The organism is Streptomyces sp. NPDC050560 (assembly GCF_044457285.1).
Taxonomy (GTDB): domain Bacteria; phylum Actinomycetota; class Actinomycetes; order Streptomycetales; family Streptomycetaceae; genus Streptomyces.
Window position 1 is genome coordinate 222,741 of sequence record NZ_JBITGT010000008.1, and the last position, 57,391, is coordinate 280,131.

48 protein-coding genes (2 of these 48 only partly in view) are annotated in these 57,391 nt (G+C 73.6%); 27 read left to right on the forward strand and 21 right to left on the reverse strand.

What is annotated here, in order from left to right; translation table 11 throughout:
* Together ACIBIW_RS20325 and ACIBIW_RS20330 are read left to right on the forward strand one after the other, a co-directional pair.
* Nucleotides 1–1,059, forward strand: partial view of a CaiB/BaiF CoA transferase family protein gene (locus tag ACIBIW_RS20325; protein WP_399338018.1) — the 3' portion only. 144 nt of this gene lie to the left of the window's left edge; 1,059 of the gene's 1,203 nt are visible here — the last part of the coding sequence; its start codon lies beyond the left edge, outside the window; it ends in the stop codon at nt 1,057–1,059.
* Nucleotides 1,056–2,567 carry an FGGY-family carbohydrate kinase gene (locus tag ACIBIW_RS20330; RefSeq protein ID WP_399338020.1) on the forward strand — a complete coding sequence of 504 codons (1,512 nt, stop codon included), beginning with the start codon at nt 1,056–1,058 and terminating at the stop codon, nt 2,565–2,567. Before ACIBIW_RS20325 ends, ACIBIW_RS20330 begins: the two co-directional genes overlap by 4 nt.
* Before the next feature lie 65 nt (nt 2,568–2,632).
* Here the strand turns inward: ACIBIW_RS20330 and ACIBIW_RS20335 are convergent, their stop codons facing one another.
* Genes ACIBIW_RS20335 through ACIBIW_RS20345 form a run of 3 tightly spaced genes read right to left on the reverse strand, consistent with a single transcriptional unit; the run spans nt 2,633 to nt 6,954 of the window.
* Complete coding sequence (locus ACIBIW_RS20335; protein WP_399338022.1) at nt 2,633–4,906, reverse strand: dipeptide ABC transporter ATP-binding protein; 2,274 nt, start codon at nt 4,904–4,906, stop codon at nt 2,633–2,635.
* Nucleotides 4,903–5,937, reverse strand: a complete 1,035-nt coding sequence (locus ACIBIW_RS20340) for an ABC transporter permease (protein WP_399338024.1) — start codon at nt 5,935–5,937, stop codon at nt 4,903–4,905. The genes ACIBIW_RS20335 and ACIBIW_RS20340 overlap by 4 nt, the downstream gene beginning before the upstream one ends.
* Before the next feature lie 36 nt (nt 5,938–5,973).
* The gene (locus ACIBIW_RS20345) at nt 5,974–6,954 is read right to left on the reverse strand and encodes an ABC transporter permease (RefSeq protein WP_399338026.1); all 981 of its coding nucleotides are present in this window, start codon (nt 6,952–6,954) and stop codon (nt 5,974–5,976) included.
* 384 nt (nt 6,955–7,338) lie between these two features.
* Between ACIBIW_RS20345 and ACIBIW_RS20350 the strand changes: the two genes are divergently transcribed.
* From ACIBIW_RS20350 to ACIBIW_RS20360, 3 genes are all read left to right on the forward strand, one after another.
* Nucleotides 7,339–9,042: an ABC transporter family substrate-binding protein gene (locus ACIBIW_RS20350; RefSeq protein WP_399338028.1), complete on the forward strand. Its 1,704-nt coding sequence runs from the start codon at nt 7,339–7,341 to the stop codon at nt 9,040–9,042.
* Between the two features lie 177 nt (nt 9,043–9,219).
* Nucleotides 9,220–9,807 carry an NADPH-dependent FMN reductase gene (locus ACIBIW_RS20355; RefSeq protein ID WP_399338030.1) on the forward strand — a complete coding sequence of 196 codons (588 nt, stop codon included), beginning with the start codon at nt 9,220–9,222 and terminating at the stop codon, nt 9,805–9,807.
* A 416-nt stretch (nt 9,808–10,223) separates the two neighbouring features.
* Nucleotides 10,224–10,988 (forward strand): DUF4232 domain-containing protein, encoded by a 765-nt coding sequence (locus ACIBIW_RS20360; RefSeq protein WP_399338032.1) that lies wholly within the window; start codon nt 10,224–10,226, stop codon nt 10,986–10,988.
* Between the two features lie 49 nt (nt 10,989–11,037).
* On the opposite strand, the gene ACIBIW_RS20365 is transcribed toward ACIBIW_RS20360, so the two are convergent.
* The 4 genes from ACIBIW_RS20365 to ACIBIW_RS20380 are packed head-to-tail and all read right to left on the reverse strand — an operon-like array spanning nt 11,038 to nt 15,089.
* A complete protein-coding gene (locus ACIBIW_RS20365; protein ID WP_399338034.1) occupies nt 11,038–12,054 on the reverse strand; it encodes an ABC transporter substrate-binding protein in 1,017 nt (338 codons plus the stop codon).
* 4 nt (nt 12,055–12,058) lie between these two features.
* A complete protein-coding gene (locus ACIBIW_RS20370; RefSeq protein ID WP_399338393.1) occupies nt 12,059–13,009 on the reverse strand; it encodes an ABC transporter ATP-binding protein in 951 nt (316 codons plus the stop codon).
* Nucleotides 13,010–13,026: 17 nt separating this feature from the next.
* Complete coding sequence (locus ACIBIW_RS20375) at nt 13,027–14,100, reverse strand: FecCD family ABC transporter permease (RefSeq protein WP_399338036.1); 1,074 nt, start codon at nt 14,098–14,100, stop codon at nt 13,027–13,029.
* Nucleotides 14,097–15,089 carry a FecCD family ABC transporter permease gene (locus ACIBIW_RS20380; RefSeq protein ID WP_399338038.1) on the reverse strand — a complete coding sequence of 331 codons (993 nt, stop codon included), beginning with the start codon at nt 15,087–15,089 and terminating at the stop codon, nt 14,097–14,099. Before ACIBIW_RS20380 ends, ACIBIW_RS20375 begins: the two co-directional genes overlap by 4 nt.
* Before the next feature lie 93 nt (nt 15,090–15,182).
* On the opposite strand from ACIBIW_RS20380, the gene ACIBIW_RS20385 reads away from it, so the two are divergent.
* A complete protein-coding gene (locus ACIBIW_RS20385; RefSeq protein WP_399338040.1) occupies nt 15,183–15,806 on the forward strand; it encodes an HAD family hydrolase in 624 nt (207 codons plus the stop codon).
* A 403-nt stretch (nt 15,807–16,209) separates the two neighbouring features.
* A complete protein-coding gene (locus tag ACIBIW_RS20390; RefSeq protein WP_399338042.1) occupies nt 16,210–16,593 on the forward strand; it encodes a cold-shock protein in 384 nt (127 codons plus the stop codon).
* Between the two features lie 94 nt (nt 16,594–16,687).
* On the opposite strand, the gene ACIBIW_RS20395 is transcribed toward ACIBIW_RS20390, so the two are convergent.
* The 4 genes from ACIBIW_RS20395 to ACIBIW_RS20410 form a co-directional block, all read right to left on the reverse strand.
* A complete protein-coding gene (locus ACIBIW_RS20395) occupies nt 16,688–17,599 on the reverse strand; it encodes a 1,4-dihydroxy-6-naphthoate synthase (protein ID WP_399338044.1) in 912 nt (303 codons plus the stop codon).
* Entirely contained in the window at nt 17,550–18,284 is a 735-nt protein-coding gene (locus ACIBIW_RS20400) for a futalosine hydrolase (protein WP_399338046.1), read from the reverse strand. The genes ACIBIW_RS20395 and ACIBIW_RS20400 overlap by 50 nt, the downstream gene beginning before the upstream one ends.
* A gap of 80 nt (nt 18,285–18,364) precedes the next feature.
* Nucleotides 18,365–18,865, reverse strand: coding sequence for a DUF2771 domain-containing protein (locus ACIBIW_RS20405; protein WP_399338048.1), 501 nt, complete (start codon nt 18,863–18,865; stop codon nt 18,365–18,367).
* Between the two features lie 119 nt (nt 18,866–18,984).
* On the reverse strand, nt 18,985–20,382 hold the full coding sequence (locus tag ACIBIW_RS20410) for an MFS transporter (RefSeq protein ID WP_399338050.1): 1,398 nt from the start codon (nt 20,380–20,382) through the stop codon (nt 18,985–18,987).
* A 426-nt stretch (nt 20,383–20,808) separates the two neighbouring features.
* Between ACIBIW_RS20410 and ACIBIW_RS20415 the strand changes: the two genes are divergently transcribed.
* Nucleotides 20,809–21,678: a DUF3027 domain-containing protein gene (locus ACIBIW_RS20415; protein WP_399338052.1), complete on the forward strand. Its 870-nt coding sequence runs from the start codon at nt 20,809–20,811 to the stop codon at nt 21,676–21,678.
* Between the two features lie 382 nt (nt 21,679–22,060).
* The gene (locus ACIBIW_RS20420) at nt 22,061–25,315 is read left to right on the forward strand and encodes a sacsin N-terminal ATP-binding-like domain-containing protein (protein WP_399338395.1); all 3,255 of its coding nucleotides are present in this window, start codon (nt 22,061–22,063) and stop codon (nt 25,313–25,315) included.
* Between the two features lie 84 nt (nt 25,316–25,399).
* Here the strand turns inward: ACIBIW_RS20420 and ACIBIW_RS20425 are convergent, their stop codons facing one another.
* On the reverse strand, nt 25,400–25,798 hold the full coding sequence (locus ACIBIW_RS20425; protein ID WP_399338054.1) for a winged helix-turn-helix transcriptional regulator: 399 nt from the start codon (nt 25,796–25,798) through the stop codon (nt 25,400–25,402).
* Between the two features lie 144 nt (nt 25,799–25,942).
* On the opposite strand from ACIBIW_RS20425, the gene ACIBIW_RS20430 reads away from it, so the two are divergent.
* Entirely contained in the window at nt 25,943–26,575 is a 633-nt protein-coding gene (locus tag ACIBIW_RS20430; protein ID WP_399338056.1) for an NADPH-dependent F420 reductase, read from the forward strand.
* A 110-nt stretch (nt 26,576–26,685) separates the two neighbouring features.
* On the opposite strand, the gene ACIBIW_RS20435 is transcribed toward ACIBIW_RS20430, so the two are convergent.
* Together ACIBIW_RS20435 and ACIBIW_RS20440 are read right to left on the reverse strand one after the other, a co-directional pair.
* Nucleotides 26,686–26,889, reverse strand: a complete 204-nt coding sequence (locus ACIBIW_RS20435; RefSeq protein ID WP_399338058.1) for a DUF397 domain-containing protein — start codon at nt 26,887–26,889, stop codon at nt 26,686–26,688.
* A gap of 201 nt (nt 26,890–27,090) precedes the next feature.
* Nucleotides 27,091–27,945 carry a helix-turn-helix domain-containing protein gene (locus ACIBIW_RS20440; RefSeq protein WP_399338060.1) on the reverse strand — a complete coding sequence of 285 codons (855 nt, stop codon included), beginning with the start codon at nt 27,943–27,945 and terminating at the stop codon, nt 27,091–27,093.
* A 171-nt stretch (nt 27,946–28,116) separates the two neighbouring features.
* Here ACIBIW_RS20440 and ACIBIW_RS20445 point away from each other — a divergent pair, with 171 nt between their 5' ends.
* Nucleotides 28,117–28,743: a DUF4291 domain-containing protein gene (locus tag ACIBIW_RS20445; RefSeq protein WP_399338062.1), complete on the forward strand. Its 627-nt coding sequence runs from the start codon at nt 28,117–28,119 to the stop codon at nt 28,741–28,743.
* 27 nt (nt 28,744–28,770) lie between these two features.
* Here ACIBIW_RS20445 and ACIBIW_RS20450 read toward each other — a convergent pair whose 3' ends face one another.
* The gene (locus ACIBIW_RS20450; RefSeq protein WP_399338064.1) at nt 28,771–29,394 is read right to left on the reverse strand and encodes a hypothetical protein; all 624 of its coding nucleotides are present in this window, start codon (nt 29,392–29,394) and stop codon (nt 28,771–28,773) included.
* 92 nt (nt 29,395–29,486) lie between these two features.
* Complete coding sequence (locus tag ACIBIW_RS20455) at nt 29,487–31,547, reverse strand: restriction endonuclease (protein WP_399338066.1); 2,061 nt, start codon at nt 31,545–31,547, stop codon at nt 29,487–29,489.
* A 407-nt stretch (nt 31,548–31,954) separates the two neighbouring features.
* Between ACIBIW_RS20455 and ACIBIW_RS20460 the strand changes: the two genes are divergently transcribed.
* The 12 genes from ACIBIW_RS20460 to ACIBIW_RS20515 all read left to right on the forward strand — a co-directional run bounded on the left by ACIBIW_RS20460 (nt 31,955) and on the right by ACIBIW_RS20515 (nt 48,174).
* Entirely contained in the window at nt 31,955–33,172 is a 1,218-nt protein-coding gene (locus tag ACIBIW_RS20460) for a lipase (RefSeq protein WP_399338068.1), read from the forward strand.
* A 133-nt stretch (nt 33,173–33,305) separates the two neighbouring features.
* A complete protein-coding gene (locus ACIBIW_RS20465; protein WP_399338070.1) occupies nt 33,306–34,268 on the forward strand; it encodes a hypothetical protein in 963 nt (320 codons plus the stop codon).
* Between the two features lie 141 nt (nt 34,269–34,409).
* A complete protein-coding gene (locus ACIBIW_RS20470; RefSeq protein ID WP_399338072.1) occupies nt 34,410–37,706 on the forward strand; it encodes a tetratricopeptide repeat protein in 3,297 nt (1,098 codons plus the stop codon).
* 157 nt (nt 37,707–37,863) lie between these two features.
* Complete coding sequence (locus ACIBIW_RS20475; RefSeq protein ID WP_399338074.1) at nt 37,864–39,387, forward strand: sulfatase; 1,524 nt, start codon at nt 37,864–37,866, stop codon at nt 39,385–39,387.
* A gap of 73 nt (nt 39,388–39,460) precedes the next feature.
* Nucleotides 39,461–40,396: a LysR substrate-binding domain-containing protein gene (locus tag ACIBIW_RS20480; protein ID WP_399338076.1), complete on the forward strand. Its 936-nt coding sequence runs from the start codon at nt 39,461–39,463 to the stop codon at nt 40,394–40,396.
* Between the two features lie 54 nt (nt 40,397–40,450).
* Complete coding sequence (locus tag ACIBIW_RS20485) at nt 40,451–41,869, forward strand: MmgE/PrpD family protein (RefSeq protein ID WP_399338078.1); 1,419 nt, start codon at nt 40,451–40,453, stop codon at nt 41,867–41,869.
* Nucleotides 41,866–42,678, forward strand: coding sequence for an MmgE/PrpD family protein (locus tag ACIBIW_RS20490; protein ID WP_399338080.1), 813 nt, complete (start codon nt 41,866–41,868; stop codon nt 42,676–42,678). The genes ACIBIW_RS20485 and ACIBIW_RS20490 overlap by 4 nt, the downstream gene beginning before the upstream one ends.
* A gap of 87 nt (nt 42,679–42,765) precedes the next feature.
* Nucleotides 42,766–43,284 carry a tripartite tricarboxylate transporter TctB family protein gene (locus ACIBIW_RS20495; protein WP_399338082.1) on the forward strand — a complete coding sequence of 173 codons (519 nt, stop codon included), beginning with the start codon at nt 42,766–42,768 and terminating at the stop codon, nt 43,282–43,284.
* Nucleotides 43,285–43,390: 106 nt separating this feature from the next.
* Nucleotides 43,391–45,007, forward strand: coding sequence for a tripartite tricarboxylate transporter permease (locus ACIBIW_RS20500; protein ID WP_399338084.1), 1,617 nt, complete (start codon nt 43,391–43,393; stop codon nt 45,005–45,007).
* A gap of 61 nt (nt 45,008–45,068) precedes the next feature.
* Entirely contained in the window at nt 45,069–46,061 is a 993-nt protein-coding gene (locus tag ACIBIW_RS20505) for a Bug family tripartite tricarboxylate transporter substrate binding protein (RefSeq protein WP_399338086.1), read from the forward strand.
* Nucleotides 46,058–47,479, forward strand: coding sequence for an MmgE/PrpD family protein (locus ACIBIW_RS20510; RefSeq protein WP_399338088.1), 1,422 nt, complete (start codon nt 46,058–46,060; stop codon nt 47,477–47,479). Before ACIBIW_RS20505 ends, ACIBIW_RS20510 begins: the two co-directional genes overlap by 4 nt.
* Nucleotides 47,476–48,174 carry an SDR family NAD(P)-dependent oxidoreductase gene (locus ACIBIW_RS20515; RefSeq protein ID WP_399338089.1) on the forward strand — a complete coding sequence of 233 codons (699 nt, stop codon included), beginning with the start codon at nt 47,476–47,478 and terminating at the stop codon, nt 48,172–48,174. The genes ACIBIW_RS20510 and ACIBIW_RS20515 overlap by 4 nt, the downstream gene beginning before the upstream one ends.
* A gap of 140 nt (nt 48,175–48,314) precedes the next feature.
* Here the strand turns inward: ACIBIW_RS20515 and ACIBIW_RS20520 are convergent, their stop codons facing one another.
* Both ACIBIW_RS20520 and otnK read right to left on the reverse strand, forming a co-directional pair.
* Nucleotides 48,315–48,953: a class II aldolase/adducin family protein gene (locus ACIBIW_RS20520; protein WP_399338091.1), complete on the reverse strand. Its 639-nt coding sequence runs from the start codon at nt 48,951–48,953 to the stop codon at nt 48,315–48,317.
* On the reverse strand, nt 48,950–50,227 hold the full coding sequence (gene otnK, locus ACIBIW_RS20525) for a 3-oxo-tetronate kinase (protein WP_399338093.1): 1,278 nt from the start codon (nt 50,225–50,227) through the stop codon (nt 48,950–48,952). Before otnK ends, ACIBIW_RS20520 begins: the two co-directional genes overlap by 4 nt.
* 201 nt (nt 50,228–50,428) lie before the next feature.
* Here otnK and ACIBIW_RS20530 point away from each other — a divergent pair, with 201 nt between their 5' ends.
* The 3 genes from ACIBIW_RS20530 to ACIBIW_RS20540 all read left to right on the forward strand — a co-directional run bounded on the left by ACIBIW_RS20530 (nt 50,429) and on the right by ACIBIW_RS20540 (nt 54,107).
* Nucleotides 50,429–51,835 (forward strand): homoserine dehydrogenase, encoded by a 1,407-nt coding sequence (locus ACIBIW_RS20530; RefSeq protein WP_399338095.1) that lies wholly within the window; start codon nt 50,429–50,431, stop codon nt 51,833–51,835.
* A complete protein-coding gene (locus tag ACIBIW_RS20535; protein WP_399338097.1) occupies nt 51,832–53,190 on the forward strand; it encodes a gluconate:H+ symporter in 1,359 nt (452 codons plus the stop codon). The genes ACIBIW_RS20530 and ACIBIW_RS20535 overlap by 4 nt, the downstream gene beginning before the upstream one ends.
* 95 nt (nt 53,191–53,285) lie before the next feature.
* Nucleotides 53,286–54,107, forward strand: coding sequence for a DeoR/GlpR family DNA-binding transcription regulator (locus ACIBIW_RS20540; RefSeq protein ID WP_399338099.1), 822 nt, complete (start codon nt 53,286–53,288; stop codon nt 54,105–54,107).
* A 55-nt stretch (nt 54,108–54,162) separates the two neighbouring features.
* Here ACIBIW_RS20540 and ACIBIW_RS20545 read toward each other — a convergent pair whose 3' ends face one another.
* The 3 genes from ACIBIW_RS20545 to ACIBIW_RS20555 are packed head-to-tail and all read right to left on the reverse strand — an operon-like array spanning nt 54,163 to nt 56,833.
* Nucleotides 54,163–55,065 (reverse strand): amino acid ABC transporter ATP-binding protein, encoded by a 903-nt coding sequence (locus ACIBIW_RS20545; protein WP_399338101.1) that lies wholly within the window; start codon nt 55,063–55,065, stop codon nt 54,163–54,165.
* Nucleotides 55,062–55,946 (reverse strand): amino acid ABC transporter permease, encoded by an 885-nt coding sequence (locus tag ACIBIW_RS20550; protein WP_399338103.1) that lies wholly within the window; start codon nt 55,944–55,946, stop codon nt 55,062–55,064. The genes ACIBIW_RS20545 and ACIBIW_RS20550 overlap by 4 nt, the downstream gene beginning before the upstream one ends.
* Nucleotides 55,943–56,833 (reverse strand): ABC transporter substrate-binding protein, encoded by an 891-nt coding sequence (locus ACIBIW_RS20555; RefSeq protein ID WP_399338105.1) that lies wholly within the window; start codon nt 56,831–56,833, stop codon nt 55,943–55,945. Before ACIBIW_RS20555 ends, ACIBIW_RS20550 begins: the two co-directional genes overlap by 4 nt.
* Nucleotides 56,834–57,110: 277 nt before the next feature.
* Here ACIBIW_RS20555 and ACIBIW_RS20560 point away from each other — a divergent pair, with 277 nt between their 5' ends.
* Nucleotides 57,111–57,391: the 5' end (the start) of an endonuclease/exonuclease/phosphatase family protein gene (locus ACIBIW_RS20560; protein WP_399338107.1), read on the forward strand. 1,006 nt of this gene lie beyond the right edge of the window; the window shows 281 of its 1,287 coding nt (coding positions 1–281); its start codon is at nt 57,111–57,113; its stop codon lies beyond the right edge, outside the window.

Here is a 57,391-nt window from a genome sequence, read left to right on the forward strand (position 1 = left end):
GACTCCCGCCACCACGAGCCGTACTACAAGGGCGAGAGCCTCTACACGATGCTCTACAACCGCAACAAGTACGGCGCCACCCTCGACACCCGCCACCCCAGGGCGCTCGGCATCCTGGAGGATCTGGTGCGGTGGGCGGACGTGGTGGTGGAGAACTACCGCCCCGGCACCATGGAGAAGATGGGCCTCGGCTACGGGCGGATGGCGGAGCTGAACCCCGGCGTCATCCTCGTCTCGGTCTCCGGCTTCGGGCAGACGGGGCCGCTCGCGCACCGCGCCCTCTTCGACGCCATCTCCCAGGCGTCGTCGGGCCTCATGTCCGTCACGGGGGAGGAGGACGGGCCGCCCACCCTGGCCGGGACGTACGTCGCGGACTACCTCACCGGCTACCAGGCGGCCATCGGCGCCTTCGCCGCCCTGAGCCACCGCAGGGACACCGGCGAGGGCCAGCACGTCGACGTCGCCTCGCTCGACTCGATGTTCTCCATCCTCGGCATCCGCCTCATCTCCCATCTGATGCTCGGCGCCGACATGCCCCGCAGCGGCGCCCGCGACCTGCTGACCGCGCCCGTCAACGTCTACCGGTGCGCGGACGGCGACATGTACATCCAGGCCGGTACGAACTCGCTCTTCCCGAAGCTGTGCCGGGTCATCGGCCGCGAGGACCTGACCGGCAGGGAGGAGTACCGCACCGTGCCGGGGCGCATGGCGCACGCCGCCGACCTCGAAGCCGTCATCGCGGCCTGGGCGCGCCCGCTGACCTGCGCCGAGATCTCCGCCGCGCTGGAGGAGGCGGGCATCCCCTTCTCCAAGGTCGCCACCATCCCCGAGGTGGCGGCCTCACCGCAGATCGCGGCGCGCGGCATGGTCGTCGAGAGCGAGCACCCCGGCCTCGGCACCCTCAGGCTCCCCGGCAACCCGGTGCGCATGGGCAAGGCGGGGCCCACGGTCCGCAAGGCGCCGCCCGTCGCGGGCGAGGACAACGCCCATGTCTACGGCGGCATCCTCGGGCTGACCCCCGAGGAGATCAGGGAACTCACCGACTCCGGGGCGCTGTGAAGCCGCCGTCCGCCCCGGGGCTGCCGCCGTCCGCCCCCGGCCACGCGGGCGGCCACGTCGCCGGGGCGGACGGCGCGGTCGTCGCCGTCGACGTGGGCACCTCGGCGGTACGGGCCGCGGTGCTCGCCGCGGACGGCACGGTGCTCGCCGCCCGCAGGGTGGCGCGGCCCGCGGACGGCGGGCGCGGCTTCGACGCCGAGGCGCTGTGGGGCGCGGTGGCCGCGGCCCTTGGCGGTCTTGAGGGACGCCGCTGGGCGCCGCGCGCGCTGGCGGTGGCCGCGCACCTCGGCACCATCGCCGTCGACGCGCGGCTGCGGCCCGTGGACGAGGCGGGCGGCTGGGCGGACCCGCGCGGGCTCGACCTGCTGCGCGCGCTGCCCGAGGAGATCATGGGGCCGCTGCTCGCCGCCGCCCGCCGCCCCGCGCCCTCCGGCGGCGCGCTCGCCTACGCGCTGAGCCTGCGGGAGCGCCCGGGGACCCGGCGCGCGGTGCGCCATCTGCTGTCCCCCAAGGACTTCCTCACCGCCCGGCTCACCGGCCGTGTCACCACCGACCGGGTGAACGCCGCGTACACGCTCCTGTCCGACGTCGCCGCGGGGCGGTGGAACGAGGACGCGGTGACCGCGCTCGGCCTCGACCCCGGCTGGCTGCCGCCGCAGGCCGCGGGCCACGAGGTGGTCGGCACGCTCACCGGCGCCGCGGCGCGTGAATGCGGGCTGCCGCCCGGGACCCCGGTGGTGGCGGGCGGGCCCGACGGCTCGGTCGGCCTCGGGCTGCTGCTCGGCGAGGGGGACGCGGTCGCGGACGTCGCGGGCACCACCGACGTCGTCGGCCGGCTGCTCGCCGACCCGCTGCTCGCGCCCGCGGGCGCCGTCGTCAACCCCGCGCTGACCGGCGGGGGCTGGACGGCGGGCGGGCCCACCGGCATGTCGGGCGGCGCCGTCGCCCGCTGGCGCGCCCTCGTCGGGGCCGTGCCTGAGGACGAACTCGCGCGGGTGCCGCCGGGCGCCGACGGGCTGCTGGTACTGCCCGCCATGTCGGGCAGCCGCTTCCCCCGCTGGCACCCCGCCGACCGCGGCGCCGTCCTCGGCCAGGGCCCCGGGCACACCCCCGCGCACCTGCTGCGTGCCGCCCAGGAGGGCGCGTCGTTCACGGTGCGTGAGGCCGTCGACCTGCTCGACCCGCCCACCTCAGGCAGCGCGCCGCTGCCGGTGGCCATGGCCGGTGGCACGGCACGCTCGGTAAGCGCGGCACGGATGCGCGCCGACGTCCTGCGCCGCACCGTCCTCGTCTGCGACCAGCCCGATGTGACCCTGCTGGGCGCCGCCGCCCTCGCCCTGATCGGCGCGGCCCTCACCCCCGACCTCCCCACCGCCCGCCACCGCCTCGGCTGCACCTTCCACGAACTCCACCCGAACCCCGCCCACGCGGCCCCCTACGACACCCAGTACCACCGGTGGCTACAGGCCCGCACCACACTGTCCGGTCTCACGCCTCCGGCTGTCTGAACCATCGGGCTCGGGCGGTCGGCGCCGGGGGCGGACCGGTCAGCCGACCACAGGCCGGGTCCTGGTCACACCACCTCGCGTGTCCTTGCGAAGTGGCAGGCGGTGTGCTGGCCGTGGCCCTGGTCGGTGAGGGGCGGGGGGTCGGTCTCGCAGGGGGTGCGGTCGGGGGCGGGGAGGGCGGCGTACAGGGGGCAGCGGTCGCGGAAGCGGCAGCCGGTGTGGCGGCGGGTGGGGCTCGGCGGGTCGCCGGGCAGCAGCAGCCGCGCCCTGGCCCGCTCGCGCGGCGGGTCGGGCAGCGGCACGGCGGAGAGCAGGGCCTGGGTGTACGGGTGCCTGGGGCCCTCGAAGACCCGGTCCACCGGGCCCGTCTCGACCGTCGCGCCCAGGTACATGACGCTGACGGTGTCGGCGACGTGCCTGATCACCGACAGGTCGTGGGAGACGAAGAGGTACGCGAGCCCAAGATCCGCCTTGATGCGCCGCAGCAGTTCGAGGATGCCGGCCTGGATGGAGACGTCGAGCGCGGAGACCGGCTCGTCGAGCACCAGCAGCCTCGGGTCCACGGACAGCGCCCGCGCGATGCCGATGCGCTGGCGCTGGCCGCCGGAGAACTCGTGCGGGAAGCGGCCCGCGTGGCCGGGCGAGAGGCCGACCAACTCCAGCAGTTCCGGGACCTTGCGGGCGGCAAGGCCGCGGGGCGTGCCCTGGGCGAGCAGCGGCTCGGCCACGATGTCGTGCACCGGCAGCCTGGGGTCGAGGCTCGCCATCGGGTCCTGGAACACGATCTGCACCTCGGAGCGCTGCGCACGCGCCGCCCGCCTGTCGAGCCCCGCGACATCGCGCCCGAACAGCTCGATGGTGCCGCGCTCCGGGGCGCGCATGCCCAGGATCTCGAAGAGGGTGGTCGACTTCCCCGACCCCGACTCGCCGACCAGGCCCAGGGTCTGCCCGGCGGAGATGTCCAACTCCACGCCGTCCACGGCGTAGACACTGCCGGTCCTGCGACGGAAGAGCGAACCCCGGTAGAGGGGGAAGGTCTTGCCCAGGTCACGGACGCGCAGTACGGGGGCGGGGGCGGCGGGGGCCGCCTCGGGAGCCCGGCGGGCGGGGGGCACGGGGGCGGTGGCCCCGGCTCCGCTTCCGGCGGCGTCGGCGTCGGTTCCAGTCCCAGTCCCGGTTCCGGTTCCGGTTCCGGCCGCGTCGGCGTCGGCTTCCGACCCGGTTCCGGTCCCGGCCAGGTCAGCCCCGGCTTCGGTCCCGGCCGCCTCGGCATCAGCCCCGGGTTCGGCCCCCGGCACCTCCGAAGCCCCCGCCGCCCCCGGCCCCTTCGGCGCGTCCCGCGCCTCAAGTACCTCCGCCGTCGTGAACACCTCCCCCGCCGCGCGCCCCGCCACCAGGTCCGTATGGACGCAGGCCGCCAGATGGCCGGCGGGGCCTGTGAGTGGTGGTTCGGCCGTGCGGCAGGTGTCGTCGGCCAGGGGGCAGCGCGGTGCGAAGGGGCAGCCGGGGGGCAGGGCGCCGCCGGAAGGCGGGCTGCCGGGGATCGGGACCAGGGGGCCGCCCGCCGCGTCCAGCCGCGGCACCGCGCCGATGAGCCCCAGCGAGTACGGCATCCGGGGCCGCGCGAACAACTCGTCCACCGGGGCGCTCTCCACGATCCGCCCCGCGTACATCACCGCCACCCGGTCCGCGTTCCCCGCGATCACCCCCAGGTCATGGCTGACGAGGACCATCGCGGCCCCGGTCGCCCGCTGCGCGGTCCGCAGCACGCCGAGGATCTGGGCCTGCACGGTGACATCGAGCGCGGTGGTGGGCTCGTCGGCGAGGATCACATCGGGGTCGTTGGCCATCGCCATGGCGATCATCGCGCGCTGCCGCATGCCGCCGGAGAACTCGTGCGGGAAGGCGGCCGCGCGCAGCCGCGGCTCGGGGATGCCGACGAGGTCGAGCAGTTCCACGGCCCGCTCCGCCGCCTTCTCGCGCGAGACGTCCTGGTGGGCGCGGACGGCCTCGGCGAGCTGCTCCCCGATCCGGTAGACGGGGGTGAACGCGGACAGCGGGTCCTGGAAGACCATGGCGACGCGGTTGCCGCGCACCCGGTCGAGCACCCGGTCGCCCGCGCCGACGAGTTCGGCGCCGTCCAGCCGTATGGAGCCGCGCACCCGCGCGGACCTGGGCAGCAGGCCGAGCAGCGCGAGCAGCGCCGCGGACTTGCCGGAGCCCGACTCCCCGACGATGCCGAGGACCTCGCCGCGCGCGAGGTCGAGGTCGACGCCGCGCACGGCGGCGGTCCCGCCGAAGTCGACGGCGAGGTCGCGCACGCTGAGCAGGGGGTTCATGACGGCGTCCCTTCGGGGGCCGCGGCCCGTCCCGCACCGGCGGACTCCGCGCCGCCCGTCCCACGGCGGGCCCCGCGGCTGCCGCGCCGCCGCCTGCCGGGGCCCGTCGCCGTGGGGTCGAAGGCGTCCCGCAGCCCGTCCCCGATCAGGTTCACCGCCAGTACGAACACCACGAGCAGCCCCGCCGCGAAGAAGAACATCCAGGGGTACGTGACCGCGGCCCCCGTGTAGTCGGAGATCAGGGTGCCGAGCGACACGTCGGGGGACTGGATGCCGAAGCCGAAGTACGAGAGCGCCGTCTCGCTCATCACCGCGCCGCCGACCGTGAGGGTGGCGTCGATGATCAGGAACGAGGCGACATTGGGCAGGATGTGCCGGGTGATGATCCGTACCGGCCGTACGCCCATGAAGCGGGCGGCGCGCACGAACTCGCGGTCGCGCAGCGAGACCGTCATGGACCGCACCACCCGTGACGTGATCATCCAGGCGAACAGCGCCAGCAGGCCCACGAAGGCGAGCCAGCCCGCGCCCTTCAGCCGGGGCGCGAGGATGGCGATGACCAGGAAGCTGGGGAACACCAGCAGCAGGTCGACAAGGAACATCAGGCCCCGGTCGGTCCAGCCGCCGAAGTAGCCCGCGCAGGCGCCGACCACGGCCGCCACCGCCGTCGAGACGGTCCCCACGAGCAGCCCCACGAGCAGCGACTTCTGGAGGCCGCGCACGGTCTGCGCGAACACGTCCTGGCCGATGCGGTTGGTGCCGAACCAGTGGTTCGAGCTGGGCGGTTCACGCAGCGCCGTGTAGTCGATGTCCGTATACGACCAGGAGGTGAGGTGCGGTCCCACGAACGCCAGCAGGAACAGCAGCACCACCACGCCCGCCCCGGCGAGCGCCCCGCGCCTGGCCGCGAACCGGCGCAGCACCACCCGCCCGCGCCCCGGCAGCGGCGGCTCCACGGGACCGGGGCCGCCCCCGCCGGGCGCGGTGGCGTCGGCGAGTTCCGCCGCGGCCGTGAACGTCTCAGCACTCATGGACCCAGCCCCTCGTTCCCGTCCCCACCGGGCCCCTCACGTCCGCACCCGCGGGTCGAGCGCCGCGTGCAGGATGTCGGAGAGGAACCCGGAGAGCAGCACGACCACGGCCGCGAACATGGAGACCGCGACGACCGAGTTCACGTCGTTCTTGGCGATCGACTCCACCAGCCATTCCCCCATCCCGTGCCAGCCGAAGATGATCTCGGTGAAGGTCGCCCCGGTGAACAGCGCGAGGAACCCGTACGAGAAGTACGCCGCCATCGGGATCAACGCCGTGCGCAGCCCGTGTCTGAGCAGCGTCCTGCGCCGGCTGAGCCCCTTGGCGCGCGCGGTGCGCAGATAGTCGGCGCCGAGCACGTCGAGCATCGTGTTGCGCTGGTAGCGGCTGTACGAGGCGGCGGTGACCAGGCCCATGGAGAGCGTGGGCAGCAGCAGGTGCACCCCGCGGTCGCGCAGCGTGCCGAGGACCCCGGCGTGCAGGTCGGGGTCCTTCTCGCCGGTGAACTGGATGAGGTCGGTGCCCAGGGCCGCGTTCAGCTTGATGGCGCCGATCTTCAGCAGCACCGCGAGCAGGAAGGTGGGGACGGACAGCAGCACGAACGAGACGACCGTGACGGTGCGGTCCGACACCCGGTACTGCCGCACCGCGGTCCACGCGCCCGCCAGGATGCCGAAGACGGTGCCGAGCACCGTGCCCGCGATCAGCAGCCGCAGGCTCACCCCGATCCGGCGGCCGAGTTCCGCGCCGACCGAGGAGCCGTCGATGGTCCGCCCCAGGTCCCCGGTGACCGCGTGGGTGACCCAGCGCCACAGCCGCGCCGGAAGCGGCTTCGCGTCGTCGAGCCCGAGCGCGGTCAGTTGGGCGTGCATCACCTCAGGTGCCGGGGGCGGGCGGCGGCCCTCGAAGTAGGCGCGCGGATCGAGGGCGGTGGCGGCGAGGAGGTAGGAGAGGCAGACCGCCACCACGAGGAGCACGGCGTAGTACCCCAGCCTCCTGGCCAGATGGGCCGTCACGGCGACCGCTCCTTTCCAGCCTCGCCGGGGGTCGGATCGGCGAGCGTGTCCTGCTCCCCCGGTGGGTTGCGGGGGCTCCTGCCTGGTCGCCGGTGAAGCGCTTCCCTCTCGATCTTCGTCGTCGAGTGTTGCAGCAGTACGACAAGAGTACGTACATGGTGTGAAAGCGCTTACGCCGCCCGGCTCTTGCGTCTAGCCTCGCGGCCGTGGGCCCTGTCGTAAAGAACGCCGCGGAGATCCGCCGCAGGATCGCCGTGGGGATGCGCCGCGGACGGGGGCCATGCGAAAGCCGGCACGGAGCCCGGCCCGTACACCGCCGTACCGGCACGCGACCCGTGCCCGTACCCGCACCGAGATCCCTGCCGAACGCGGAGGAACCACTTCATGCCCAGAGCCTTCGGACCCGTCAGGTCGACGGCCGTCACCGCGTCGGCGGTCTCCCTCGCACTGCTGCTCGCGGCGTGCGGCGGCTCGGACGACGGGGACGGCGGCGGGAAGAAGAGTTCGGCGCCACCCGCCGTGGGCGCGCAGGGCGTGAACGCCCACCCGGCCTCGGACCTCAAGCAGGGCGGCACCTTCAACCTGTCGATCCAGAAGTGGATCATCCAGTACAACTCGTATCAGGCGGACGGCACCGACGGTGACGCCTCGGCGATCCTTGAGCAGGTGGAGCCCGTCCTGATGCCGAAGGACGCCAAGGGCGTCCCGCACCCGGACCCCGACTATCTGCTGTCGGCGAAGGTGACCTCGAACAGTCCGCAGACGGTCACGTACAAGCTCAACCCGAAGGCCAAGTGGTCCAACGGCAAACAGCTCGGCTACAAGGACTTCGCGGCCCTCGCGCAGGCGCTCAGCGGCCGGGACGACGACTACCTCGTCGCCGACACCAGCGGCTACGACCAGATCGCGAAGGTGCAGCGCGGCGCGGACGACCAGGAGGCGAAGGTCGTCTTCAAGACCCCCTACGCGGACTGGCCCCGGCTCTTCCGCACCCTGCTGCCCGCCGACGAGATCGACACCCCCGACAAGTTCAACAAGGGCTGGATACAGAAGATCCCGGTCACCGCCGCCGCCTGGAAGATCAAGAGCATCGACAAGACGGCACAGACGGTCACGACCGAGCCCGACCCGAACTGGTGGGGCGACAAGCCCCGCCTCGACACCATCACCTGGCGCGCCCTGAGCCAGCAGGCGGACACCGAGGCGTATCTGAACAAGGAGATCGACCTGGCGCCCGCGATCCTCCCCGAGGACTACAAGCGCCTGGTCAAGGACGCCGGAACCGACATCAGGACCGGGGCGCGCTGGGACGAGGTGCACATCACGCTGGGCACCAGGGGCCCGCTCTCCGACCTCGCGCTGCGGCAGGCGGTGACGCTGGCGACCGACCGCAAGGGCATCGTCACCGCGTTCGCCAAGGACCTGCCGTTCCCGGTGAAGACGCTGGACAACCACTTCTTCATGCCCAACCAGCAGGGCTACGAGGACAACGCGGGCAAGTGGGGGAAGTACGACCCGGACGCCGCGAAGAAGCTGCTCGACGGGGCGGGCTGGAAGGACAACGGCCCCGACAAGCCGCGCACCAAGGGCGGCAAGTCGCTGACGCTCGACTACACCATCAGCGCGGGCAGCAGCTCGGCCTCGGTGGACCAGGCCCAGATCGTGCAGCAGCAGCTCGGCCAGGTCGGCATCAAGGTCCGCATCCAGAAGGTGCCCGACCCGGACTTCTTCACCAAGTACGTCAACCGCGGCAACTTCGACCTGACCAGCTTCCGCAACGTCGACTACCCGTTCCCCTCGCAGCTCTTCTCCACGTTCCAGCAGCCGACGGCCAAGCAGACGTATCTGAACTTCGGCCGGGTCAGCACCCCGGAGATCAACGACCTGCTGGCCAGGGCCGGGCGGGAGACCGACGCCGCGAAGGCGCGCGACCTCTACAACCAGGCGGACGAGCAGATCTGGGCGGAGGGCCACTCCATCGAGCTGTACCAGCGCCCGCAGATCCAGGCCGTGCGCAAGGGCCTCGCGAACTACGGGGCCTGGGGCCTGGGTGACCCGGATTACACCACGGTGGGCTGGGTCAAGTAGCCCGGCCCCCAGGGGCGCTCGTGAGGGTGAAAGCCCTGGTCGGGCGCCCCTCGGCGGTCCGTGGGGCGGGCCGGGGCGGCCCCGTCCCGGCACGGCCGGGCTGATATATTTGAAACGCAAAATACTTCATGTCGAGCGATCGTGCCTGTCGCCCGGCCCTTACGAAAGGCAGCACCCGTGTCGGATACCGCCGAGTCCCAGACCGCGTCCGGCGCCGCCAAGGTGGCGATCATCGTCGGCACCACCCGCCCTGGACGCAAGGCGGAGACCGTGGCGCGCTGGGTCCAGGAGATCGCGGCCCGCCGTGACTCCGCGACCTTCGACGTCGTGGACATCGCCGACTTCGACCTTCCGCACCTCGACGAGCCCGCCCCGGCCCGCTCCGGCCAGTACACCCGGCCGCACACGAAGGCGTGGTCCGAGAAGATCGGCGCCTACGACGCGTACGTCTTCGTCACCCCCGAGTACAACGGCTCGATCCCCGGCGTCCTGAAGACCGCCGTCGACTTCCTCGGCGCCGAGTGGGGCGGCAAGCCCACCGCCTACGTCAGCTACGGCTGGAACGCGGGCCGCGGCGCCGCCGGGCACCTGCGCGACGTGCTGAGCGTGCTCGGCGTCCGGCATGTGGAGGCGGCCGTGGAGCTGGCCTTCAAGGACGACTTCGAGGAGGCCACCACCTTCAGGCCCGCCGAGCAGCAGGAGAAGAACGTCCTCCTGCTCGTGGACGAACTCCTGGCCAAGGCCGCCGAGCCCGTCTCCGAGTAGGCGCCCGAGCCGGCACCCGAGGGCGGTCGGCGGGGGCAGGCGGGTCAGGCCCCCGGCGGCCGGTTGTTCCACGGGCGGCGCGGTCCGCTCCCGTATGTGTACGTGCATGTGTACGTGTACGGGGCGGGCCGCGCCGCCCGCGTGTGTGCCGGTCCCGGGGAATCTCCGAGGGGCCGAAATTGCCCGCCCTCTCCCGCGGCAGCCGCCGGTGGCGGCGGTGTGTACCGGCGGCGGGGGACGATCTTTGCTCCAGGACCGCGGCGGCCGTTAGCTTCCGGCGATGCGGGGCACGTTTGGCGACGCGTGGGTAATCACGGCATCGAAGGACGGGGTGGGGGCGCGCGGGAAACCGTGCTCCGCCGGTCGCGGCGGCCGTGGCACTCGCCGCCGCCGCCGACCGATCAGAGGAGCAGACGATGCGCGTTCGCAAGCTCACCTTCGCCACCCTTGCCATTGTCGCGAGCCTGTCACTCGGGGCCTGTGGCGGCGGTGACGACGACGGCGGGGGAGACGACGCCGCGTCGTCCGGTTCCGGCGCGCCGTCCGAGTCCACCGCGCCCTCCCCGTCCGGCAGTTCGGAGTCCGGCGGCTCCGACCAGGGCGACGGCAAGGACTCCACGGGAGGTGACTCCGCCGGGAAGGGCGCGGGCGGTGCGGACTCCGACGGCGGTTCCGGAGGGACGGACTCCGGGGGAACGGCCTCCGGTGGGACGGGCTCGGGCGGTGCGGACGCCGACGGGGCCGGTTCCGACGGGGACGGCGGTGTCGGCAAGTGCCGTACCGACGGTCTTGACTTCACGGCGAAGGACGACACCATCGACGGCGACCCCGAGGCCGTCGTCGTGGTGACCATGACCAACAAGAGCGGCCACGACTGCACGATGCGCGGGTTCGCGGGTGTCGACCTGAAGACCAACGCGGGCGCGGTGTCCGCGAAGCGCACGGGCCAGCCGGCCCACGAGGTCACCCTCGAAGACGGGAAGCCGATCTCGTTCTTCCTCGAATGCCCGTTCAGCAAGAAGGGCGGCGCCGGTGTCCGTATCAGCAAGCTCGTGGTGACCCCGCCGGGCGAGGCGAAGTCGGTCACCCTCGACTGGCCGGGCCAGGGCTCGCTGCCCGTCGCGGGCGACGGCGCCACGATGAAGCTCGGCCCGATCGGCAGCGCGGGCCAGGGCGGCTGACCCGCGGCCCCGGAGCGCCGCTGCAGGCCACCGGGTGCGCCGCCGCAGGCTACCGGGTGAGGTCCCGCCGCAGCTCCGTGAGGATCTTCCCGGCCGCCGTGTAGCCGATGCCCTGGAGCCACAGTTCGTCGTCGACCGGGAACACCCGCTTCGCGCGGTACGCCGCCATGCCCCTCCACAGCGGGCCCGCCATGGTCCGCTTCGCCCCGGACTTCTCGGGGTCGCCGTAGGTGGAGGTGAAGACCGCGTCCGCGTCGGCCAGGTCGATCCGCTCGGGGCTCACGTCGTACGCGAAGCCGTCCGCGGCCTTGTCGACGACGGCGGGGCGGCCGAGCCCGACGTCGGCGAGGATCGTCCCGAGGTAGTTCTTCCGCCCGTAGACGCGGATGTCGGCGCCCTCCACGAACCGCACGACGTTCACCGAGACCGCCGCCGCCTCCGAGGCGCCGCCCAGGGCGTCGCGCACCTGCCCCACGCGCTTCTCGTACGCCGTCACCGCCCTGGCGGCCTGCGGCTTCCTGCCGAGCGCGGCGGCGTGCACCTGGAAGTTGGCCTTCCAGGGGTAGCCGGTGTTCTCGGTCATCACGGTGGGGGCGATCGCGGAGAGCTGCCGGTAGCGGGCGCCGTCGCGGATCTTGCTCGTGAGGATGAGGTCGGGTCTGAGCGCGGCGACGGCCTCCAGGTCGGGGTTGCCGATCTCGCCGACGTCCTCGATGCCCGCCACCTCGTCCTTCGGCAGGTAGTCGAGGAAGCCGGAGGCGACGGCCGCGCGGGTGGCGCCGACCGGCTTCACCCCCAGCGTCAGCGCCGAGTCCAGCTCCGCGGTGTCGAGCACCACGACCCGCTCGGGGGCGTCCTGCACCTTCACGTCCCCCATCGCGGTACGCACCGTGTGGGTACCGCCCGCCGCTCCCCCCGCGCCGGACGCCGAACCACCCGAGCTGCCGGAGCCGCCGGAGCCGCCGCAGGCGGCGAGCAGCAGCGCGGCGAGCGGTGCGAGCGCCCCCGCGACGAGCATCCGGCGCCGGCGCGTCCGCGCGCCGCCCCCCACTGAACGCAGACGCATCGCTTCATGCCCTCCCGTCGGCAGCGGCGCCGGACTTCCCGGCACCCCTCTTCCCGGCACCGCCCGCCCTGGCACCCCTCTTCCCGGCGTCCGTCGCAGGAGCGTCCGTCGCAGGGGCCTCGGCCGCCGCGTCCGTGGCCCAGGGCGCGCCAGGCACCACGAGCGGTGAGCCCGTCACCGGGTCGGGCACCACCACGCAGTCCAGGCCGAACACGGCGCGCACCAGGTCCGCCGTGACGACCTCTCCCGGCGGGCCCTCGGCGGCGATCCGGCCGTCCTTCATGGCCACCAGGTGGTCCGCGTACCTGGCGGCCTGGTTGAGGTCGTGCAGCACGAGCACCACCGTGCGCCCCCGGTCGTGGTTGAGCTGGCGCACCAGGTCGAGCACCTCCACCTGGTGGGCGATGTCCAGATAGGTGGTGGGCTCGTCGAGCAGCAGCAGCTCCGTCTCCTGGGCGAGTGCCATCGCGATCCACACCCGCTGCCGCTGCCCGCCCGACAGCGCGTCCACCGGGCGCTCGGCGAGCGCCGTGACGTCCGTGCGCTCCATCGCCTCCGCGACGGCCCGCTCGTCGGCGTCCGACCACTGCTGCCACCACCGCTGGTGCGGCTGGCGGCCCCTGGCGACCAGGTCCGCGACCGTGATCGCCTCGGGCGCCACCGGGGTCTGCGGCAGCAGCCCGATCTGCTGCGCGATCCGCCGGGTGGGGACCGTCGCCAGTTCCCGCCCGTCGAGGAGCACCGCCCCTTCCCTGGGGCGCAGCAGCCGCCCCAGGGCGCGCAGCGTCGTCGACTTGCCGCACGCGTTGGGCCCGACGATCGCGGTGACCCGGCCGTCGGGCACGCCCAGGTCGAGGCCGTGCACCACGGCGCGGTCCTCGTACGCGAGCGTGAGCCCGCGTGCGGCGAGCCTGCCGCCCGCCGCGCCGTCGGCGGCCCGCGCCGCGTCCCCCACGGTGTCAGGTACGGCTGTCACGGCTTGCCTCCACTCCGGCCTCGTACGATCAGCCAGATCAGGTACGGCGCCCCCACGGCGGCCGTCAGGACGCCCACCGGAAGCTCGGTGGGCGAGAAGATCTCCCGCGCCAGCAGGTCGCCCGCCACCACGATCACGGCGCCGAGCAGCGCCGAGCACACCAGCGGTATCTGCGCGGTACGGGTCAGCCGCCGGGCGATCTGCGGCGCGAGCAGCGCCACGAAGTCCACCGGGCCCGCGGCGCCCGTCGCGAGCGAGGCGAGCACCACGCCCAGCAGCACGAGCCCCGTACGGACCCGGCCCAGGCGCACCCCGAGCGCGGTCGCGGTGTCGTCGTCGAGCCCCACGGTGCGCTGCGCACGCGCCGCCCACGCCACCGCGGGCAGCAGCACGAGCAGCGCCCAGCCGAGCGGTGTGGCCTCAGGACCGCCGCGCCCGTTGAGCGAGCCGGTCATCCAGATCTGCGCCTGCTGCGCGACGAGGTAGTCGCCCTTGGTCATGAACAGCGTCGTCACGGAGCGCAGCGCGATGGCGAAGCCGATGCCGATCAGCACGAACCGGGTCGCGTGCAGCCCCCCGCGCCACGCGAACGCGTACACCAGCAGCGCCGCGAGCACCCCGCCCGCCACGGAGAGGTACGGCAGCACGGCGTACGAGCTGACGCCGAAGGTGAGGGCGGCGACGGTGACCGCGCCCGCGCCCGCGCTGATACCGATGATGTCGGGGCTGGCGAGGGGGTTGCGCGCGACCGTCTGGATCAGCGCGCCCGCGACCCCGAACGCGGCCCCTACCAGCAGCCCCACCGTCATCCGCGGCAGTCGCAGCGTGCCCACGACGAGTTCGTCGGGCGAGGGCCGCCCCAGTACGACCTTGACGGCCTCGGCCGGCGGGGTGAACGACTCGCCCGTGCACAGGTAGAGCAGGCAGACCGCGGCCAGCAGCACCGCGAGCACCGCCGCCGTCAGGGTCGCCCTGCGGTGCCAGAGGAAGGTCGCGGAGTAGGCCCGCAGCACCCCGTGGCCCGCGGGCGTGAGGCGGCGCGCGGGGCGCGCGTCGAGGGCGGAGTTCACGCCTTGACCGCCTTCCTGCGCACCAGTACCACCAGGAACGGCACCCCGATCAGCGCCGTCATCACACCCGCCGGGATCTCGCTGGGCGGGAAGACGACCCGGCCGACGGTGTCGGAGACCAGCAGCATGGTCGGGCCGAGCAGCGCGGAAAGCGCCAGCACCCAGCGGTGGTCGACGCCGACGACGGCGCGGGCGATGTGCGGCACGGCGAGGCCGACGAACGCGATCGGGCCCGCGGCGGCCACCCCGGCGCCGGTCAGCAGCGTCGCGCCGAGGCCGCCCACGATCCGCACCGTGGCCACCCGCTGCCCGAGGCCCTTCGCGACATCCTCGCCGAGCGCGAGCGCGTCGAGGCCGCGCGCGACCGAGACCACCAGCACCGCCCCCACCAGCAGGAACGGCCAGATCTGGCGCACGATGTCGCCATTGCGGCCGGCCAGCGAGCCCACCTGCCAGAACCGGAACTCGTCGAGCGCCGACGCCTTGGTGGTCAGCACCGCCGAGGTCACCGACACCAGCAGGGCGTTGATCGCGGCGCCGCCGAGTGCCAGCTTCACCGGCGTCGCCCCGCCGCGCCCGCTCGCCGCCACCGCGTACACCGCGACCGCGGCGGCCCCCGCGCCCGCGAAGGCGAACCAGACGTACCCGGTCAGGGTGTGGATACCGGCGTAGGCGATGACGAGGACCACGCCCACCGAGGCGCCCTGGCTGACGCCGAGGATGCCCGGGTCGGCGATCGGGTTGCGGGTGACGCCCTGGAGGACGGTCCCGGCGAGCGCGAGCGCCGCGCCCACCATCAGGCCGACGAGCGTACGGGGCAGCCTGAGGCCCCTGACGACCTCGGCGGAGCCGCTGTGGCCGCCGTGCAGCAAGGCGTCGAACACCGCGGACGGCGCCACGGCGCGTGCCCCCACGGCGAGGCTGAGCAGCAGCGCGAGCAGCAGGGCCACGGCGGCCGCCACCAGCGCGACGGCGCGTCTGGCCTGCATGGTCTTGGTGTTTCCTCTGGACGCCGGTCAATTGGTAAGGCAATGCTAAGTCACGTTCGTACGGGTGTTTCCCGAGGCGGGCACAATGACTCCATGACCTCGCGCGCACTGACGGTCGGCTTCGACCTCGACATGACCCTCATTGACTCGCGTCCCGGCATTCGCGCCGCCTACCAGGCGCTTTCCGAGGCCACCGGGGTCTTTGTCGACGCCGATCTCGCGGTCACCCGGCTCGGCCCCCCGCTCGCCGAGGAAATGATCAACTGGTTTCCCGCGGAGCGGGTGGACGCGATGGCCGCGCTCTACCGTGAGATCTATCCCACACACGCGATCGAGGGCACGCTGGCGATGCCGGGCGCCCGCGAGGCCATCGACGCGGTCCACGCGGCGGGCGGCCGGGTCATGGTCGTGACCGCCAAGTACCGGCCCAACGCGGAGATGCACCTGCGCCACCTCGGCCTCGACGTGGACGTGCTCGCGGGCGACCTGTGGGCGGAGCGCAAGGGCGACGCGCTGCGCGCCGAGGGCGCCGGGGTCTACGTCGGCGACCACGTCGGGGACGTGCGGGGCGCCCAGGCCGCGGGGGCCGTCCCGGTGGCGGTGGCCACCGGGCCCTGCGCCGCCGACGAACTGCGGGAGGCGGGCGCGCACGTGGTCCTGGCCGACCTCGTCGCCTTCCCGGAGTGGCTCAAGGAGTGGCGCCCCGGGGAGCGTTAGCCGCCTGCGGCGGCTGGCTGCCCCGAGAAGCGCCGGGCGCTCCGGCGGTGCGTGGTCCGAAGACGCGTGGGCCGCCCCGGCGGTGCGTGGTCCCGAGATGCGTCGGCCGCCCCGGCGGCGCCCCCGGGGCGCGAATTCCCCTCACACGCGCCAGCGGTGCGCCGCCTGAACGCCCCGGGTATCCCCGCGTTACCCGGGGTTTTGTCACGCCCTCGACCAGGGTAGTTCCCAGCCCATAGGGACAGTCCGGCGGCGTCTTGTCATCGGTCACCGGACGATTAGCCTTGGTGACGGCGGGTCGGGCGACCCGCTCTATTGCTATCCAGAGCCGTTTTCCCCTCCGGTTCCCCGGCCAGGGCCCCGGGAAAAAGCGGCGTGACATGTACGAGGACGAGGACTCCAGGTGCCCACCGGCAAGGTCAAGTGGTTCAACAGCGAGAAGGGCTTCGGCTTTCTCTCCCGCGACGACGGCGGCGACGTCTTCGTCCACTCCTCCGTACTCCCGTCCGGCGTCGAGGCGTTGAAGCCGGGGCAGCGGGTCGAATTCGGTGTGGTCGCGGGACAGCGCGGGGACCAGGCGCTGTCCGTGACCCTGCTGGACCCGACGCCCTCGGTGGCCGCGGCGCAGCGCCGCAAGCCGGACGAACTGGCGTCGATCGTGCAGGATTTGACGACACTCCTCGAAAGCATCACGCCGATTCTGGAAAAGGGCCGCTATCCCGAGAAGGCGTCGGGCAAGAAAATCGCCGGACTGCTGCGCGCCGTCGCCGACCAGTTGGACGTGTGAAACGGGGCGCGCTCACGCGAACGGCACGGACGAGAGGGGCGCGCCAGGACGACCGGGCGCCGGGGAGAGCATCCCGGGCGCCCGGTCGCGCGCTCTACGGGAACGCCAGTGCCTCGGGCGCGGTGGCGGGCACGAGCCCCTCGGCGGCGGCGCGGTCGAGCAGGCCCCTGATCGCCGCGTAGCCCTCCTCGCCGAGGTCGGCGGTGAAGTCGTTGACGTACAGGGCGATGTGCTGGTCGGCGACGCCCGGGTCCATCTCCTGCGCGTGCTCCATGACATAGGGCCTGGCCGCCGCGGGGTCGGCCCACGCCGCCTCGACGGAGGCGCGGGCGGCCTCGGCGAGCCGCTTCAGCGCCCCCTCGCCGAGCGAGCGCTTCGCGATGATCGCGCCGAGCGGGATCGGCAGGCCCGTGGTGGACTCCCAGTGCTCGCCCATGTCGGCGAGGCTGTGCAGCCCGTAGTCCTGGTAGGTGAAGCGGGCCTCGTGGATGACGAGCCCGGCGTCGACCTCGCCGTCCCGCACGGCGGGCATGATGCGGTCGAACGGCATCACCACGATCCGGCCCACGCCCCCCGGCACGGTCGCCGCGGCCCAGAGCCTGAAGAGCAGATACGCGGTCGACTTCTCGCTGGGCACCGCGACCGTCGCGCCCGTGAGGCCGGTGCCTGGCTCCCGGGTCAGCACCAGCGGGCCGCAGCCCCTGCCGAGCGCCCCGCCGCACGGCAGCAGCGCGTACTCGCCGAGCACCCACGGCAGCACCGCGTACGAGACCTTGAGGACGTCGGACTCGCCGCGCTCCGCCATGCCGTTGGTGATGTCGATGTCGGCGAAGGACACGTCGAGCGCGGGGGCGCCGGGGACACGGCCGTGGGCCCAGGCGTCGAAGGTGAAGGTGTCGTTGGGGCAGGGGCTGAAGGAGATCCGCAGCGGCCGCTGCGGCGCGTCAGCCGGAGGCTTAGCGGGTGCGCTCGCCTGGCCCTGATCCGCCGGGGACGCGTTCGTCATGGGATATCCAACCTTCCAGTACGGGTGCGAGTTCGCCGAAGGCCGCGGTGAGGGCCGCCAGCGCGTCCCCGATGCGCCAGGCCGCGCGGTCGCGTGGCCCGACGGCGTTGGAGACGGTGCGTGTCTCAAGGACGGGGAGGCCGTGCGCCGCGACGGCCTCGGCGACCCCGAAGCCCTCCATGCCCTCGGCGAGCGCGTCCGGATGGCGCCCGCGCAGCTCGGCGGCGCGGGCCGCGGTGCCGGTGACCGTCGACACCGTCAGCACGGTGCCGGTCGCCGCGCCGCAGGCGCCCGCCGCGTCCCGTACGAGCGCGGGCGGCGGCAGGTGGGTGACGGTGCCGAAGCCGAGCCCGGTGATGGGCACGAAGCCCTCGGCGGTGTCGGCGCCGAGGTCGGCGACGGTGATCGCGTCCGCGACCACCACGGAGCCGAGCGGCGCCGCGGGCGCGAAGCCGCCGCCGATGCCCGCGCAGACCACGAGCCCGTACGGGGCGCCGCGGAGCGCGCCCGCGGTGAGCGCGGCTGCGGTGGTGGCGGCGGCGCGCGCGGGGCCGACCCCGGCGGCAAGCAGGTCGAAGCGGCCGTGCCGCAGCAGGGCCGCCCCGGGCAGCAGCGGGTGCTCGGTGCCGCCGCCGGAAAACGCGGCGGCCACCGCCGCGCGCTCCGCCTGCACGGCCGTGGCCACCAGGACACGCCCCGAACGCGGCTCCCCACCGGGGGCCTTCGCGCCCACCGCTCCCGTCGCGGCTGTCGCCGTGCCGGGGCCTACCCGTCCTTCTCGAACCGGAACGACCACAGGCCGTTCGCCTCCTTGCCGCTGCCCTCCAGGACGCTCACCGTGGCGTTCCTGCCGTTCAGACCGAGCTGGGTGTCGAAGAAGACATTGCCCGGCACCTCACGGTACGTCTTGCCGCTCGGGTCCCCGAGGGGGCGTCCGCCCACGAGGATCGTCCACTTCTTGTCGGCGATCGCGGGGTCGACGCCGAACCGTACGATCTCGTCGGGGTCGACCTTGATCGTCTTGGCGTCCCGGTCCCGCAGGCAGCCGCGCAGTTCCGAGGCGGGCACCGGCCCGCCGTCGTCGTAGCAGGCGGCCTCCGTGTGCACCGAGTTCTCTCCGACGGTGACGGTGGCGACCGGGGTCGGCTTGTCGCAGCCGGACAGGGCGAGGAGACCGGCGCCGAGGGCGCCGAGCGCGGCGGCGGCCCGGCGGCGGGACACCCGGACGTGGGGGGAGCGCGGCGTGCTCGCGCACAGGGGGGTCATGATCGCAGGCTAACGGCCGCCGCCCGTAGGGGCCGCCCCGGGCGGACGGGCGCGCCGCAGGTCAGGAGGGCGGCTCGGCAAGGCGACGGCGGGCGTTCGAAGGCGTCCCGTGGCGGGTGTCAGGCGACGCGGCGGGTACGGGACGTCTCGCCGTGCCGGGCCGCGGCCAACAACCCCCGTATGGTCGTCACCCAGCCGGAGGCCACGAGCGCGGCGCCGATGAACAGGCCGAGCGGGCCGTTCAGCGGCAGCGCGATACCGATGGCGCCGCCCACCACCCACGCCATCTGGAGCAGCGTCTCGGAGCGCGCGAACGCCGACGTGCGCACCCGCTCCGGCACGTCACGCTGGATCAGCGCGTCGAGCGACAGCTTCGCCAGCGCCTGCCCGCAGCCGGCGAACGCCGCGAGCACCGCGACGAGCGCGGCCCCGAAGAGCACGGCGGCGCAGACCGCCATCCCCATCACCACGCCCACCACCGTCACGATGATCACCTCGGGGGCGCGCGACCGCAGCCACGCGCCGACCGCCGTGCCCAGCGCGTTGCCCACCCCCGCCGCCGCGCCGACCATGCCGAGCGAGACCGCGGCGCTCTGCCCGGCCAGCGGGTGCTCCCGCAGCAGGAACGCCAGGAAGAAGATCAGGAAACCGGAGAGGCAGCGCAGCGCCGCGTTCGCGACGAGGGCGCGGATGACGCCGGGGCCGACCGTCCTGAGGCCCGGCCTGCGCTCCTTCGCCGTCTTGGCCGCCGCCCCGTGCGGCCGGTGCTCCTCACCGACAAGCAGCGCCCTGCCCTCGCCCTTCGCCGAGTCCACCTTCGGCGGGAGCTGGAACGACAGCACCGTGCCCCCGATGAAGATCAGACAGGCGCCGTAGAGGGGCAGCCGCGCGTCCACCGTGTGCAGCCCCGCGCCGATCGGCGCGGCGATCCCGGTGGCGAGCAGCCCGCCCAGGGTGACCCGGGAGTTCGCCTTCACCAGCGAGATACGCGGCGGCAGCAGCCGCGGCACCACCGCGCTGCGCACCACCCCGTACGCCTTCGAGGCGACCAGGACGCACAGCGCCGCCGGATACAGTTCGAGGCCGCCGGTGACCACCGCGCCCGACAGCAGCAGCGCGAGCAGCGCCCTGGCGAGCATCGCGGTCGCCATGGCGGCGCGGCGGCCGTGCGGGACCCGGTCGAGCAGCGGGCCGATCACCGGGGCGAGCAGCGTGAAGGGCGCCATCGTGATGGCGAGGTAGAGCGCGACCCGGCCGCGTGCCTCGTCCGTCGGCACCGAGAAGAACACCGTGGACGCGAGCGCCACCGTGATCATCACGTCGCCCGCGCCGTTGACCGCGTGCACCTCGATCAGCTTGCCGAGGCCCGACTCGCCCGCGCCGTGCGCGTGCGTCGCCTTGCGGATGCCGCGGCCCACGCCCGTGAACGGCAGCCGCAGCGCACGCCCCACCGCGCGACCGGCCCGGAGCACCGCTCCGGACCCGCTCGCGGTCAGCGAGGACCTGTCGACTGCCACTCCGTCATAGTGCCCCCCGGAGGCCGAAAGTAGTGCCTCCCCGGCTCGGATGTCCCCTGTTGCCGGAAGTTGCCGGAATCGGTACCTCCGTGGGCCACGGCCGCGTACCCCACGGGCGGCGCGCCCGCCGCCGACCCGTACCGGGGCCCCTCGTAACCACCGCCATACGCAACAAACACCCCAAAAACCCCGGAGCGTCGGGGGCACCGCTCCCGGCAACCCGGGGGGAGGGGGTAGCGTGCGTAGCGCGCCCCGGCGATCGGTCTCGGCCGTGCGCCTGTCGGCCATCCCGCAGAATGGATGGAGCAGGTGCGCCCGAGGACGACGGGCGCGGACGTCGACGCGGCCCCCTGGTCCGCTCCGTCCGCACCTCGTCACCGGGAAGGGCGGCGCACTCGTGAGACGGCGTAGAGAGAAGCGATACCTGTGAGCGCAGCGACACCGCGAAGCCGCACCCCCGACCGTTTGTGCGCCGAGGCAGTCGGCATGGCGCGCGCAGCCGCCGAGGAGGCGGCCGCCCCAGGCGTCGTCGGCGAGCACGTCGAGGCGGTCGTCGAGGGCGACCGGGTCGTCACGCACCTCTTCGAGTGCAAGGAGCCCGGCTACCGCGGCTGGCGCTGGGCGGTCACCGTGACCCGCGCCGCACGCGCCAAGGCCGTCACCCTCGACGAGTCCGTACTGCTGCCTGGCCCCGACGCGCTGCTCGCGCCCGAGTGGGTGCCGTGGAGCGAGCGGCTGCGCCCCGGCGACATGGGCCCGGGCGACCTGCTGCCCACCGAGGCCGACGACCTGCGGCTCGAACCCGGCTACACCGGTGCGGACGAGCCGCCGCCGGACTCCGCCGTCGCCGAGGAGACCGCGGAACGGGCCGAGGCGGAGGACGCCGACCTCACCGCGGGCCCCCCAGCGGACCTGCCGCTCGCCCCCGCCCGCGGCTCCATCGCCGCCGTCGCCCAGGAGATCGGCATGGGCAGGGCCCGCGTGCTGTCCCGCTACGGGCTGCACAGCGCCGCCGACCGCTGGGAGGAGGGCTTCGGGCAGAAGACCGCCATGGCCCAGGCGGCCCCCGCGAGCTGTCAGACCTGCGGCTTCCTGGTGCCGGTCGCGGGCTCGCTGCGGCAGGCGTTCGGGGTCTGCGCCAACGAGTTCGCCCCGGCGGACGGCCATATGGTCTCCCTCGACTACGGCTGCGGCGGGCACTCCGAGGCCGCCGTCGTACCGAAGGCGCCCGAGCCGGGGGAGCCCGTGGTCGACGAGACCAGGCTCGACGAGCTGTCCTTGCGCGAGGACGCCTGACCCCGGGGCTACGGCCCCGCCCCGCCCCTCCGACCCCTCTCTCCTCCGCCCGCCTCTTTCCGGGCTCCGCCCGGCCTCTACGCCCGCCTTTCTCATCTGCTCGGTTCTTTCCGGGCTGCGCCCGGCCTCTTCGCCCGCTTCTCTCCTCTGCCCGGCTCTTTCCGGGCGCGCCCCGGCCGCTCCGCCTGCGCTCTCCTGCGCCCGGCTCTCCCCGGGCTCCGCCCGGCCCCTCCGCCCGCCTCTCCGGGCTCCGCCCGCCCTCGGCGGTCCCGCCCCCGCCCGCGTCGTTGTCGTGGGCGCGGTACCTTCTGCCGGGCATACCTTCCGCGGTCCGCGGAGGGGGACGGCTTGACCGGCTTCAAGGAGTAAGCGCGTGAGCAGCGTGAGCAAGTTCGTGCGGCCCGCGGCCGAGGGGGCCGACCCGTTCGGGACGGCGCGGCTGCGGCGGGGCGTGCTCGACGCCTGGACCGCGAGCCCCGCCAGGTTCCGCGAGGACGCCAACGCCGAGGAGGACCTCGCGCTCGGCGGCTACCGCGACCGCCTCATCGTCGAGCTGGCGCAGAACGCCGCCGACGCCGCCGCACGCTCCGGCGTCCCCGGACGCCTCAGGCTGACCCTGCGCGGCGACGTCCTCGCCGCCGCCAACACCGGCGCCCCGCTGGACGCCGCGGGCGTCGAGTCGCTCGCCACGCTGCGGGCCTCCGCGAAGCGCGACGCGCCGGGCGGCGGCGCCACCGTCGGCCGGTTCGGCGTCGGCTTCGCCGCCGTGCTCGCGGTCAGCGACGAGCCCGCCGTCGTCGGCAGGAGCGGCGGGGTGCGCTGGTCGCTCGCCGAGGCCCGCGACCTCGCCGCGGAGGCCGGGGGCGAGAGCCCAGGTCTCGCCGACGAACTGCGCCGCAGGGACGGCCACGTACCGCTGCTGCGGCTGCCGTTCGCCGCGGAGGGCACCGCCCCCGAGGGCTACGACACCGTGGTCATCCTGCCGCTGCGCGACGCCGCCGCGCGCGACCTCACCGCCCGCCTCCTCGACGGCGTCGACGCCGCGCTGCTGCTCGCGCTGCCCGGGCTCACCGAGATCGTCGTCGAGTCCGACGAGACCGGCGGCACCGGCGCGGGCTCCGCCGCCGTACGCACCCTCACCCGCCGCGAGACCCCCACCGGGGCCGAGGGCGACGCGCCTGGCGCCCGTTACACCGTCATCGACGACACCCGCGACGGCGCCGAGCGCTGGCGGGTCAGCTCCGCTGACGGCGTCCTCGACCCCGCGCTGCTCGAAGGCCGCCCCGTCGAGGAGCGGCTGCGCCCCCACTGGTCGGTCACCTGGGCGGTGCCCGTCGACGAGGAGGGCGCCCCGAGCCGCCCCCGCACCGCGCCCGTGGTGCACGCGCCCACCCCGAGCGACGAGGCCCTGGGAGTGCCCGCGCTGCTGATCGCCTCGCTGCCGCTCGACGCCACCCGCAGGCACGCCGCCCCAGGACCCCTCACCGACTTCCTGGTGCAGCGCGCCGCCGACGCGTACGCACGCCTCCTCGCCGACTGGCGCCCGGTCGGACCCGGCGTCGTCGACCTGGTGCCGGGACCGCTCGGCAGGGGCGAACTCGACGGGGCGCTGCGCGCCGCCGTCCTGGAGCGGCTGCCCGGCATCCCCTTCCTGCCCAGGGCCGCCGCCGTCGCGGACACCCCGGAGCCGCCCGCAGCCGACGACGCGCTCGAAGCGGAGCGCGCCCCCGCCGCCGCGCTGCGCCCGCTGGAGGCCGAGCTGGTCGAGGGCGCGGGCGCCGACACCGTGCGCGTCCTCGCCGAGGTGCTGCCGACGCTGCTGCCCGCCGGGCTCGAACGCCGCGTCGAGCTGCGTACCCTCGGCGTCGGCCGGGTGCCGCTGACGGAGGCCGTCGACAGGCTCGCGGGCCTCGAACGCGCCCCCGAGTGGTGGCGCGGCCTCTACGACAGCCTCGCCGGGGTCGACCCCGAGCGGCTGACCGGGCTGCCCGTGCCGCTCGCGTCGGGCGCCACCACCATCGGGCCCCGGCACGTGCTGCTGCCCGTCGCCGAGCAGGCCGTCACCGAGGGCGCGGCGCAGGCGCTGGTACGGCTCGGCCTCAAGGTGGCCCACCCGGACGCCGCCCACCCGCTGCTGGAGAAGCTGGGCGCCCTCCCGGCGCGCCCGCGCGCCGTACTGACGACGGCTCAGGTACGGGCCGCCGTCGCCGCCTCGCTCGACGACGAGCGCTGGGAGGACTTCGACGCCGCGGGCGGCGCGGGCGGCCTCGAACCCGAGGAGCTGGCCGACGTGGTGCTCGGCCTGGTACGGGACGCCGACCTCGAACCGGGCGACGAACCCTGGCTCGGCGCCCTCGCCCTGCCCGACGAGGACGGCGAGTTGGCGCCCGCCGGTGAACTCGTCGTCCCGGGAAGCGAGTTCGCCGAGGTCATCAGGGAGGGTGAACTCGCCGAGGTCGACGCGGAGTTGGCCGCCCGCTGGGGCGTGAAGCCGCTCGCCGCGTGCGGCGCGCTCGCCGGCTTCACCCTGGTGCGCGCCACCGACGTGGTGCTCGACCCCGACGAACTCGACCCCCGGGAGGGCGACTTCGCAGAACCCGACGACGTGGGGCTGCTCGACGCGGTCGACGTCTGGTGCGAGGACGTCCTCGACCGGCTCCCCGACACGCCGGTGCCCCCGGTCGCCACCGAGATCCTCGCCGTACGCGACCTGGACCTCGTCGACGACGCGGCGTGGCCGCGCGCGCTCGCGCTGCTCTCCAGGCCCCCGCTGCGCGACGCCCTCACCCAGCGGGTACGTGTCCTGCTGCCGGACGGCACCACCGAGACCGTACGCTCCTACACCGCCTGGTGGCTGCGCGGCCACCCGGTGCTCGGCGGCAGGCGGCCCGCCGGGCTGCGCTCCGCGGGCGGCGACCCGCTGCTCGGCGGCCTCTACGACTCCGCCGACGCCACCGGCTTCGACGACGAACAGGTGCTGCGGGCCCTGGGCGTACGCACCTCGGTGGGCGCGCTGCTCGACGAGCCCGGCGGCGCCGCGGAACTCCTCGACCGCCTCGCCGACCGGGACCGCCCGGTGGAGGCGGCCCAACTCCACGCACTCTACGGCGCCCTGGCGGACCTCGACCCGGAACAGGTCACACTCCCCGACGAGTTGCGCGCGGTGGCGGGGGAGCGGGTGGTGGTGGTCGACGCGGCGGACGCGCTGGTCGCCGACGCCCCCGACCTGCTGCCGGTGGCCGGCGAGCGCCCGCTGCTTCCGGTGCGCCCGCCCGCCGCCGCCGACCTGGCGGAGTTGTTCCAGGTGCGCGGGCTCGGGGACCTGGTGGCGTCCGGGGAGATCCCGGCACCCGACCTCGCCCAGGGCGTGGAGCGCGAGGTGCCCGCGGCGGTACGCGTCCTGCTCGGCCCCCGCACCCCGGACACCTACACCGAGCACGAGGAACTGCTCTCCGACGGCATCGAGTTGGACTGGTTCCGGGCCCCCGACGGCACCCTGCACGCCGCCACCGTCGAGGGCGTGGCGGCGGCCCTGTGCTGGACCACGGCCCAGTGGCCGCGCCGCTTCGAGGTGACGGCCCTGATCGAGGACCCGTCCCGTACCGCGGAGTTGGCCCGGGACAGGTGGTTCGACTGAGGGTTCGGCTGAGGCTCCCGGGGCCGTCGCCCGCGCCCCGGAGACCGCCTGCGCGGCCCGCAAACCATCCCCCGTGCGGGGGATCTACTCCCCGGGGCCCCGCCCGCGCGGCGCAAACCGCTCCTGCGCCGCCACCACGTCGTCCCCGTACGCCACCGCCCAGGCGCCCATCTCCCGCATGGGGCCCAGCAGTCCGCGCCCGGGGGCGGTGAGCCCGTACTCGACCCGGGGCGGTGCCTGCCGGTAGGCGGTGCGTTCGACGAGGCCGTTGTACTCAAGGCGGCGCAGCGCCTCGGTGAGGACCTTGCGGCTGATGCCGCCGATCCTGGCGGCGAGGTCGCGCGGCCTGAGCGGCCCGCTCTCGCCGAGGGTGAACACGACCACGCTGTCCCACCGGTTGGCCAGCACCTCGAAGGCGATACGGGCGCGGCAGTCCGCCGTGAACCCGTCGTGCCGCCCCGCGCCCGCCGTCGCCCCGTCCATGCCCCCATGGTCCGCCACCGGCGTCCGCGTCTGCCCGCCGGGTCCGGCACGGCGAAGGACACCGTTCGGTACCCGTCGCGCTGCCTAACGTCGTGCCGTCGGACCGGAGGCCCCGTACGGGGCCCGTACGGAGGGAGCGGCGCGGTGCGCGTCGGAATTCTGGGCACGGGCGGGATGGCGAGGGCGCTCGGCGGCACCTGGGCGGCCGCGGGGCACGAGGTCCACGTCGGGGGCCGCGGCGGGCAGGCACGGGCGGCCGCCGCGGTCGGCGCCGCCGCGCACGGGACCTTCGCCGAGGCGGCGGCGTACGGGGACGTGGTGCTGGTGGCGGTGCCGGCGCAGGTCGCGCCCACTCTGGTACGGGAGTTGGCGCGACCGCTCGCCGGAAGGACCCTGGTCGACTGCACCAACCCGGTGGAACCGGGCCCCGGCGGCCTCGTCCTGACCACCGGCGCCGGGGACCCGCTCGCCCTGCGCCTGGCGCAGGCGGCGCCCGGCGCCCGGGTAGCCAAGGCGTTCAACCTCTGCCACGCCGACGTCTGGGGCAGGCCGGGGGCCCGCTACGAGGGCGTACCGCTCACGGTGCCGCTGTGCGCGGACGACCCCGGCGCACGCGCGGACGTGTCGGCGCTTGTCGAGTCCGCGGGCTGGGTGCCCGCCGTGGTGGGGGGACTCGCGCAGGCGGCGCACCTGGAGGCGGCGGCGGCCTTCGCCATCGCGGTGTGGCGCTCCGGCGGACAGCCGCGGCACGCGTTCCCGCCCGTCGAGGCGGGCTGAGGGACGGCGGTCCGTGGCCGCCCCGGCCGGTACCGGGCCGCCGCGGCGGCCCGGTCGGGTGGGGGATGGCAGGAGTGGGGCCTGGACGGGGCCGGGGCGGCCCCGGCGGGTCACTCGACGAAGTCGTCGAATTCGCCCGCCTTCACGCCCTTCAGGAAGGCCGCGAGCTTCGCCGGTGTGGTGGTGACCACGGTGTCCGGCATGCCGCTTTCCCGCAGCACGATTCGGCCTTCGTGTTCCGCGATTTCCAGGGAGTTGGCGCCACCTCCGCCCGAAAAGGTTGACTTCTGCCAGTCTATGGAAGATCCGCCCATGCTCTCGCCTCTCACAGTCTCGTGCGATGCCAGTTCACTTACGGCCGCGGGCCTCTCCGCGAGCGCAGATCCCGTTGGAATCACGGACACGGCACGGCGCTGGTTCGTGGCACCGTGCTTGTCCTTCCGGTCGCGACGTTCCCGCTCGGCACCCGTTCCCGTTCCGCACGAGCCCGCTTTCCCGCGGTCGGCGCGACGCGGTCAGAGTTCGCGGGCGATGTGGTGGATGAGAGTGCGTGATTCGTCGGGGCTGAGTGTCGCCTTGCGTGCGGAATCGAGCAGCGTCCGGTACGTCCGGAGATCGGCCTCGGCGTCGAGAAAACTACCACCGGAGACCGCGTCGATCTGCACCACGTCCAACTGCGGCACCACCGCGTGCGCGTACACCACCGACTGGGTGGCCTCCACGAAGTCCTCGCTCGTGAAGGGGACGATCCGCAACGTGACGGTGGGCAGCCCCGCGGCGTCCATCAGATGGTTGAGCTGTTCCCTGGCCACTTTTCGACCACCGAATCGCATCCGCACGGCGGCTTCGTGCACGATGGCCTCGTATACCGGCGGCTCGGGCCGTTCGAGGACGTGGAAACGCCGCATCCGGTGCTCGACGCGTGCGTCGATCTCGTCGTCGGAAAGCCGTGGCAGTACGCCGGAGAAGAGGGTGCGCGCGTAATCCTTCGTCTGTAGGATTCCGGGCAGAGTCACGTTCTGGAGTGCGCACATGGCGACGGCGTGGTGTTCCATTTCCGCCACGTCGAGGAATACGGGTGCCAGAATGCCGCGGTATTCGTCGAACCAGAACTGGCCGCGGTGTTCGCGGGTAATGTCGCAGAGCGCCGAGATCAGCTCCTCGTCGGGGCAGCCGTAGAAGTGCGCGAGGCGGCGCAGCCGTGTCTCGCTCACCCCCACCCGGCCGGCCTCGATATGGCTGATCCTGGCCTGGTCGACCGAAAGCAGCCCCGCCGCCTCACGCGCGGCGAGCCCCGCCGACTCCCGCATCTTCCGCAGTTCGGCGCCCAATCGGGCCTGCCGGGCAGTCGGATGGTCCCTGTGCGGCATCAGCGCTTTTCCCCCTTATTCCCCCACAACTGCCCAGAGTGTGCCGGGCCGCCGAGCGGCGGGTCCAACGCGTAACTCCATGGGGTGATCTTCGGCCGCATCCCCTGCGCGGGAGGCACGCCATGCGGTAAATAGCTGGCCGCCCGCGGTGACCCACCCCATCCTCGAACCATGACCGAGTCCGCCGCCGTCCCCCGCCACCAGATCCGCGCCGCCACCACCGCCGACACGGTGACCGTCTACCAGGCGTACTCCCCGCAGATCGGCCACCCCGCGGCCCGCGACGGCCACTTCCCGGCCCACTGGAAAAGGGACCGCATGACCTGGATCAAGCCATCCTTCCTCTGGATGATGTACCGCTGCGGCTGGGCGCTGAAAGAGGGTCAGGAAGTGGTGCTGGCAGTGGAGATCACCCGCGACGGCTTCGAGTGGGCACTGCGGAACGCCTGCCTCTCGCACTACGACGCGTCCCTCCACACGGACCACGACACCTGGCGCCGGACCCTGCGCGAGTCCCCGACCCGCGTCCAGTGGGACCCGGAACGCGACCTCCGTCTACGCCCGTTGCAACACCGCTCCCTCCAACTGGGCCTGTCGGGCGAGGCATCCCACCGCTACGCGGACGAGTGGCTGGTGTCCCTCCGCGACGTGACGCCGCTGGTGCGACGTATCCACGAGTTGGTCCGCTCGAACCAACTGGAGGCAGCGGAACGGCTGTTGCCCCAGGAGGCGCCGTACCCGGGAGGGGAGGAGCTTGTGGGGCATCTGGTGGGGAGGGGCATGGCGGCTGGGGCTTGAGAGATCAGAGCACCACGCCTCCACAAGTCACCCGAAGGGCCCGCCTCGTTGGGCCTGCCAGAGGGAGCGCAGGGCGGCAGCCGCTCGTTGTGCCGACTCGTGCGGCTCGGGGCGCGGCGCGGGGGTCCTCGGACCGTCGGCCAGGTCCTGGTCGCTGAGGGACCTGGCGCGGACGGTGGTCCAGTCGGCCCGCTCCACCACGGCGACGTGCCCGTTCTCGTGGGCCGCTTCGTCCTGCCAGTCGTCGCGCGGGGCCATGAGGACACGCAGCGACCGCTCGTCGAGCCAGCCGAGGCCCAGGATCTGCCGACCGGACTCGCTCTCGATGAGCGAGGCGACCGTGCCCGCCTTCACGCGCAGAAGCAGCAGCTCCCCCTCGAAGTGGTAGCCACCGTCGTACCCGCCGGTCCCTATGGCGAGCAGCGGGCGCCGAGGGTGGAAGGCCAGCGCGTAAACGGGGAAGCGCGAGCGGACCAACGCGCGGCGGGCGTAGTTGCGGCTGGAGTAGACCGCCACCGGCGTATCCCCGTCATCGGTCTCCGCACCCGCCACGGCCAGCAGCCCCCGCTGCTCGTCATGGACGACCAGCATCGGCACCCCCACCCCGAGAAATCCCCACCCCTCGGGAGGCCCTTCACCGGATTCCACCATGCCGCCATCTTCGCAACTGCGCGGCTGCGCAGGGAGTGTCGGGCAGCGTTCACGGACTTCGGGTGGCAGGGGCGTATCGGGACTGCGGCGGGCTACTCCACTTCGATGCCGAAGTCCTGTACGAGTTCCTCCAGGCCGCCCGGGTAGCCCTTGCCTCCCAGGACGAAGTCCCAGTCACCGTTGGCCCGTCGCCGGAAGGAGCCAAGTACCAGTGCCGTCTCGCGCGGTCGGCCGTCTGAGACTTCGAGCTGCCCCAGCTCGGCCATCCTCGGGTCGAGCAGCCGGATGCGCGCATCCGTGAAACCGGAGAGGTCCGCATCCGGGTTGGCCTCCGGGTCGATGGCCGCCACGAGCACGAACCGGTCGGCCTCTTCGGGCAGCCCGTCGAAGGACACACAGATCGCGGCCTTGTCGGGTGCGCTCGCGGGGAGAGTACGGACAGAGCCGTCCGGCACCTGGGGGTTGTTGAAGAAGACGAAGTGGTCGTCGCTGAGGACCCGATTGCCGCGGCAGACGAGAGCGCACACGTCCAAGGCGACACTTCCGGCCCATGACATGCCCAAGACGTTGTAGTTGTCAGGCAGCGGCGCGCCCGCCGCCGAGGGCGCCTGTGCGGCCGGAGCCTGCCGAGGGCCGCCGCCGAGACGCCCACTCAGCCCATGACGGTGCAGCAGGTCCACCAGTTCCGGGCCCGAGATGAGTTCCAGCGGTTTGCCATTGGCGAAGGCGTGGGAGCCCGGGCCGAACCTCGACGTGGTCACCAGGACACCCTTGTTCGCACCGGCGTCCTGCACGGTTCCGTACAGGTCGCGGACAGCGGTGGGAGGCACCGTGTTGCGGTAGCGCTTCACCTGCACGACGATCTTGCCGCCTCGAATCGGCGTCGGGTCCAGTGCGTCGACGTCCACGCCGCCGTCGTGGGAACGCTGGGTGGTCACGGCCTGCATTCCCATCGCCCGGAAGAGACCGGCGACGAGCCCCTCGAAGGCGACGGGGTCCATGGCGAAGAGGTCGGGTTCTTCGTCATGGCCATGCGCGACGACGCCGTTTCCGACATCCGCGGGCCGCCTGCTCGGCCGTATTGCGCTGAGTTGGTCCGGCCGTGCCGAGAGCTGTCCGCGCAGCGCGTCGGCCAGGCAACTCCCGGCGTCCACCTGCGCCAGGTGCAGATCGCGGAACGAGGAACGCGGGGCCATGACGGTCGCGAGAAAGATCTGGCCCGGCCGACCCGTCGTGGGGTCGTGCCCGTCGACGAATCCGTTCAGGGCCACCGACTCAAGCGCCCCCGCCTCATCCGCGGCGAACAACTCGTGGAGAACGAGAAGCATGCACTGGGCCAGGACCTCCCTGTACAGGGCGCGGCGCTGACTCACCGGACGGGTGGTCTCCTTGTCCTGGTCGGCGCTGGACATGTACCGGACCGACTTCACCTCGGGTACGACGTCATACGCGGGCAACTCCCAGTCCAGCACCAGTTGTCCGGCCGGGGAGTCGTAGGCGGCCGCCACCTGTCGCGGGAAGCCTTCCGGCCATGCCGTCGAGGCGTAGAGAGCGGCGGAGAAGTACTCGATCACGGAATTGGGTTCCCTGCGTCTCACCCCTTCGGTCACGGCGACGACGCCGGCGTTGTGCCGCCGCGTATCGGCGAGTTGGCTGTCGGCCCACTGCTGGTACTGCTGTTGATACGACGCCAGTTCCTGCTGTCTGCGGGCCTCCGCTGTCTGAGCGGTCTGCCAGTCCCGTTCGAATCGTGCTCTCGCGTCCGCCTGGGCCTGGGCCCGACGGTTCGCGGTCCAGCCGCCCTGCGCCTGGTAGTGGCTGATGTCCGGCATGGGTATGGGCTGTGCCAACGCTCCCGGTGCGAAGGGCCGGACGTCCTCGTGTCGCATGAGGGACGCGGCCTTGAAGGCCGGTGCCCGGCAACCCGAGGCGAGAAGCCCTTGCAGCGATGTGACCTTCGCGTCCAGTTCCTCCGTGCGGCGTTGGGCCTCTGCCTGCCGGTACTCGCGATGGCTCTGGGCGGTTCGGCGCTGATAGGCCCGAGCCTGCTGTTCCTGCTGTCTCTGCCGTCTCGCTTCGGCTTCCCGCTGTCGCTGTTGCTGCCGTTGCACTTCGGCCCAGACGCCGACACGACCACTGGATCGACGACTCATGTGCTGAATGCCCTCCCCAAGGCACTGGCTGTCCCCACAACCAGTTGTAACTAGATGACTCTAGCCAGCAATCGGCGCCCCGCATATCCACTTGTTGAAGAAAGCACTATCGGTCCATCCCCGCAGGTCAACCTGGTGGAGCGGAGCGGGAACCGCTGTGGTCGGCAGGACCAGGACCGTCGTGCTCGCGGGGCCTGCGCGGTCGTCGCCAGGGGTGGGGTCCTGGTGGAGGCTTCAGGAGAAGGCGGGGGGTCGCACCAGTGTGCAGGGGAGTGGGCGTGGGTGAGGGTGGGGCGGTCTTCAATCGTGCTCATGCGGAGGTCGTCGTGGGAATGAGTGGCTTTTTGGAGTTGCGTCGGGGGAGTGGGCTGCGGGTGGGGGCGGCGGTGGTCTGTTGTGGGCTGCTGTTGAGCGGGACCGCCGTTGCCGCCTCTCCGGCCGCGCAGGGGCGGGCGTCGCCGTCGCGGCAGCAGGGGGAGGAGCGGGAGCACGGCAGGGGCGCGCTGGTCTCCGCGGAGAAGCTGTACACGCTCGCGACCCCGCGGTCCGTGGCGGCCGAGTTGCGTGAGGCCGGGTTCGGGGACGGCACCGTACGGCACGGTGTCGTCGCGTACCGGCTCGTCTACCGGACCGTCGATCCGCACGGGCGGCCCACCACGGCGAGCGGGCTTTTGGCACTGCCGCTCGGCGGCGGCAGCCGACTGGGCGCGGTCTCCTTCGCGCACGGCACCGGCAGCAACAGGGACGACTCACCGTCCATGCGGCGCGGCGACTTCGTGTCCGCGCCCGTGATCGCGCACGCGTCGGCGGGGGCCGCGGGCGTGGCGCCCGACTACCTGGGCATGGGCAAGGGCCCGGGACCGCACCCCTGGATGGACGTCGGCTCCGAGACCACGGCCTCCCTCGACATGCTGCGGGCGGCCCGCGCCTTCGCGCCGCGCACCGGGCATGTGCTGGAGCGCGACGTCATGGTCACCGGCTTCTCGCAGGGCGCCTCCGCGGCGCTCGGGCTCGGCCGGGCCCTGGAGGCGGGCGAGGACCACTGGTTCAGGCTGGGTGCGCTGGCGCCCGTCAGCGGTGCGTACGACTTCGGCGGTACGGAGCTGCCCGCGCTGCTCGCCGGCCGCCTCGAACCCAAGTCCGGCGTGGTGTACGCGGCGTACACCTTCGTGGCCTTCAACCGGCTCCACCACATCTACGACAGCCCCGGCGAGGTCTTCCGGGCCCCGTACGCCGACACCGTCGAGGCTCTCTTCGACGGCGCGCACACGGGCGAGGAGTTGATGCGGGGCACCCCGGGCACGCTCGACGAGCTGCTGACCGGGCACGGCCGCGAACTGCTCGCACATCCGACGGGGCCGCTGGCGGCGGCGCTGCGTGCGACCGACGCCGTGTGCACCGACTGGGCACCGCGCGCCCCGATCCGCCTCTACATGGCGAGCGGCGACGAGCAGGCCGTCAACGCCAACACCGCGCACTGCCGGGCGGCCCTGCGCGAACACGGGGTGGACGCCCCGGTCGTCGACCTCGGCGGTGTCGACTACGAGGGCTCCCGCCATCTGGGGTCCAATGTCGCGGCCACGTCGGCGATCGTGCGCTGGTTCGCCGGGCTGCGCACGCGGTGACGGCGGGGGGGCCGTGCGCCGGAACGGCCCCCGGACCGATGTGGCACCTGTTGCCTCCTGAGGAACCTCGCACCGGACCCCGGGCGTTCTGACGTGTGTCATCGCACGTTCGTACGGAGGTCGGGCCGCGTTCATGGAGCATGAGGGGAAGCAGCGGGGCAGGGGGCGGGGGACCGGGGTCGTCGGGCGTTATGCGCGTGCGTTGTACGGGTTCACGCTCCTGGTGTCGGCGCTGACGGCCGTGGTCGGCCTCGCCGTACTGGCGGGCGGGTTCGCGGCGGCGCGGGGCGGCTTCGAGAGCGTGCGGGAGTACGCGGACGAGAACATCGCCAACGAGGACTCCTACTGGGCCTACGCCGACGGAGGCATGGACCCGCTGGTGCGGACCGGCGCCGTGGTGTTCGTGCTGCTGCTCCTGCTGGGGCTGCTCGTCGTCTCCGTACTGCACACCGCGTACGCCGTCGGTGAGTCGCACGCCGCGCGGGGCGGCGGACCGCTGGGCACCCGCGAGCTGTGGCGGCGCGCCCGTGCCCGCTTCCCCGCCGCGCTCACCGTCAACGCGCTGACGGGACTTGCCGTCGGCGCCGTGGAGTTGGCGGGCCTCGTGCTGTTCAGTTTCGTGGACGGCGGCGACGTGCCCGGTGTCGAGCCGACGCCGCTGCACGAAACGGCGTCCCCGCAGTACGCGCTGGTGGGGTGGGTGCTGCCGATCGCCATCTGGTCCCTCGGCGGTCCGCTGCTGTACGCGCGGCTGGCGCTGGCCACCGCGGACACGGTGCTTGAGCGCCGCTCCCCGTTCGCGGCGCTGCGCCGCTCCTGGGTGCTGACCCGCCGCGCGCGTGGGCCCGCCCTCGGTCTCGGCGTGCTGGTCACCGGGGCCGCCGTGCTCGTCTTCTGGCTCGCCCGCTACCCGGCGGCCCCGCTCGCCCACTTCGCGGGCCTCGGCATGCTGCGGCTCAGCGGCGACAACGTGTGGATGACCGGGGTGCTGATGAAGGTCTTTCCCACCGCCGTGGGCCTGCTCCTGCTGCCGCCGCTGGTCATGCCGCTGGTGTGCGCGGGGTTCGCCCGGCTCCACGCGCGGCTGAACACCTGAGAGGGCGGCGGCGGGGCGGGGTGGCGGGCAATCGGGCCAGGAGGGGCGGGGATCGGCCAGAATCCGACACCGGGACCGTCGTACGGGGTGGTACGGGATATTGGTGACCCTTCCTTGCGGCGGCCTACAGGAGGATTCCGGATGGCGTCGGACCGTGGACGCGTGTCGCGTGGCGAACTGATCAGACGAAGGGCGCAGGAGCGGTTCGTCGGCAGGCAGGCGCTGGTGGCCGACTTCGCGGGCAGACTGGACGGGGACCCTGAGGACTACGAGGCCCCGTTCCTGTTCCACGTCCACGGCCTTGGCGGGGTGGGCAAGTCGACGCTGCTGCGGCGGTGGTCGGACGTGGCCGGGCGCAAGGGCGCCCTGACTGCGCTCGTGGACGAGAGCGACGTCCACGGGGTGCCGCAGGCCCTGCTGAGGCTCGGCCACCAACTGGCGAGAACCGGACCGCTCAAGGAGTTCGACAAGCAGGTGGAGGTCTACCGCAGGGAGCAGGCCGCGGCCTCCCCGCCGGTGTCCGCGGGTGGCGAGGCGACGCTGCTGGGGCGCGCCGGAGCGCAGGCCGTCACCGGCGCGGCCGCCCTGCTCCCCGGCGGCGGCGTGGTGGGCACGCTGGTGAACCAGGACGCCCTGGCGCAGGGCCTCGACCGGGCGTGGAGCTTCACGGTGGGCCGGGGGCGGCGGGCGCGTGAGGGGGATGTCGCGGGCCTCAGCCGTGCCTTCGTACACGATCTCGACGAGTTGAGCGCGGGCGTGCCGTGGGTGGTGCTGTTCTTCGACACATGGGAGCAGACCGGGCGCTACCTGGGGGAGTGGCTGCGGCACGTCGTCCAGAACGGGTTCGGGGAGTTCCCGCCCAACGTGATCGTGGTGCTTGCGGGTCGTGAGGAACTCTCCGACGCGTGGGGCCCGTTGCAGGGGGCCGTGAAGGACGTGCCGCTTGAGGGGTTCACCCGTGAGGAGACACGGCAGCTCCTGGCGGCGCGTGGGGTGACCGACACGGAGGCCGTCGACGCGGTGCAGGAGCGGTCGATGGGGCTGCCGCTGCTGGTGGAACTCATCGCGCGGGCCCGTCCCGCGAGCGCCGCCGACGTCGACTCGCGGGGGGACGCGGCCGACGCGGCCGTGGAGCGCTTCGTCCGTGGGATCACCGACCGGCAGCAGCGGGAGGCGGTGCTGGCCGGGGCGCTGCCGCCGGAGCTGAACGAGGACGTCTTCGCCGTCGCCGCGCTCGACGAGGAGCACGGGATGTGGGAGTGGCTGTGCGGCCAGCCCTTCGTCAGCGGCAGCGGTGACTTCAAGCGGTACCACGCGGTCGTACGCACCAGCGTCCTGCGCAGGCAGCGTACGCATTCCCCGCTGCGCTGGAGCGCCACGCACAGCCGTCTCGCGGAGGCCCACGGCGCCTGGCGCGCCGAGGTCGAACAGCAGCTCGCCAGGGGGCGCCGCGTCGGCACCGGTGGTGGGGCGGCGGGGCGCGGGCCTGGCGCACGTGGCGACGACGCCCCGTGGGCGGTGATCAAGGAGAGGTGGGCCGACGACCGCTGGCGGCGGCACCGGCTGGCGGAGTCCTACCACCTCCTGTGCGCCTCGCCCGTCGCCGCTCTCCAGGACGTACTGGAGCAGACGGTGCACGCCGCGCGGCAGGAGCCCGCGGTCCTGCGGCAGTGGACCGACACCGTCGGCGAGGCCGCCCGTGACACCGCGGACCCCGAACTCGACCTGTGGGCCGAGCGCCTGGGACCGGCCGCCGGGGAGGGCGACCCGGCCCTCGCCTGTCTGACGGTGCTGCTGACGCACGGCAGGCTGTCGCCCCGGGCGCGGGCCTGGGCGCACACCTACCGCGGCCGGCACCACTCACTCGTCGACGAGGACGAACGCGCCATCGCCGACCTCGACGCGGCGCTTGCCCTCGACCCCGGCAACCTCTACGCACTCGCCATGCGCGGGCAGGCGCACGGTATCGCCGGCCGTCACGGCGACGCCATGGCAGACCTGGACCGGGCCGTGCGCGAGAACCCCGCCGACACCATGGTGCTGTCGCTGCGGGGCGACGAGCACCGGAGCGCGGGCCGCTACGACGAGGCCGTCGCCGACCTCACCAGGGCTCTGGAGATCGACCCCACCGACGCCTGGACCCTGGGCTCGCGCGGGCAGGCGCACCTCGCGGCGGACCGCCTCGACGAGGCCGTCGCCGACTTCACCCTCACCCTCCAACTGGACGCGACCCAGGCATGGGTCTTCTCCTTCCGCGGGCTCGCCCGTGTGCGGCTTCGCCACTACGACGAGGCCGTCGCCGACTTCACCGACGCGCTCCGGTGCGATTCCACGTCCACGACGGCGCTGGCCTTCCGGGGGACACTGCACCGGAGCGCGGGCCGCTACGACGAGGCCGTCGCCGACCTCACCAGGGCCCTGGAGATCGACCCCGACTACACCTTCGCGCTCGTGGAGCGGGGCGCGGCCCACCGGGACACGGGCCGTTTCGACGAGGCGGTCGCCGACCTCACGCACGCCATCGACGTCGACCCCGACTACGTGTACGCCGTCACCACCCGTGGTGACGTCCATCGGCAGGCGGACCGCTATGACGAGGCGGTCGCCGACTTCACCCGGGCCCTGGAGCTGGAACCCGACGACTCCCTCACCCTTGTCCGCCGCGGCCAGGCCCATCGGCTGGCGAACCGTCTGGATGAGGCGGTGGCCGACTTCACGCGCGCTCTGGATCTCGACCCGGAGTACGCCTTCGCCCTCGCCCACCGCGGCGAGACCCGCGGCGCTGCGGGCCGTTACGACGAGGCGGTTGTCGATCTCACGCGTGCTCTGGACCTCGATCCGGAGTACGCCTTCGCTCTTGCCAGCCGTGGTGAGGTGTACCGGCAGACGGGGCGTCATGACGAGGCGGTCGTCGATCTCACGCGGGCCCTGGATCTCGACCCCGAGTACGCCTTCGCCCTCGTGGAGCGCGGTGTGGTTCACCGGCAGGCGGGGCAGCCGGGCCTGGCGCGGCGGGACTTCGAGCGGGCCGCGGCGCTGGCGCCGGACGGCATGAGGCTGCGGTTCGAACTCCTGCTGCTCGACACCCTGGAGTCGGGGCCCGCGGCCGCCGCGGAGGGGTGGTGTGCGTACTTCGGCGCGCTCGAAGCGGAACAGGGGGCGCAGGAGGGGACGGGGGACGCGGACGAGCGGGCGGCCGACGCGCTGTTCCAGGTGCTCTTCCTGGAGCCCGGGGCGGACGTGACGCCGTCCACCGAGGCGCTGCTGGCGGCGGGGCCCGGCCCCGACCTGGTCGCGGATCTGCTGCTCTGCCTGGCCGAGCTGTCGGCCGCCGGTGGGGAGTTGGCCGACCGGGCGCGCCACTGTCGGCGCCTGCTCGCCGACCACGTCGGAGCGGTTGCCGCGGGAGGCGGGGCGGCGGGAGGCGGGGCGGCGTGAGGAGCGGCCCGGCGCGCGGCCGGCGGGACCCGCCGTGGGCCGCCCCGGCGCCCCTCCGCCCGACGCGGGCGCTTCGATCTCCGGCCACAGGAAGGCGGTGTACGGTGCCGCTGCGGGGGCAGGGGGGTCGGGTGTACCGCGATACGGAGGTTCCCGTATGGGCCGTCAGAACCGCGCTCGGCGCGCAGCTCTCTTGCTGGGGGCGGCGGGGCTGCTGCTGGCCTCCTGCACCGGTGGCGGTGGTGACGGTTCACCCGACGAGCCCACCGGCAAGCCCTCGGCACACGGGGACAAGCCCAACATCGTGTACGTGCTCACCGACGACCTGTCCTGGAACCTCGTCAAGTACATGCCCCACGTGCAGAAGATGCGGCAGAACGGGACGACGTTCACCGACTTCTACGTCACCGACTCACTGTGCTGCCCGTCCCGTTCGTCCATCCTGACCGGCGAGTACCCCCACAACACCGGGGTGTTCACGAACACCGGGGACGACGGCGGCTACGGCGCCTTCATGAAGAACGGCGACGAGGACAAGTGCTTCGGGCCCGCGTTGCAGAAGGCGGGCTACAGAACCGGGTTCATGGGCAAGTACCTCAACGGCTACCAGCCAGGCGACACCCAGGGCACGTCCAAGCCCTACGTGCCGCCCGGCTGGGACGAGTGGGACGTCGCGGGCAGCGGGTACGCCGAGTACAACTACAACCTCAACGAGAACGGCAAGGTCGCCCACTACCGCCACCGGCCGCAGGACTACCTGACCGACGTCGTCTCCCACAAGGCGACCTCGTTCGTCGACGCGGCGGCGGACGCCAAGAAGCCGTTCATGCTGGAGCTGGCGACGTTCGCGCCGCACGGCCCCTCCACCCCTGCGCCCCGCGACGTGAAGAGCTTCCCCGGGGTGAAGGCCCCCAGGGAAGCCTCCTTCGACAAGAGCCCCCAGGACGCGCCCGCGTGGCAGCGGGAGTTGAGCCCGCTCGCGCCGAAGGAGAAGAAGGAGATCAACCGGAAGTTCGCGCTGCGGGTGCGGTCGGTGCAGGCGGTCGACCGGATGATCGGCCACCTTGAGGACGAGCTGAAGGCCAAGGGCCTCGCGGACGACACCTACCTCGTCTTCAACTCCGACAACGGCTTCCACATGGGCGAGCACCGGCTGCGGCCCGGCAAGCAGACCGCGTTCGATACGGACATCAACGTGCCGCTGGTGGTCACGGGCCCCGGGGTGCCGGCCGGCAAGCAGGTCTCGCAGCTCGCCGAGAACGTCGACATGAACCCCACCTTCCAGGACCTCGCGGGCCTCGACCCGCCGGCGTCGGCGGACGGGACCAGCCTCACGGGGCTGATGCGGGGCGGCGACGGCGGTGCCGACTGGCGCAAGGCGGTCCTGGTCGAGCACCACCACGCGGCCTCGAAGAAGGGCGATCCGGACGCCGCGCCCAAGAACGCGGGGGACCCGCCGAGTTACGAGGCGCTGCGGACGAAGGACGCGCTCTACGTCGAGTACGCGGACGGTGAACGGGAGTACTACGAGACCGGCTCCGACACCTACGAGATGTACAACCGCTGGTCAGGACTCCCGGCCGACGACCGCGCCAGACTCCACGACACGCTGACGGCGCTCAAGGACTGCAAGGGCGCGGACGAGTGCCGCAAGGCGGCGGCCACCGACGCCTCCGGCTGATCCGGCCACCTGGCAGCCCGGCCCGGCCCCGGCTGCCAGGTCCGGCCCCCGCCCCCCGCCCATAATCAGCAGCATGGACGTGGGAAACGCCGCAGACATCACCTTCGCCGACCTGGAGATGTTCCTGGTCTTCAGCAGGAACGAGCACTTCGGGGAGACCGCCTCCGAGCTGGGGCTCAGTGTGGCCACCGTGCAGCGGGGCATCAGGGCGCTGGAGCGGAAGCTCGGGGTGGCGCTGATCGAGCAGGCGGGGCGGCGGGTGCGGATGCTGCACACCGGGCACGTACTGGTGCGCGAGGCGCAGGCGGTGCTGCGGGCGCGGCTCGACGCGGTGGACACCACCAGGGCCGAGTCGGGGGTGCCGCACCGGCGGCTGCGTATCGCGCACACCTACTCGCTCGGGCTCGGCTTCGTGCCCGACGTCCTCGCCGAGCTGCTCGGCGCGCACCCGGAGCTGAGCTTCCGCTGCTGGCAGAGTTCGGCGACCAACGTGGTCTCCGCGCTGCTGCGCGGCGAGGCCGACGTCGCGTTCACCTCGCTGTCGCCGACCGAGACGGACATCGTGGTGGAGCCGCTCTTCACCGAGGCGCTGCTGCTCACGGTGCCCGCGGGCGACCCCCTCGCGGAGCGCGGAGAGGTGGGGCTCGCGGAGGTGCGCGACCGGCCCTTCATCGCCATGGAGCTGGGTTCGAGCAGCCGTACCCACATGGTGAACGCCTGCGCGAGGGCCGGCTTCGTGCCGCGCATCACCGTCGAGGGCAACGACCTGTTCGTCGTGGAGTCCATGGTGGGCGCGGGCATCGGGGTGTCCGTGGTGCCCGAGGGCATGGACAACCACCAGCACCCCCGGGTGGTACGGCTGCCGATCAGGGACCCCTCGTCGGCCGGGCGCACGATCTTCCTGGCGTACCAGCGCACCAGCGCCGTCCACGAGAGCGTCCGCACCCTGGCGGGGATCGCCAGGGCGCACGGCCGGGAGTTCGGAAAACCATTGCAACCACCGCAATGATTGCAGCGTGCGCTGTCATTGTTTCGGCCATGGTTTGGCCCTTAGTTTCCCGCCATGCCTCAGGGAACCACCTCACGCTCGGCGGCGTACGCCTTCAGCCGCCGACTCCTCGACGCGCACGCCGCGCCGCTGCCCCCCGCGGTGGCGAGCGCGGCGCGCCGCAGTCTCTACAACGTCCTCGGCACCGCGGTGGGCGCCGCCCGCACCCCGGCGGTGGACGCCGCCCTCGCCACGGCGCGGGAACTCGGGGCGGCGGGCGGCGTCGCCGTGCCCGGCCGCCGCGAGACCGTGGACGCGCACTGGGGTGCCGTGATCGCGGGCACCGCCGCGCACTTCGACGACTTCGACGACACCCATCTGGCGACGGTGATCCACCCCGGCGCCGCGACCATGGCCACCGTGCTGGCCCTCTGGCCGGAAATCGACGCTCCCGGCGCCCGCTATCTGTCCGCGTTCGCGCTCGGCTGTGAGACCCAGCTCCGTATCGGCAACGCCGTCTCGCCGAGCCACTACGACCGCGGCTGGCACATCACCGGCACCTGCGGGGTCTTCGGCGCCGCCGCTGCCGCCGCCCTGCTGCTCGGCCTCGACGCCGGGGCCACCGAGGCGGCGCTCGCCCTGGCGGGGGACATGGTCCTCGGGCACCGCGAGGCGTTCGGCTCCATGACCAAGCCGTTCCACCCCGGCAAGGCCGCCGCCAACGGGCTGCTGGCCGCACGGCTCGCCGCCGCCGGGATCGGGGCGCCGCACGATCCGCTCGGCGAGCGCGGCGTCCTGCCCGTGTTCAGCGACGCGCTCGACGGGCACTGGCTCACCGACGGCTTCGACGGGCCCTGGGAGCTGGAGAAGAACGCGTTCAAGCCGTACCCCTGCGGCATCGTGGCGCACCCCGGCATCGACGCCGCCGTCGCCGCGTCGCCCCAGGTCGGCGACCCTGAAGCGATCACCGCCGTGGAACTCGTCTGCCATCCCCTGGTGCCCGAGCTGATGGGCAGGGAGCAGCCGGCGGACGGGCTCCAGGCCAGGTTCAGCGCCCGGCACGCGGTGGCCGTGGGGCTGCTCGACGGGCAGGTCGGGCTGCCGCAGTTCGCCGACGGGCGCGCGGTCGCGCCCGACGCGGTGCGGCTGCGGTCGCTCACCACGCTGCGGCCCAGCGAGGACTGCGCGCGCGACGCCGCCACCATCACCGTCGAGCGCCGCGGCGCGGAACCGGTGACCGTGCACATCCCGCACGCCCGCGGCAGCCTCGAAAGGCCGCTGACCGACGACGAGCTGCACGCCAAGGTGCGCGGCCTGGTGGCGCCGGTGCTCGGCCCCGACGCGGCCGACACCCTCAGGCGCGCGGTGGACGCCCTCGCGGACGCCGCCGACCCCGCGGAGCTGGTCGCGGCCGTCCGCCCGGGGGACACCGCGCCCCCCGCGCACACCCCCGCGCCCGCCGAGCGCGCCGACACCAAGGAGGGCCGGCGTTGAGCGCCACCGAGCAGGCCGTGGACTTCGTCCGTACGGCCAAACCCCCCAAGGAAGCGCTCGAACAGGCCGCCGGGGCGCTGGCCGCCTTCCGCGCCGCCGCTCAGGAGGGCGCCGCCGCCCCCGCCGTACGGGCGCTGCACGAGGCCCTCGCCGGGACCCGCAGGGCGGCGGGCGCCGACCCGACGAGGACCGCGTGGAAGCTGGGCACGGCGGCCGCCGCGGCGCCGGGGTCCGGTCCCGACTGGGCCGCGGTGTGCGCCGCCGCCGTCGCGCTCGCGCCCCGTACCGGGGCGGACGCGGCGCCGCCAACGGGCCAGGGGCCCGGCCCGCGGGACGCGGGGCAGGAGCCGGGCCCCGAGACCTCCGAGACCTCCGAGAATGCCGAGGATTCGGCGGACCCCGAGGAACTGGTGGCCGCCGTCGCCGTCGGCATCGAGGTCGCCCGTGCCACCGCCGCCGCGCTCGGCGCCGCGCACTCCGCGGCGGGCTGGTCGCTCGCCGGGACCGCGGGCACCGTGGGCGCGGGCGCCGCGGCGGGACGCCTGCTCGGGCTCGACGCGGCGCGGCTGCGCCACCTCTTCGGGCTCTGCGCCACCCAGGCCGCCGGGCTCGCCGCCGCCGAGTCCACCCCCGCGGGCGACCTCAGGGCGGGCAAGGCGGCGGCCGACGCGGTTGAGGCCGCGCTGCTCGCCCGGCACGGATTCACCTCGTCGGCGCTGGCCTTCGAGGGCCGCAGGGGCCTGTTCGCACTCATGTCACCCGGCCAGGACACCCCGCCCGACGGGCTCAGGCTCGGCGCCTGCTGGTGACGAACCCGGCAGGGCCCGCGGCGCCGCACGCCCGGGTCCTGCCCCGACAACCGATGACCGCTGTCACCACGGAACACGGAGGGCGCCGTGCGCAAAGCTCAGATCGGGACGGGACTGTGTTCGGCGGCGCTCGGCGCGTTCGCGCTGGTCGAAGGGGCCGACCTGGACATGTTCGGGGAGCACGGAGAGCCGGGCCCCGGCTTCTTCCCCGACCTCTCGGCCGCCGCGCTCCTGGTGCTCGGCGTGCTGCTCGTGGCGGTGAACGTGCTGCACCGCCCCGCCGCCAAGGCGGCCGCAGCGGGCGCCGCGGGGGACCCGGCCGAGGGCGGGGGGGCCGCCGACGCGGGGGACGGCTTCGAGCCGCGCAGGCTGCTGCGCGCCGGCCGGGTATGGGCCGGCTTCACGGCCGCCGTCGCGCTGCTCCAACTGCTCGGCTTCCTCGCCGCGATGGGGCTGCTCGTGGCGTACCTGCTCTTCACCGTCGAGCGGATACGGGTGCTGCGGGCGGTGCTCGCCATCGTCCTCATCCCGCTCGCCGTGTACGGGGTCTTCGCCTACCTGCTGGGCGTCGAACTGCCCACCGGCTCCCTGTTCGGCGATTCATAGCCACGAAGTCGCCGCGCCGCGGCCCCGCGCACCCGGGCCGCGGCCCCACCGCCACGGCGTTTCGGCCCGGGGGGCAACCCCGAAGACCGGAGAAGGAACGAGACACATGGGATCACTCCAGAACCTGTTCGACGGCTTCGGAGCCGCGTTCAGCCCGCTCAACCTGTTCTGGGTGGCGGTCGGCGTGGTGATCGGCACCCTGATCGGCATCCTCCCGGGGCTCGGGCCGCCCGCCACGCTCGCCATCCTGCTGCCGCTCACCACCAGCCTGCCCCCGGCCACGGGGCTGATCCTGATGGCGGGGATCTACCACGGGGCGAAGTTCGCCGGCTCCACCACCGCGATCCTGCTGAACATCCCGACCGAGCCGTCATCCGTCGTGCTCTGTATCGACGGGCACCAGCTCGCGAGAAAGGGGCGGGCCGGTCCCGCCATGGGCATGTCCGCGATCTCCGGGTTCATCGCGAGCACCTTCGGCGTGGTCGCGCTGACCTTCGCGGCGCCGCTGGTGGCGAAGCTCGCGGTGGACTTCGGGCCGCCCGAGTACGCGGCGCTGATGGCGTTCGCGCTGCTGCTGGTCATCATGATGGCGGGCGAGTCGCCGCTGCGGGGCTTCATCTCGATGGCGCTCGGGCTGCTGCTGTCCACCGTCGGCGTGGACATCTTCTCCGGGCAGACCCGCTTCACCTTCGGCAACACGGGCCTCTCCGACGGGATCGAGTTCATCACCCTCAGCGTCGGCCTCTTCGCCGTGGGGGAGGTGCTGATCAACGTCGAGACCAAGATGGGCCGCCCGCTGTTCACCGTCCCCCGCAAGATCCGCGAACTGCTGCCCACCAGGGACGACCTGCGCACCAGCCGCGGCGCGATCGCGCAGGGCTCGCTGCTCGGGTTCATCGTCGGCGCGCTGCCCGGCGGCGGCTCCACGGTGGCCTCGTTCCTCTCCTACACCCTCGCCAAGCGCACCTCGAAGCACCCCGAGCACTTCGGCAAGGGCGCCATCGAGGGCGTCGCGGCCCCCGAGGCGGCCAACAACTCCGAGTCGGGCGGCGCGATGATCCCGCTGCTCAGCCTGGGCCTGCCGGGCACCGCGTCCACCGCGGTCATGCTCGCCGCGCTGCTGCTGTACGGGCTCCAGCCGGGGCCGCTGCTGTTCACCCAGCACCCCGAGATCGGCTGGCCGGTGATCGCCAGCCTCTACATCGGCAACGTGGCGCTGCTGATCCTCAACCTGCCGATGATCCCGATCTGGGTGAAGATCCTGAAGATCCCGTACTGGGTGCTGTATCCGGCGATCCTGGTGCTGGCCGTCGTCGGCGTCTACAGCGTCCGCAGCTCCATGCTCGATGTGTTCATGCTGACCGGGTTCGGGCTGCTCGGCTACGTCTTCAGGAAGGTGGGGGTGCCAGCGGCGCCCATGCTGATGGCGTTCGTGCTCGGCCCGATGGCGGAGAACGCGATCCGGCAGTCGCTGGTGCTCTCCGACAACGACCCGACCATCTTCGTGGAGCGCCCGATCTCGGCGACGGTGCTCGCCATCGCCGCGGTGGTCGTCGTGGGCCTCGTGCTGACGGGCCGCCGCAGGCGGGCCGCCGTGCCGCGGCCCCCGGCGGTCCCCGCCGCGGAGCAGGACGGCGCCGACGGCACGTCCGGCAACCCCGGGGGGCCCGACGCCCCCGACACCGCCCCCACCGGTACCACGGAACCGACCAACGCCCCGTGAGCCCGGGGCCCCGCCCGCCGGACGAGCGGGCGGGGCCCCGGCGGGGAGAGGAGTACACGTCATGCGCAGAGGTACCCGTTGTCTCGCGGTGGCGGCCGCCGCCGCGCTCGCCCTCACGGGCTGCGGGCTGCAACGCGGCGGCATGTCGTCGTCCGGGGTGCCGAACAGGACGGAGGTCGTGGTGCACACGGGCCCCGGCGGCGGCAGCGACGTCTTCGCGCGCCAGGTGGTCAAGCTGATGCAGCAGGACGACCTCATCAAGGACAACTGGCCGGTGCGCAACCAGCCGGAGGGCTCCGGCATCGGCGCCATGTCCTATCTGATCGGCAGGAAGGGCCGGGTGGACAGCATCGCCGCGGTCACCCCGACCTGGCTCGTCACCCCGCTCACCCTGGACGGGGCCTCCGTCTCCGTCGACGAGACCCAGCCCATCGCGGGGGTGCTCACCGAGCCCCAGCTCCTCGCCGTCCCCGCCAAGTCCCCGTACCACGACGCGAAGGACCTGATCGCGGCGGCGAAGAAGCAGCCCGACAAGCTGGTGCAGGTCGGCGGCTCGGTGACGGCCACCGACTCCCTCACCGGCAAGGCCCTCCAGGCCAGGACGGGCACCAAGTGGAAGTACCTCACCTTCAGCGACAGCGGCCAGCGGATCGCGGCGCTGCTGCGCGGCGACGCACAGCTCATGATCGGTGCCACCAACGACTTCTCCGAGCAGGTGAAGGCGGGCCACATCAGGGTCATCGCGGTGGTCGCCACCCAGCGCGTCGCGGCGTTCCCCCAGGTGCCCACGCTGAAGGAGCAGGGCTTCGACACCTCGGGGCTCCCCGAGGAGTTCCGCGGCTTCGTCGGCCCGCCCGACATGCCGAAGAAGGCGCTCGCGTACTACCAGAAGGAGTTCGGCAAGCTCGTGAAGACCAAGCGGTGGAAGGACTACGCGCGGCAGAACGGGGACATCACCCGGTTCCTCGACGCCCCGCAGTTCGAGAAGCTCATCGAGGCGCAGCAGAAGCAGCTCAAGAAGCTCGTCGACGAACTCGGCCTGGTGCAGAAATGACGGCGGAGACACCGGCGGCCCAGGAACAGGCCCGGGAGCAGGCCCAGGCCCAAGCGCAGGCGCAGGCGCCGGGCGCGACCGCGGAACTCGCCGCCTTCACCGCGGGGCTCGCCCTCCCCGCCGTCCCCGGCGCCGTCGTCCACGAGGCCAAGCGCGCCCTCGTCGACTGGCTCGCCGCGGCCTTCGCGGGCGCGGGCGAGCCGCCCACCGACGCGCTCTACCGGGCCTCGGCACGCCTCGCGCCCGGCTCCACCGCGACCGTGGTGGGCCGCCCCGAGCGCGCCACCGCCCCCTACGCCGCCCTGCTCGGCGGCTTCGCCTCGCACCTCCAGGACTACGACGACACGTTCAACCCGGGCGACACCACCGTGCACGGCAGCGCGCCCGTCTGGCCTGTCGTCTTCGCGCTCGGCGAGCAGTACGGCGTCACGGGCGCGGCGGCGCTCGCCGCGTTCGTCGCCGGGTTCGAGACGGAGGCGCGGGTCGGCATCGCCGCGGGCCCCGGGCACTACGAGGTCGGATGGCACGTCACCGGCACCACGGGCCACCTCGGCGCCGCGGCGAGCGGCGCCAGGCTGCTCGGCCTCGCCCCGGAGCAGACCGCGTACGCGCTCGGCTGCGCGGGCACCCAGGCGGCGGGCCTGAAGGAGGTGTACGGCACCGACTGCAAGGCGCTGCACCCGGGCAAGGCGGCGATGGACGGGCTGCTCTCCGCGGTCCTCGCCGACGAGGGCTTCACCTCGGCGTCCACCATCGTCGAGGGCCCCCGCGGCTTCCTCGCCGTCATGGCGCCCGCGCCCACCACCGCGCCCCTCACCGAGGGGCTCGGCACCCGCTGGCACCTCCTCGCGAACGGCTACAAGGCGTACCCCAGCGGCTCGCTGACCCACCCCACCCTGGACGCGGTGCTCGCGCTGCGGGAGCGGTACGGGTTCACGGCGGACGAGGTGGCCTCGGTCGAGGCCCGGGTGCACCCGTACGCGGCGACGGTCACGGGCAAGGTGCGCCCGCGCACCGGCCTCGACGCCAAGTTCAGCCTCACCCACGGCGCCGCGGTCGCGCTCACCGCGGCACGTCCGGGTCTCGGCCACTTCACCGACGCCGGGGCCCTCGACCCCCGTACCGCCGCGGCGGCCGAGCTGGTACGGGTGGTCGCCGACGGGAGCGTCGGCAAGCGGGGCGCCGAGGTGACGGTCACGCTCGCCTCGGGGAAGGTGCTGAAGGAGACCGTCGCCCACAACAAGGGCACCCCGGGCAACCCGATGACCGACGCCGACATCGAGGCCAAGTTCCTGGACGCGGCCGCCCCGCGTCTCGGCGCCGGGCCCGCCCGTGAACTCCTCGCCACCTGCTGGGCGGCCGAGGAGTTGGCGGACTTCGGCGATCTGGTACGGCGCACCGCGGGAGGCACGGCATGACGGGGCACTCGGAGCCGAGACGGGGCGTGGCCGTCGTCACCGGCGCGGGCCGCAACCTCGGCCGGGCGATGGCGCTCGCGCTGGCGGAGTCAGGACACGCGGTGGTCGTCAACACCAGGGCCGACCTGGCGGCGGCCGAGGCGGTGGCGAAGGAGGCCGAGGCGTTCTCGGTGCCCGCGCTCGCGGTGGCCGCCGACGTCACCGACGCGGAGCAGGTGGCGGCGATGATGGCGCGCGCCGCCGCACTCGGCCCGCTGCGCGTCCTGGTGAACAACGCCTCGGTGCGCACCCGGGTCCCGGTCGCGGAGCTGTCCTTCGAGGACTGGCGCCGCGCGCTCGACATCACCCTCGACGGCGCGTTCCGCTGTGTGCGGGCGGCGCTGCCGGAGCTGCGGGCGGCGGGCTGCGGCCGGATCGTCAACGTCATCGGCGGCAACGCCCTGCGCGGCGACCCCCGCAGGGTCCATGTCTCGGCCGCCAAGCACGGCCTCGTCGGCCTGACCCTGTCGCTCGCGGAGGCGTGCGCCCAGGACGGCGTCACGGTGAACGCGGTCTCGCCCGGCCATCTGAACGGCCCCACGGAGGCCGAGACCGCCCGCCGCCGCGCCGAGGTGGCCGCGGCGGTCGCCTTCCTCGCGTCCCCCGCGGGGGCTGGGGTCACGGGCCAGGTCCTCTCGGTGGGGCCTCGGGGCTGAGGCGCCACGGGGCGGGGCGGGGTGCGGCGGGGGCGGATGCCGGGCGGTGTACGCGCCCGGCCCACCTCGCCTCGCCGCGTCCCGCCGCGCTTCGCCGTGCGTCCCGCCTCATCACACGGCGCCCCCGGTTCGCCCCCGGCTCACAGATCCCAGTCGGAGCCGTAGCGCCCGGTCAGCTCCGCTATCTCCGGGGCCGTCAGGAGGCGCCGCTCGCCGTCGGACAGCATGAGCAGGAGCGTGCAGACCTCCTCAAGCTCGATCGCGGCGTCGACCGCCGCCGCCAGGTCCCCGCCGGAGGTGACGGGGCCGTGGTTCGCCAGGAGCACGGCGCGGAACGCCGCGGGCATCGCCTCGATGGCCGCCGCCTGGCCCGGGTCTCCGGGGGCCGCGTAGGGAATGAGCGGTGTCTGCCCCACGCGCATCACGAAGTACGGCGTCAGCGGCGGCACCGCGCTCCCCTGCGACCAGGCGGGACGGCAGCTCACGGCGGTCGCGCTGCGGGAGTGCAGGTGCACGACGGCCGCGGTGTCCCGGGCGCGCCGGTAGAACGCCGTGTGCAGCGGGAACTCCTTCGAGGGCCGCGGACCCGCCAGGTGCCCGCCCTCCAGGTCGAGGACCGTGAGGCCGTCGGGGTCCAGGTCGCCGAGGTCGGAGCCGGTGGGTGTGATCAGCACCCGGTCGGCCACCCGGACGCTGAGGTTGCCGGACGCGCCGGGGCTGAGGCCGAGCCCCCTGAGCCTGGCCCCCGCCCTGACGAGGTCCTGCCGCGGCGTGCTCACGAGAGCGCCCCCCAGGCCGTGGTGAACATGTCGGTGCCGCCGAAGTTCCCGGACTTCAGCGCCAGGTCGACCGGCCGCGCGGCGCCGTCCACGGTCGCCTCGGTGTGCGCCCAGGCGACGCCGGGCGCGAGGGGCGCGCCGATGCGCAGGGCGCGCGCCCCGAGCGCCGTGACGACGGCGCCCGAGGTCTCGCCGCCCGCCACCAGCAGATGGCGGGCGCCCGCCGCGACCAGCGCGGTGGCGCAGCGCGCGAGGGCCGTCTCCACGAGCCGCGCCGTACCGGCGCCGTCGGCGTGGCCCGCGGAGCCGGGCACCGCGGTCTCCTCGGCGGCGGCGTAGACCAGCGGCGGTCTCGTGGGATCGGCACGCCAGCAGTCGGTCACGAAGGCGACGAGACCGGCGACGGCCCCGTCGAGGCCGGCCCGCAGCGCCTCCGGGTCAACCGCGCGGGACGGCAGCAGCCCTCTGGCGTGTCCGACCTGTGCGCGGGTGGCCGCCGACGCGCTGCCGGACAGGATGGCGCCGGGGCCGCGGCCCGCAGAACGGGCGCGCGCGGACCCCTGGCCGCCGCGCGGCCCCGTGAGGCCGAGGGCGAGCCCCGCGGCGCCCGTGACCAGCGGCATGCCCGCGGTGGCCGCGGCGATGGCCCGCAGGTCGTCGTCGGTGGTGGCGTCGACCACGGTGAGGGCGCCGCGGGCCCGCGGTTCGTCCAGCGCGGCGCGGACGGCGTCGGCCCCGGCGCGTACCGTCTCGTGCCGCACCTGGTGCACCGGGCGCACGGTCTGGGGTGCGAGCAGCCGGCCGAGGTGGGAGTCGCGCATCGGGGTGAGCGGGTGGTCGCGCATCGGGCTCTCGTCGAGCAGGTCGTCGTGGACGAAGAGGCGGGCCCGGTAGACGGTGCGGCCGGTGGCGGGGAAGGCGGGCACCACGACGGTGCCTGGCGCGCCGAGTTCGTCGAGCAGCGCGTCGGCGACGGGCCCGATGTTGCCCCGCGGGGTCGAGTCGAAGGTCGAGCAGTACTTGAAGTAGAAGCGCTCGCACCCGGCGGCGCGCAGCGCGCGCAGCGCGGCGACCGAGTCGGCGACGGCCCGCGCGGTGGGCGCGGTGCGCGACTTCAGCGCCACGACGACGGCGTCGGCCCCGGCCACGGCGTCACCGGAACCCCCCTCGGGGACCCCGACCGTGACCACGGTCCTGAAGCCGCGCGTGACGAGCATGGTGGCCAGGTCCGTCGCTCCTGTGAAGTCGTCCGCGATCGCCGCGAGCTGGGGCATGGGTCCTCCTGATCGGTCGCCCGGCGGGTGCGTTCCCTGGGCGGAGAGAGGCTGCCACACCACCCGGATGTGAAACTATGTTAACAGGATTGACGCATGCGTGAAGACGTGTTTAGTTTGCGTTAATCGGCGGTCGCCAACGCGTCCCTCGCTCGCGTTCTTCGCCCCGCTGTCGTGAAACCCCGACGAGGAGAGTCCGCGATGAACGTGCGCGACCAGTCACCAGCCGCCGGAGGCCCGCCGGTCAGGTACGCGCTGACCGGGGCCGCCGGCGGCTTCGCCCGCACCCTGCTCGCCCAGAGCCGGCTGCTGCCCCGGCTGGCGCCGGTCGCGCTGTGCGACCTCGACACCGACCGGGTCGTCGCCCTCTGCGCCGCGCTCGGCCACGACACCGGCACCCTCGCGGTGTGCGACGGCGCCGACGCCGTGGCGCGGGCCGCGGCCGCGGGCCTGATCGCCGTCACCGCCGACGCGGGCGCGCTGCCCGCCGCCGACTGGGACGTGCTCGTCGAGGCCACCGGCAGGCCCGCGGCCGGGCTGGCGACGGCCGAGGCCGCGCTCGCCGCCGGGCGGCACGTGGCCATGGTCAGCAAGGAGGTGGACTCCGTCGCCGGAATCCACCTGGCCCGTACCGCCGCCGCGCGCGGCCTCGTCCACACGCCCGTCGAGGGCGACCAGCCCGCGAACCTCATCGGCCTCGTCGCCCGGCTGCGCGGGCTCGGCCTCGACGTCGTCGCCATCGGCAAGTCCAGCGAGTACGACCTCGTCCTCGACCCCGCGGCGGGCACCGTCACCCAGCTCGACACCACCGTGCCCGCGCCCGGCCTCACCGGCCTGCTCGACCTCGGCGACGACCCGCGCGCCACCCTGGCGGCCCGCGCCCGCGCCGTGCGGGCGCTGCCCGTCGGCGCCACCGCGGACTACTGCGAGATGGCCGTCGTCGCCGACCACACCGGCTTCGGACCCGACACCGAGTCGCTGCACTACCCGGTCGCACGCCCCGCCGAACTCGCCGACGTGTACGCGCCGCGCGAGCACGGCGGCGTCCTGCGGCGTCCTGGCGCGGTGGACGTCTTCCGCGCCCTGCGGCTGCCCGGCGAGGCGTCCTTCGCCGGTGGCGTCTTCGCGGTCGTACGCACCCACGACGCCGAAACATGGCGGATGCTGGCCGACAAGGGCCACGTCCTGAGCCGGGACGGCAGCCACGCCGCGGTCTACCTGCCGTACCACCTGATGGGGGTGGAGGCCCCCGACACGCTGCGCGCCGCCGCCGCGGGCCGCGCCTCCGGCGCCCGGCACCCGCGCCGCGCCGCGGTCCTCGCCGGACGGGCCCGCCACGACCTGGCCGTCGGCGACACCCTGACGATGGGCGGCCACCACCACGACGTCACCGGCGTACGCGCCGTACTGCTGCGCGCCGACGAGGCGCCCGCCGACACCGCCCCGCTCTACCTCGCCGCCGACACCCGTGTCGCACGGCCCGTCGCCGCGGGCGAGCTGATCGGGCTCGACGACCTGGCGGGCGCCGACCCCGGCCTGCTGCACGCCTGGCATGCAGGGGCCGAAGGGGCGCAGGGCACCACCGCGGGGGAGGGCGCGCGCCGATGAGCACCGGCATGGAACACGTGATCATGGCCGCGGTGGCCATCGTCGTCCTGGTGCTGCTGATCACCAGGGTCAGGCTGATGCCCTTCCTCGCCCTCACGGTCGCCGCGCTCGGGCTCGGCCTCGCGGCGGGACTCGGCCCCGGCGGTACGGTCGACGCGTTCGAGAAGGGCTTCGGCGACTCGCTCAGCGACACCGGACCGATCATCGGCCTCGGCACCGTGCTCGGCGGCATCCTGCTGGGCTCGGGCGGCGCCGACCGCATCGCCACCTCCTTCATCGGGGCCCGCCCGATCAAGTGGGTGCCGACCGCGATCACGGCCGCCGCCCTCCTCATCGGCATGCCGCACATCTTCGACGTCAGCTTCGTCATGCTGGTCCCGCTGGTGTACGCGACGGCCAGGCGCACCGGCACCCATCTGCTGTACGTCGGCCTGCCGATGGCCGCGGGCCTCTACATCTCGCACGGCCTGCTGCCGCCGCACCCCTCGCCGACCGCCGCGATCGGCACCTACCACGCCAACACCGGCCTGACCCTGCTGTACGGGCTCGCCGTCGGCATCCCGATCGCCGTGGTCAACGGGCCCGTGCTGACCCGGGTGCTGAGCCGCTGGTTCGGCCCCGCGCCCGACCTCAGCGACGGCGGCCCGATGCCCGAGGAGAAGACCGAGCCCGCCCGCCCCGGCAGGCCCGTCTCGCTGGCCTGCGCGCTGGTCACCGTGCTGCTGCCCGCCGCCCTGATGCTCGTCGGCACCCTCGGTAAGGGGCAGGTCTCCGACGGCTCCGTGGCGCACTCCGTCTTCGAGTTCTGCGACAACCCGGTGCTGTCCCTGTCGATCGCCGTCGTCTTCGCGTTCTTCGCGCTCGGCGTGCGCTCCGGGTTCGGCCGCGAGCAGCTACGGACGATGACGTCCAAGGGCCTCGGCCCCGCGGGCACCATCATCCTCATCCTGGGCGCGGGCGGCGCGCTCAGCGAGATGCTCACCGCGACGGGCGTCGGCAAGGTGATCTCCGACAACGCCTCCCACTGGTCCATATCCCCGCTGGTCCTGGCCTGGGGCGTCGCGGCGCTGCTGCGGATCTGCCTGGGCTCGGCCACCGTCGCCACCGTCACGGCGGCGGGCATCATGGCCCCGCTGATGGGCTCCTACCCCGGGCTCTCGCCCGAGCTGCTGGTGCTGGCGACGGCGTCGGGCGCGGTCATGCTGTCGCACGTCAACGACTCCGGGTTCTGGATGTTCAAGGAGTACTTCCAGCTCTCCGTGGCCCAGACGTTCCGCACCTGGACGCTCATGCTGTCCCTCCAGTCCCTGCTGAGCCTCGGCGGCATCCTGCTGCTGAGCACGGTGGTGGACTGACGCCCGCCGATGCCCCGCCGCCGCACGGCGGACACACGGCGGACAATGGACGGCGACGCGGCCGTCGGCCGCCGCACACGAGACGGAGTACCCGCGTGACCTCCTCGCAGGAAAGGCCCCCGCTGATCCCCGACCAGCGGCGCGAGGCGCTGCTGAAGCACCTGCGGCGCGAGGGGGTGCTGAGCGTCCAGCAGATCACCCAGCTCTTCGGTGTCTCCCATATGACGGTCCGCCGGGACATCGCGGAGCTGGAGCAGCAGGGCCTCGTCTACTCCGTGCCGGGCGGCGTGCGGATCGCCAACGGGATGCGCTCGGAGCCCGGCTTCGAGGCCAAGTCCCTCGTCGAGCAGTCCGAGAAGCACGCCATGGCAAGGGAGGCGGCGACCCTGGTGCACGAGGGCATGACCGTCTACCTGGACGCGGGCACGACGATGCTCGCCATGATCCCGGTGCTCACCGAGCACGCCGCGCTGACGGTCGTCACCAACGACTTCAACGCGGTCGAACAGCTAGGCCAGGCCCGGCACATCGAGGTGGTGCACGTCGGCGGCCGGGTGGAGCCCGACAACCGCTCCAGCGTGGGCCCGCTCGCCGCCGCCACCGTCCGTCAGCTCGCCTTCGACATCGCCTTCGTCAGCGCCAGCTCCTGGGACCTGCTGCGGGGCGTCACCACGCCCTCCCAGGACAAGGTCGAGGTGAAGCGCGCGGCGATGGCCTCCGCCGCGCAGTCCGTCCTGGTCGCGGGGGCGTCGAAGTACGGCACGTTCGGCCTGTACAAGATCGCGCCGCTGAGCGCCTTCGACGTCCTCGTCACCGACGCGGGCCTCACCGGCGCCGCGGCCGAGGGCATCCGCGCCGAGGTCCCCGACCTGCGCCTCGCCGCCGCCGCCCGTGCCCCGGAGCCCGAACTGCCCTGAGACCGGGTCCGTATGGGGGCGGCGCGGCGGCCCGCGGCGCCGGTCTGCGGCGGGCCTACAGCCGCCCGGCCGCCACAAGGCGGGCCAGGAACCGCCGGGTGCGCTCCTCGCGCGGGGCGCCGAACACCTCGGCGGGGGCGCCGCGTTCGAGCACCGTGCCGCCGTCGAGGAAGCACACCTGGTCGGCGACGTCCCGGGCGAAGCCCATCTCGTGGGTGGCGAGCACCATCGTCATGCCGTCCGCCTTCAGGTCGCGCACCACCGCGAGCACCTCCCCGACCAGCTCGGGGTCGAGCGCCGCGGTGATCTCGTCGAGCAGCAGCAGCCGGGGCCGTACCGCGAGCGCCCTGACGATCGCGGCCCGTTGCTGTTGGCCGCCGCTGAGCCGGTCCGGGTACTCGTCCGCCTTGTCCGCGAGCCCCAGCCTGCCGAGCAGCGCGCGCGCCGCCTCCTCGGCCTCCGCGCGCGCCACCCCGAGCACCCGGCGCGGCGCGAGCGTCACATTGCCGAGCACGGTCATGTGCGGGAAGAGGTTGTACGACTGGAACACCACGCCGATCCTGCGGCGCACCGCGTCCGCGTCCGCCCGGGGGTCGGTGATCTCCGCCCCGTCCAGGAAGATCGCCCCGTCGTCGATCTCCTCCAGCAGGTTGGCGCAGCGCAGCAGCGTCGACTTCCCCGACCCGGAGGCGCCGATGAGCGCGGTGACGGTGTGCGGGGGCACGTCGAGCGAGACGTCGCGCAGCACCACCCGGTCGCGCCCGTAGGTCTTGCGGACGGATTCCAGCCGCAGGACGGCCGCGCCGCTCCCGGGCTCCCCCTGAGCGGCGGCGGCCTCTCCTCGGGCGGCGGCGGCCTCCGGCCGGGCGGGGGCGTCCGCCGGCCCCTTCGGCGGCGCGGCGTCCACCGGCTCCTTGCGCAGCGCGGCGCCGCCGGCTCCCGCCGGGTCCTGGCTCATACCGTCCCTCCCTGCGCCCGCCGCCTGTCCATCCGGCGCGTGACCCAGTCGGTGAACCGGGTCATCGGGATCGTCAGCGCCACGAACACCAGGCCCGCGATCACGTACGGCGTGTAGTTGAAGTGCTTGCTCGCGATGATCTGCGCCGCGTACACCGCGTCCACGGCGCCCGCGATGGACACGAGCCCGGTGTCCTTCTGGAGCGACACCAGGTCGTTCAGCAGCGGCGGCACCACGCGCCGTACCGCCTGCGGAAGCACCACGTACCGCAGGGTCCTGGCGTTCGAGAGCCCGAGCGAGCGTGCCGCGGCGCGCTGCGAGGGGTGCACGGACTCGATACCGGCGCGCAGCACCTCCGCCACGTACGCCGAGTACGTGAGCACGAGCGCCGCGCCGCCCAGCACCACCGGGCGGGTGGTGACGCCCTGGAGCCGCAGCGCGGGCACCCCGAACACCACCATCAGCAGGCAGATGATCAGCGGCAGGCCGCGGAAGAAGTCCGTGTACGCGGTGGCCAGCGCGCGCAGCGGGAAGAACACCGGGCCGCGCAGGGTGCGCGCGACGGCGAGCAGCATGCCGAGCACCAGCACGCAGACCCCGCAGACACCGAGGAGTTCGAGGTTGAGCAGCAGCCCGCGCAGCACGTCGGGCAGCGCGACACGCGCGTAGTGCCCGTCGAAGAAGGTCTCGCGGGTGCGCTGCCAGCCGGGCGAGCCCGTGACGACGACGTACAGCACCGCGGCCGTGACGGCCGTGGACAGCACGGCGATCCCGGTGGAGCGGCGGGCCAGGCCCCGCTTGTACCGCTCGCGCGCGATCCGCCGCGCCGACGGGGTGTAGGGGGCCTCGGGCGGCGCCTCGGGGACGGGCCCGGCGGTCACTTGAGCACCGGCGCGTCGGCGGCGTCCGCGAGCCACCGCTTCTCCAGCGCGGCCAGCGTGCCGTCTTTGCGTAGCCCGTCGACGGCCTCGGTCACACAGGAGGTCAGCGGGCTGCCCTTGTCGAGCACGAGCCCGAACCGCTCGGCCTCGCCGCTCACATCGGGGAACTGCCCGACGATCGCGGCGTCCTTCACCTCTGACGACGTGATGTAGAACGCGGTCGGCAGGTCCACCACGATCGCGTCCACCTGCCCGTTCTTCAGCGCCGACTTGGCGTAGTCGTTCTTCTGGTAGACGGCCGGCTTCTGCTCGGGCTTGATCAGGTCGTTTATCGTGTCCAGACTGGTGGTGCCGATCTGCGCACCGAGCTTGGCCTTCTTCAGTCCGGCGATGTCCTTCGCCTTCGCATACGGGGACGACTTCAGCGCGATGACGGCCTGCCGCACCGTGTAGTACCCGGAGGAGAAGTCGACGGCACGCTTGCGCTCGGCGCTCACGGAGACCTGGTTGATGTCGAAGTCGAACTTCTTCTCGCCCGGTGAGAAGGAGTTGTTGAACGGTACGGTCTGCCAGACGACCTGGTCCTTTCCGTAACCGAGCGACTTCGCCACGGCGTAGGCGACGGCGGACTCGAAGCCCTTGCCGTTCGCCGGGTCGTCGTCCTGGAACCAGGGCGCGTACGCGGGCTTGTCCGTGCCGACCGTCAGCTTCCCCCGGCCCTTGGCCGGCAGGCTCCCCTTGTCGCAGGAGACGGCGCTCGGCCCGGCGCCGACACCGTCGGTTCCGTCGGCCCCGTCGCTTGCGGACGGCTCGGGCGCGCAGCCCGCCATGACGAGGGCCGCGCCTGCCACGACCAGGGGCAGCACGGTACGAGCGGAGGTATGCATGCCGGGAGCGTCGCACCGCCCGCCCGCTCCTGTCGAGAAGATTCCGTTGCGGGCGTATGAAGATCCTTGCCGGGGGCTTGCGCGCGGGGTGTCGGCGGCCGGGCGCACCCGCGTGGGCTCCGGAAAGCAGCAATGTAACGAGAATCCCCGCCAATGTGCCAAGAGTGCAACCGGCCAGAGCATCCCTTGACAGTGCCCTGTGGCTCCCCCACGTTGGAATAACCGGTGAATCTGGACCGCGACTTACGAGAGTGCGACAGAAGGGGACGGGGGAAGGATGAAGAGGATATTCCGCCTTGCGGCCGGACTGGCCTCGGTGTTATTGATCACCGCATCCGCCGGTGCGTGCAAGAACGACACGGACGACACGAATGACGCCAAGAAGGGCGCCGGTGTCGTGTCAGGACGGATCGCCACGCTCAACGTCTGCGGCACATGCGCGGTGGACCGGTCGGAGGCCATAGCGAATGTCATCCAAGGCATTCGACCGGAGATCATCGGACTACAGGAGGCGTGTGGGGACGAGGTCACCAAGGCCGCAGACCGGCTGAAGGAGAA

Coding starts and splice junctions, on each gene's coding strand:
- ACIBIW_RS20440 (WP_399338060.1), bottom strand. CDS start 27,945: ATGCCGCACAGGGACCATCCGACTGCCCGGCAGGCCCGATTGGGCGCC.
- ACIBIW_RS20535 (WP_399338097.1), top strand. CDS start 51,832: ATGAGCACCGGCATGGAACACGTGATCATGGCCGCGGTGGCCATCGTC.
- ACIBIW_RS20505 (WP_399338086.1), top strand. CDS start 45,069: ATGCGCAGAGGTACCCGTTGTCTCGCGGTGGCGGCCGCCGCCGCGCTC.
- ACIBIW_RS20385 (WP_399338040.1), top strand. CDS start 15,183: ATGACCTCGCGCGCACTGACGGTCGGCTTCGACCTCGACATGACCCTC.
- ACIBIW_RS20500 (WP_399338084.1), top strand. CDS start 43,391: ATGGGATCACTCCAGAACCTGTTCGACGGCTTCGGAGCCGCGTTCAGC.
- otnK (WP_399338093.1), bottom strand. CDS start 50,227: ATGCCCCAGCTCGCGGCGATCGCGGACGACTTCACAGGAGCGACGGAC.
- ACIBIW_RS20395 (WP_399338044.1), bottom strand. CDS start 17,599: ATGACGAACGCGTCCCCGGCGGATCAGGGCCAGGCGAGCGCACCCGCT.
- ACIBIW_RS20445 (WP_399338062.1), top strand. CDS start 28,117: ATGACCGAGTCCGCCGCCGTCCCCCGCCACCAGATCCGCGCCGCCACC.
- ACIBIW_RS20380 (WP_399338038.1), bottom strand. CDS start 15,089: ATGCAGGCCAGACGCGCCGTCGCGCTGGTGGCGGCCGCCGTGGCCCTG.
- ACIBIW_RS20405 (WP_399338048.1), bottom strand. CDS start 18,865: ATGACCCCCCTGTGCGCGAGCACGCCGCGCTCCCCCCACGTCCGGGTG.
- ACIBIW_RS20340 (WP_399338024.1), bottom strand. CDS start 5,937: ATGAGTGCTGAGACGTTCACGGCCGCGGCGGAACTCGCCGACGCCACC.
- ACIBIW_RS20485 (WP_399338078.1), top strand. CDS start 40,451: ATGCCTCAGGGAACCACCTCACGCTCGGCGGCGTACGCCTTCAGCCGC.
- ACIBIW_RS20470 (WP_399338072.1), top strand. CDS start 34,410: ATGGCGTCGGACCGTGGACGCGTGTCGCGTGGCGAACTGATCAGACGA.
- ACIBIW_RS20365 (WP_399338034.1), bottom strand. CDS start 12,054: ATGCGTCTGCGTTCAGTGGGGGGCGGCGCGCGGACGCGCCGGCGCCGG.
- ACIBIW_RS20555 (WP_399338105.1), bottom strand. CDS start 56,833: ATGCATACCTCCGCTCGTACCGTGCTGCCCCTGGTCGTGGCAGGCGCG.
- ACIBIW_RS20335 (WP_399338022.1), bottom strand. CDS start 4,906: ATGAACCCCCTGCTCAGCGTGCGCGACCTCGCCGTCGACTTCGGCGGG.
- ACIBIW_RS20425 (WP_399338054.1), bottom strand. CDS start 25,798: ATGGACGGGGCGACGGCGGGCGCGGGGCGGCACGACGGGTTCACGGCG.
- ACIBIW_RS20480 (WP_399338076.1), top strand. CDS start 39,461: ATGGACGTGGGAAACGCCGCAGACATCACCTTCGCCGACCTGGAGATG.
- ACIBIW_RS20435 (WP_399338058.1), bottom strand. CDS start 26,889: ATGGGCGGATCTTCCATAGACTGGCAGAAGTCAACCTTTTCGGGCGGA.
- ACIBIW_RS20360 (WP_399338032.1), top strand. CDS start 10,224: ATGCGCGTTCGCAAGCTCACCTTCGCCACCCTTGCCATTGTCGCGAGC.
- ACIBIW_RS20455 (WP_399338066.1), bottom strand. CDS start 31,547: ATGAGTCGTCGATCCAGTGGTCGTGTCGGCGTCTGGGCCGAAGTGCAA.
- ACIBIW_RS20515 (WP_399338089.1), top strand. CDS start 47,476: ATGACGGGGCACTCGGAGCCGAGACGGGGCGTGGCCGTCGTCACCGGC.
- ACIBIW_RS20510 (WP_399338088.1), top strand. CDS start 46,058: ATGACGGCGGAGACACCGGCGGCCCAGGAACAGGCCCGGGAGCAGGCC.
- ACIBIW_RS20450 (WP_399338064.1), bottom strand. CDS start 29,394: ATGGTGGAATCCGGTGAAGGGCCTCCCGAGGGGTGGGGATTTCTCGGG.
- ACIBIW_RS20545 (WP_399338101.1), bottom strand. CDS start 55,065: ATGAGCCAGGACCCGGCGGGAGCCGGCGGCGCCGCGCTGCGCAAGGAG.
- ACIBIW_RS20350 (WP_399338028.1), top strand. CDS start 7,339: ATGCCCAGAGCCTTCGGACCCGTCAGGTCGACGGCCGTCACCGCGTCG.
- ACIBIW_RS20475 (WP_399338074.1), top strand. CDS start 37,864: ATGGGCCGTCAGAACCGCGCTCGGCGCGCAGCTCTCTTGCTGGGGGCG.
- ACIBIW_RS20530 (WP_399338095.1), top strand. CDS start 50,429: ATGAACGTGCGCGACCAGTCACCAGCCGCCGGAGGCCCGCCGGTCAGG.
- ACIBIW_RS20465 (WP_399338070.1), top strand. CDS start 33,306: ATGGAGCATGAGGGGAAGCAGCGGGGCAGGGGGCGGGGGACCGGGGTC.